Genomic DNA, 55,125 nt, shown 5'->3' on the forward strand with positions numbered 1-55,125 from the left:
CCGCTCATCCGAGAAGATCGCGACGATCATCGGCGTGATCGACGAGATCGCCTTCCAAACGAACCTGCTGGCATTGAATGCCGGCGTGGAAGCAGCACGCGCCGGCGAGGCGGGCCGCGGCTTCGCGGTCGTGGCGCAGGAAGTGCGCGAACTGGCACAGCGTTGCGCCAAGGCTGCCCGCGAAATCAAGGAGTTGATCTCGGCAAGCGCCGGCCAGGTACAGAGCGGCGTGCAACTCGTCGAGGAAACCGGTCAGGCGCTCGCCGAAATCATCGCCCATGTCGGCGGCGTGCAGCGTCTCGTCGCCGAGATTTCGGCGGCCACCGACGAACAGTCGACCGGCCTTCACGAGGTCAGCAAGGCGGTCCATGACGTCGAACTCATCACCCAGCAGAATGCGGCAATGGTGGAAGAGAACAATGCCGAAATCCAGGGCCTGCGCCAGCGCGTCGACATGCTCTCGGAAAAGGTCAACCGCTTCCGCACCGGCGACGAGGGCGAGGCGCATGACTATGGGCGTGCTGAGGGCCGCTGGGCAGGCCAGGCTGCGTAAGCCGGCTTATAAAGGATGACATTGAGAGAGCCCGTGGTGTTCGCTGAACTGACCCCCGAAAGTTGTTGTCCAACTTTCGGGGATCAGTTCATTCGCATCGCGGGCTTTTCTTTTGAACCATTAGGCAGTCCGGTCGTTTCCCGATCATGTCCAACGAAGGAGATGACCGTGATGGATTGGAACCGTGTTGAAGGCAATTGGAAGCAGATGAAGGGCAAGGTCAGGGAACAGTGGGGCAGGCTCACCGACGACGACCTCGACCAGATCAACGGCCGCCGCGAACAGCTCGAAGGCAAGCTGCAAGAGCGCTACGGTTACGAAAAGGACCGCATCCGCAGAGATGTCGATACCTGGTACGACAGCCAGACCTGGCACTGAGCCATCCGACATTTGATTCCACATCGGAAAGATTTGGCCCCGCTTCTGCGGGGCTTTTTTTGGTGGAGTGCGGAACCGGCGCAATGAACAGAACGAGCGAGGTGGTGCGCTGCGGCTCCCTCGCTCGTTTCTGACTGAGTGGGGAGATTAGGGAACGCCTTGCCAAGAGCCACGAAAGTCGCGTCGCATCTCTGCCGGCCCTTCGCATGGCTTCGGGTGCTTCGCGGGGATCCTCACTCACCCACCCGTGACACTCATATGCCGGGCCACGGCGGGCCTGTTGTGCGTGCGGTCGATGATGAAATCGTGGCCCTTGGGCTTGCGGGTGATCGCCTCGTCGATGGCCGCATGGAGCAGGCCGTCGTCTTCGGTGGCGCGCAATGCGGCGCGCAGGTCGGCGGCGTCGTTCTGGCCGAGGCACATATAGAGCGTGCCAGTGCAGGTCAGGCGCACGCGGTTGCAGCTCTCGCAGAAATTATGGGTGAGCGGCGTAATGAAGCCTAGGCGGCCGCCCGTCTCCTCGACTGTCACATAGCGGGCAGGGCCGCCGGTCTGATAGTCGATATCGGTGAGGGTGAACTGCTGCTCCAGATCGGCACGCAGCTTGGAGAGCGGCAGGTACTGGTCGGTGCGGTCTTCTTCGATCTCGCCCATCGGCATGGTTTCGATGACGGTCAAGTCCATGCCGCGGCCATGCGCGAAACGCAGCATGGCGGGCATTTCCGCCTCGTTGAAATCCTTCAGTGCCACGGCATTGAGCTTGATCTTCAGGCCGGCCTTCTGGGCGGCATCGATGCCTTCCATCACCTTGGCGAAATCGCCCCAGCGGGTGATCCTGCGGAATTTTTCCGGATCGAGCGTGTCGAGCGAGACGTTGATGCGCCGCACGCCGCAATCGTAGAGCTCCTGCGCATGGCGGGCGAGTTGAGAGCCGTTGGTGGTGATCGTCAGTTCGTCGAGGCCGGAGCCGATCTGACGGCCGAGCTGACGCACCAGGTACATGATGTTCTTGCGCACCAGCGGCTCGCCGCCGGTCAGGCGGATCTTGCGCACGCCCTTGGCGATGAAGGCGGAACAGAGCCGGTCGAGCTCTTCCAGCGTCAGCAGGTCCTTTTTCGGCAGGAAGGTCATGTTTTCCGCCATGCAATAGGTGCAGCGGAAGTCGCAGCGGTCGGTGACGGAGACGCGCAGATAGGTGACCGCCCGCCCGAAAGGGTCGATCATCGGTGCTGCATCAGCAACAAGGGGCGCGACACTGCCTATCGTTCCGACTCTGGTGTTCACGTCAATCTCCGTACTCTCGTCAATGTGGGCATATGCTATTGTGGCGTCAAGGGAAACAGGCCACGGCGCCATGCGAATTTGAGCTTGCGCTGAAAAAGATCCGCGCCTACTCCTCGCATCAGAAAAGGACATCATGATGAGCGATATCTGGCCGACCGAACTCAAGGTCTCGAAAGACCGCCAAAGGCTGGTGGTAAGCTTCAATGACGGGCAAAGCTTCCATCTTTCGGCCGAGCTCTTGCGCGTGCTGTCGCCTTCGGCCGAGGTGCAGGGGCATGGGCCGGGGCAGAAGGTCACGGTGCCGGGCAAGCGCAATGTCACCATCATCTCCGTCATACCGACCGGCAATTATGCTGTGCGCATCGGTTTCGACGATATGCACGATACCGGCATCTATACATGGACTTATCTGCGCGAACTCGGCGAACGAGGCTTCGAGCTCTTCTCGGCCTATGAGGAAGAGCTTGCGGCCAAGGGAATGAGCCGGGACGTAGCGGAAAAGCCGCGCTGATCGCAATAAAACTTAGGGGCAGACGAGGGGGCACATGACGGAAACACATAAAAAGAGCTGGCTGCGAGCCCACGGGCATACCGGCAGCAGGGTCACATTCCTGGAGCTCTTCTTCGATCTCGTTTTCGTCTTTTCCATCTCGCAATTGTCGCACGCGCTCTTTGCCCATTACACCCCGCTTGGGGCTGCCGAAGCAGCGCTGATGATGTTTGCCGTCTGGTGGGTGTGGATCTTCACCGCCTGGGTAACGAACTGGCTCGATCCGGAGCGCATGCCGGTGCGATCAATGCTGATCGTGCTGATGCTGCTCGGCCTCGTGCTCTCGGCCTCCATTCCCGAAGCCTTCGGCGAGAAGGGCCTGCTCTTCGCCTCAGCCTATGTGCTGATGCAGGTCGGCCGCTCGCTCTTCACCACCTATGCGATGCGGGCTGCGGGCCGCTCGGCCACCATCAACTTCGTGCGTATCACCACCTACCTTGCCGTTGCCGGCGTGTTCTGGATATCAGGCGGGTTTCTGGAGCATGAGGCGCGGCTGATCTGCTGGGTGATCGCGCTCTTGATCGAATATTCCGGGCCGGCACTCGGCTTTGCGGTGCCCGGTCTCGGCAAATCCAGGACGGAGGAATGGGACGTTTCCGGCGCGCATATGGCGGAGCGCTGCGCGCTCTTCATCATCATCTGCCTCGGCGAAGCGATCCTGGTGTCCGGCCGCACCTTCTCCGAAATGGAATTCTCGGTCATGACCGGGGTGGTCTTCCTGATCGGCTTCATCGGCACGGTCGCCATGTGGTGGCTTTATTTCCGCTTCGGCCATGAGCGGGCGGCGCATCGCATCGAGCATGAGGATACGCCAGGGAGCTTAGCGCGGCAGGCCTTCACCTATGCGCATATCCCGATCCTGGCAGGCATCATCGTGCATGCGGTGGCGGTGGAATTCATGTTCGAGCATCCGCATGAGACGGGCAATCTCGCCATCGCTGCCTCCGTGCTCGGCGGCTCCGGCCTCTTCCTGATCGGTAATCTCTGGTTCAAGGGCGCCACCAGCGGACGCCTGCCGCTCTCCCATCTCGCCGGCATCGTGATCCTGATCCTCTGTGCTTTCTTCGCGCCCTTCATGCAGGTCTATGTGATGGGCATTCTGGCAGCGCTGGTGCTGATCATCGTTGCGGCCTGGGAGTTTAGATCGCTGACGCGCGGGTCGGCTGGGCCAGTGCTGCATTGAAGCCGCCTGAGTGTTGAATCAGACCGCCGGGAGAAATTCCTGTGGCGTGACGAGGCCGCCTTCCAGCCAGCGCTTGCCGCGCTCATAGAGCGCCTCCACCTCGCGACCCTTAAGGCACGGCATGTCCCGCTTTACACGATAACCGATCTGCTCCTGGGTATAGGCGAGGTGTCGATATCCGGCCGGAAATCGCTGCAACACGTCCTGGTCGATTTCTGGCACTTCAGCAGGCGAAACAGGATCGATCCTGTCTTTCTCGTAGATCGGCTGCCGGATCACGATTGCCCAACGGTTGTCTCTCATTTCGAGAAAATCATAAAACCGGCCGGTGCAAACCACGTCGCAAAGGCAACCGTGAACCGACGCCCTCTGGGAAATGGTCATCTTCGTCTGCGCAACTGCCCGATGCGTTCTGATGTCGATCGAGCTGCCTCCGAGAAAATGGAGGATGCTCACCCCTTTGTCCCACCCCTCCTTACTGACGCGGATAAACTCCGTAGCTGGCCCCTGGAACCAGGTCGCCATCATCCAGCCGTCGTCATGCCATACGGTCTTGAACCGCTCCCAGTGGCCGGCGTCCCGCCAGATCGCCCAGTTTTGAAGAAGCTCGCCGATCGCAAGCTTGTCATCCCATTCCGCCATCGCCTTTTACCTCAGTTGCGTGCCGTAACCGCGAAGATCGTACCACGGCATCGGCGAGCAATTCAAAAGCCGATCCAGCAGACGCGTCTCAGTCCTCTTCCCTCAAATCCTGTAGCAACACGCCGATGATGCGCTCCATCGAATCGGCTGTTGCCATGCATTGTTCGATTGGCTCCGCAGAGAGGGTGCGCTCGATAAGGGCCGTCTGGACGGCCATGGCCTCCTCGGTCAGCTTGCGACCCTCCGGCGTAAGGTGCAGGCGTAGTACCCGTTTGTCGCGTTCGTCGTCGCGGCGGATGATCAGGCCGCGCTTTTCCATCTGCGGCAGGAGCATGCTCATGTTCGAGCGGCCGACCAATAGTTTCCTTGCCAGTTCCTGCTGCGAAATGCCTTCGAAGCGGTAGAGATTGACGAGAATATCGAGATGCGGCGGCTTGATATCCAGATCGGATAACGCGCGCGCCAAGGATTGCTGCATGAGCTGGCAGGCGCGAGCCACCGCGATCCAGCTTCTAAAACGCGGATGATCCCAGGGGAGGGATTGATTTTTGTTCATCGTTGTACTTTATTGTTCAGTGTTGAACATTATCGGATTCCCATCATGGCAAACTTTGCGCTTGAGGTCACCCGCCTGGGATTTTCGCTCATGCAATCCGTTTCACCGCGCCTTGCCGGCGAGGCGGCCTTCCGGCTGTTCTGCCGCACCCCATCCGCCAGGCCCAAGGGCGAGAAGGCGAGGGCCGCGCATGCGGCAGGTATCGCCAAGCTTGCCGATGCGGAACGGTTCCTGCTGCGCGTCGAGGGCAGGCGGGCGCATGTCTACCGGCTGAATGGCGGAGCGCTCGGCCGGCGCAAGCGTTATCTCGTCACCCATGGGTGGGGCTCCGGCATGGCCTACATGGCCGATCTCGTGACGATGCTGGCGGCTACGGGTGCGGAAGTGATTGCGCTCGATTTTCCGGGCCACGGGCGATCGGGTGGGCGCTTCCTGCATATGGCGCTGGCCGTGAAGGCGATTGCCGCAGCCGAGGCGCGCTTCGGCCGTTTCGATGCGGTCATCGGCCATTCCTTCGGTGGCGCGGCGCTGATGGTTTCGGCCCTGGCCATGCTGCCGGATGTGAAGCCCGTCTCGGCTGAACGTTTGGTACTGATCGGCTCGCCCAGTGAAATGCAGTGGCTGTTTACCGATTTCGGCCGGATGCTGCGGCTGAAACCGGCGGCACAGGCCGCACTTGAGGACGTCGTGCATCGCATCACCGGTCGGAGACTTGAGGATTTTGACGCGGGCAAACGAGCCAATCACGTCGGCAAGCCGGTGCTCGTCATCCATGCCGAGGACGACAAGGAAGTGAGTGCTGCCCATGCGCGTCGTTATGCGGCTTCGGGCGGGCATGTGCGGCTCTCCTGGGCCAACGGTTTCGGCCACCGGCGCATCATGTCGGCCGGTCCGGTGCTGAGCGAAGTCGCGGCTTTCCTCGCGGAAGAAGACATCAAAAAAGATGCTGAGATCATTCCGATTTTTGAGCTTCCGGCGCGTCGCGCATCGGTGTAGCGTCCGCCCGGCCGCAGGTCAGACGGCCGGCACTATGGCGGGATATCCATGAAAATCATCGGCAGTATCGAGGAGCTCAACGAAATCTATGGCGCGGGGCTGTCGCAGGCCTCCGTCGACAAGGTGACGAAGGAACTGACGCCGCTCTACCGGGGCATGATCGAGATGTCGCCCTTCGTGGCGCTTGCGACCGTCGGCCCGGAAGGGCTCGACTGCTCGCCGCGTGGCGATCTCGGCGGCGTGGTGCGCATTATCGACGACAGGACGCTGCATCTGCCCGACTGGCGCGGCAACAACCGCGTCGATTCGCTTTCCAACATCGTGCGCGATCCGCGCCTGTCGCTGATGTTTCTCATTCCGGGCTCCAACACGGTCATGCGCATCAACGGCCGCGGCGTCGTCTCCAATGACGAGGCGCTGCTTGCGAGTTTCGAGATGGACGGCAAACACCCGCGCACGGTCACCGTCATCAGTATCGTCGAGGTCTATTTCCAGTGCGCCCGCGCGGTGATGCGCGCCGAGCTGTGGAATGCCGACCACTTCGTCGATCCGGCCAGCCTGCCGACGCCCGGCCAGATGCTGAAGGATGCGGTCGGCGATTTCGACCACGAGACCTACGACCGCGAATGGCCGGCGCGCGCTGCCAAGACGATGTGGTGAGGTGAGGGTGCGCATCATCCGGTGTGACATAGATTAAAAGACCCCTCCCCACAAAGGGGAGGGGCTTAACCTGCCGCGCCTGACTACTTCCGGATCTTTAAGGTCCCGGGTGGGGCGAAGCGGTGCCCCAGGTTAGTCCCTCCCCCTTGTGGGGAGGGGTTTTGACAACGTCCAAACCGGCTACATACTTGACACTATAGACCGGGGACGTGCCGGACAGCCACTCATCTCCATGTCCTCGGACAGGCCCGACGTGTCCAAGAGATGCAGGAGACGATGTCAGGCCACCACTCTCCTCGGAAACAGCACAGCATTCGACGCCGTCCTGAGGCCATCGACGACAAGCGGCGCCTCATAAACTCGAGGCACCTCGATCCCCAGCCTTCCGTGCAGCGCCGCAGCCGAGCGGGGCAGGAAGGGCAGGAGGCAGCGAGCGACGACCGCCAGCCCATAGACCTGCTCGGCAAGGCAAGCGCCGAGACGTTCGGCGGTTGCCTGTCGCTCCGCGGGCGTGAGATCGCCCAGCAGCGCCTTCGCATCCGCCCATGGTACGCGTTTGGCAAAGCGCCTGTTTGCCTCGCCGATAAAGGCGAAGATATCGGCAAGGCCGACATGCAGCTCATAGGCATCGAAAGCTTCAGCGATCTTCCCGGGAAGACGAGCTGCCTCCTGCACGAAATCGCTGTCCTGCAGCGGCGGAACGATCCCGCCAAAGGAACTCGCGAGAAGCGCCAGTACCCGGTTGGCGAGATTGCCGAGCTGGCCGCCGAGCTCTCCTGTCCAGGCGGCTTCGAGACGCCCGCCGGAGAAGTCGCCATCGTCGCCCGAGCGGATATGCCGGAGCAGATAGTAGCGCAGCGCATCCGGCGTGCCGTAGGCATCGATGATGCTATCCGGATCGATACCGTTGCCTGCCGATTTGCCGATCTTCCTGCCATCGACCGTGACATAACCATGCACCGATATCGATGACGGCGGCGGCAAGCCGGCCGAGAGCAGGATCGCCGGCCAATAGATGGCATGGAATTTCGAGATGCCCTTGCCGACGACGTGGATGCGTTCGCCGCCGCCGGTCCAGTAGCGCTTGAAGAGCGTCTGATCGGTGCCGTAGCCGAGCCCCGTCAGATAGTTCGCGAGCGCGTCGAACCAGACATAGACCACCTCATCTCCATCAGAGACGGGAACGCCCCAGCCGCGCGCCCGCTCGGCGCTGCGTGAGACGCTGATATCCTCAAGGCCCCGCCGCAGAAGGGCCAGCACCTCGTTGCGCCGGTGCGCAGGAACGATCGTGAGTTCGCCGCTGTCGATGAGCTGCAGGATCCGGTCACCATGGGGGGACAGGCGGAAGAACCAGTTCTCCTCTTTGACAGGTTCGAGGGGGACGCCATGTTCCGGGCATCGGCCGTCAACGAGTTCTGCGGCCTCGTAGAATTGCTCACAGCCGACGCAATAGAGGCCTTCATAGGCCTTGCGATAGAGGTCTCCATTGTCGGCGCAGGCGTTCCACAAGGCGTGTACGCAAGCGAGATGGCGCGGGTCGCGGGAGGTGCGCACGAATTCGTCGTTGGAAATGTCGAGCCGCGTGCCGAGGCGCTCGAACCTATCGGCATTGGCGCTGACGAAATCCGCCACGGGCAGGCCTGCGGCTTCCGCCGATCGGACATTCTTCAGGCTGTTGTCATCGGTTCCGCACTGGAAGCGGACATTGCGGCCAAGCAGGCGGAAATGGCGCGCATAAGCGTCGGCCTGCACGAGTTCCAGCGCAAAGCCCACATGCGGGGCGGCGTTCACATAGGGGATAGAGGCGGTGATATAGGTGTCCGGCTTGTTCATCGGTTGATCCTTTCGAGGCTGTTTGCCCGCGAGACGGATCGACCCATGAAAAGACCGCCTCGGGGGCGGTCGCTGGTGCATTATGGACGCACGAAACCCGCCACGCTATGAGCGCGGCATCATCATCACTGACGTGTTGATCACGGTTCTGTCCATGCGGAATTGGTAACACCTGGAGCCGCATCCGACAAGCGGGCTGCTTTCAGCGCAATATCGGCTATTCTCGGCGGCCTGATGCGATTGCGCGGAGGAAGCGATGGCGATTGAAAGCGTGAGGACGGGCGGCTGTGCGTGTGGCGCAGTCCGGTATGAAGTCGAAGGCGAGCCGTACCAATCCGGGCTCTGCCACTGCACCAAGTGCCGGAAACTGACCGGCTCGATCTTTTCGGCGACGGCGAACTGGCGCCGCTCGAAGTTCCAGATGGACGGCGAGATCAGCATCTACGACAAGCGATCCTTTTGCCCGATCTGCGGTTCGCGGCTGTTCTTCATGTTCGAGGATGCGGTGGAAGTCTTCCTCGGAACGCTGGATCCGGCGCCTGTTAATATCAGGCCGATGGTCGAAGTCTGGACTGTCAGGCGCGAGTCCTGGCTGCCGCCGATCCCGAACGTCCGGCTTTACGACGAAAACGAACACGCGCCGTAAATTCGGAACGCGCCCATAGTCGTCAATAAAACGTCGATTTGAAGGGAACGATCGCCGAGCCCATGGCGGCGGCGTCGCCTGATATCTCTGACACGATGAGCTTGGGGTGCGGGCGAGGTACGCCGTAGCGCGGGCGGCCGAAAAGTTCGGTGCGTTCGCTCAGCATCTGTGCCAGTCCCGGCGGCACCTGGCCGCCGAAAACGATTGCCTGTGGGTCGTAGATCGCCCAGATGGCGTTGACGAGACGGTTGTAGGCGGGCGTGACCTCCTCGACCCATTCCGCTACACCCGGCCATTTCGGATCGAAATGTTTGCGCAGATAAGGGATCGACGGCACGTCGACATTGTGGCGCTTGAGCTTCTCCAGGAGCAACTGCAGGGCCGGGCGGCGCAGCGTCTCCTCGTCGTCATACATGCCGGAGAATTCGCCGGCATTTCCATTGCCGCCGGCTAGAAGTTCGCCGTCGTTGATCAGGCCGCCACCAAAGCCGTAGTTGAAGCTGAGATAGGCGAAGTGCTTGACGAAGCGGCCGCAGCCGAACATCGCCTCGGCGACCGCGCCGGCGCTGCCGCCATTCAGCAGCCAGACGGGCTTTTTGAAGAGATCGCTCAGCAGCGGCCCGAGCTCGATCAGCGACCATTCATGCAGCGGCATCGAGGCATTGTATTTTGTCCCCGATATCAGAGCGCCGGCAATGCCGAAGCCGATACCGAAGAAGGTCTCGTCATCGAGGCCGTTCAACTGCTGCAGTTCGGCAATGCGTTCGCGCACGCGATCCAGCGCCTGGTTCATGCCCAGCTCCCTCAGCGAGATGTCGCTTTCGCCGAGCACATTGCCTGACAGGTCCACCAGGCAGATGTCGACCACGTCGGAATTGACGGAAATGCCGACCGAATAGGCGTGGCGGCCGTTAAGGCTGAGCATGGGGCTCGGCTGGCCGCGGCCGAGGCCGGGCTTGGGAGACCCCAGCGAAACGATGCCGCGCTCGACGAGCTGGTCGATGATGCGATGGACCGACTGCTGTGTGAGATCCGTATGGCCGGTGATCTCGGATCGTGACAGGCCGGGATTGCGCCAGATGAGTTTCAGCAGGCTGCGCTCATTCGAGGAGACGACGATTTCTTCGCCCGGACGCCGGAAGCGGGAGGCGATCAACGGTTCTGGAGAATAAGCCACGACCCACCTCGAATATACTACAAAAGTGTAACACTGAAACCGACGGCAACCGCTGGTGACTGCATACCGGGCTTCTCTAGTCCAATCAAGCCAGATCTCGTCATCCATTTGTTACACACAAAGTGTATTAACCCGGCCGTTCACGATCCGGACACCGATCCGGCGGGTCTCACATTTCAGGCGAGGGCAAAATGAAGATTTCCATTCTGGTGGCTGCGGCCGCCCTGCTGACGGCTGCGTGTTCTTCTGCTCAGGCAGCCAATTTCGAATTCTGGTATGGCAATACGGGAAGCGTCGAAAAGGCGATCCTGGCGCAATGCGACGCCTTCAATGCGTCGCAATCGGCCAATCACGTCACCTGCGTCGGGCAGGGCAGCTATGAAGTGTCCATGCAGAAGGCAATTGCCGCCTACCGCTCCAACAAGCATCCGGTGCTGATCCAGTTCTTCGATGCCGGCACGCTCGACCTCTTGCTGTCGGACGCCGTCGTTCCGGTTCAGGACGTGCTGCCGGATGTCGACTGGAACAATTACATCAAGGGCGCGCGCTCCTATTACGAAACCTCCGGCGGCAAGCTCTATTCGCAGCCCTATAATGCCTCGACGCTGCTTTTCTACGTCAACAAGACGGAGCTTGAAAAAGCCGGCTTTACCGAGATGCCGAAGACCTGGGAAGACATCATCGAGGCCGCCCGCAAGCTGAAGGCTGCCGGCCATGAATGCCCCTATGTCACCAATGGCGAGCCCTGGTCGATGTTCGAGCAGTTCTCCGCCCGTCATGGCCTGCCGATCGCTTCCGAACATAACGGCTATGATGGCCTGAACGCCGAATATGTCTTCAACTCCACCTTCGTTGCCAAACATCTGCAAAACCTGGTCGACTGGCGCAAGGAAGGCCTGGTGAAGATCGCCAGCGACACCAAGGCCGGCAACTACACCGCCGCCTTCAATTCCGGCGAATGCGCCATGATGGAAAACTCCTCCGGCTCCTATACGGACTCGGCAAAGGCCTTCGAGGGCAAGTACGAACTCTCGGTCGGCCTGACGCCGATGTACAAGAGTTATGAGCGCCACAACACTTTCGTCGGCGGCGCTTCCATCTACATCATGAAGGGCCATGAGCAGGCCGAGATTGACGGCGCCAAGGCCTTTCTCGATTTCCTGCGCAAGCCCGAACAGCAGATGTTCATGACGGCATCCACCGGCTACGTGCCCGTCACCACCGACGTACTCGATGCAATCGCCAAGAGCGGTGACGCCGGTTCGCGCAAATACGCGACGGCCGCCGTCGGTATCGAATCCATGAACGAGCCGGGCACAGCAGATACGCGCGGCATCCGCCTCGGCTTCTATGTGCAGTTCCGCTCGGTGCTGATGGAAGAGACCCAGAAGGCATTCGCAGGAACTGAGACCATGCAGGTGGCGCTCGATAACGCCAAGAAGCGTGGCGACGAGCTGCTGCGCCGCTTCGAGCAGACCTACAAGACGGCAAAGTTGCCCTGATCCATGTCAGGTGCGGCGCTCTGCCTGCGCCGCACCTGCCTTTCTCGAAATGGACATGCGTGATGTCGTCGGAATCCTCGCTTTTCAGCCATCGCTGGCTGCCGCTTTTGCTGGCCGCCCCCTTGCTGCTCTTGATCCTCATCTTCTTCTATGCGCCGATCATTCAGGCCTTCTACTGGTCCTTTTTCCTGGAAAGGCCCTTCGGTGGCGGGTCGGAATTCGTCGGCTGGGATAATTTCCGCCGCGTGCTGTCGGATCCGGAATTCTGGAATGCCGGCTGGCGCACCGTCATCTTCATGGTGGTCGCCTCGTCGCTCGCGGTCGCTCTGCCGCTGATCCTGGCGGTGGCCGCCGACCGGAAGATCCGCCTGTCGCTGACGGCGCGCAACGTGCTGGTCTGGCCGAAGGGTGTGGCAGGCGCCTCGATCGGCGTCGTCTTCGCCTTCGTCTTCAATCCCTTCGTCGGTGTTCTGGCGCCGATCAACCATGTCTTTCCAGGCGCCTGGGCGCCGGGCCTCGATGGAACGGATGCCTTCATCACACTCATCGTCGCGCATGTCTGGGGCGGCATTCCCTTCAATTTCGTCATCCTGCTCGCCGGCCTGCAGTCTATTCCGCGCACCATGTTCCAGGCGGCGGCGATGGATGGTGCTGGACCTTGGCGGCGGATCTTCGATGTGCAGCTGCCGCTGATCATGCCGCAGCTTTTCCTGACGCTGGTGCTGGAATTTACCGAAAGCGTCACATCCGCCTTCGCGCTGATCGATACGATCACCAAGGGCGGGCCGGGCGGCTCCACAAACCTGCTGGTCTACAAGATCTATACCGATGGCTTCAGCGGATACGACCTGTCAGGCGCCTCCACCCAGACGGCCATCCTGATGGTCTTCGTCGTCCTTCTCACCGCTGCGCAATTCCTGCTTCTCGGCCGCAGCGTCAACTACGAACGGTAGGAGAGAGCCATGATCGAAAACGCTCGCTCGCTCAATTTCGCCGCCAGCGCCATTCTGGCTGTCGGCATCGTCTTCATTCTCGGGCCGCTCTACCTGACGCTCGCCAATGCATCGCAACCCCACGAATTGCTGCTGCGCAACGGGCTTGCCTGGTATCCGGGCGACCAGTTCATCGCCAATGTTATGCGCGTCTTTACCGAGACCCGTATCCCGATCCAGATGCTGAACAGCATGCTGGTCGCTCTCTACGATGCGTTCTTCACCTGCGCGCTGTCGTTCCTGACAGCCTATGCGCTCGTCTATTTCCGCATCCGCTGGGCAGGAATCGCTTTCGCCGTGATCCTGGCGACGATCATGCTGCCGATCGATATCCGCGTCATCACCACCTATCAGGTGGCGGCGAACATCTTTTCACCGCTGAATACGCTGCTTGATCTGACCGGCGCCAATGCGTTGATCGAAAGCCTGTTCGGTGCGCCGGTTCATCTCGAACTCAGCGTGCTCGACACGCATTTCGGCCTCGTGGCGCCACTGGTTGCGCATGGCACCGGCACCTTCCTGTTCCGGCAGTTCTTCCGCACGCTGCCATCGGATCTCTTCAAGGCGGCGCGCATGGATGGGGCAGGGCCGATCCGCTTCCTCTTCCATATCCTGTTGCCGATCTCGCGCAGCAGTTTTGCAGCCCTCTTCGTGCTGACCTTCCTCAGCGGTTGGACGCAGTATCTCTGGCCACTGGTTGCCGCCTCCAAGCCCGAGATGACGACGGCGGTCGTCGGCCTCGCACGGCTTGTGCCCGACATGGAAGGCGAAGTTCCGGACTTCCCGATGCTCATGGCCGGTGTCGTGGTCGTCTCGCTCATTCCCCTTGTCATGATTGCGCTTTTGCAGCGCTACCTCGTGCAGGGCCTTGTTCTTTCGGAGAAATGACGTGAACGCCATCGATACCGCCATCCGCACCGCTGCCACCAACATCACGCTTGCAGGCGTCACCAAGGCATATGACACGAGATCGACCGTCATCCCGCCGCTCGATGTCGAGCTTCGCGCCGGCGAATTCACCGTCGTGCTCGGCCCATCCGGTTGCGGGAAATCCACGCTGCTGCAGATGATCGCTGGGCTCGAGGCCGTCAGCGGCGGCAAGATCCTGTTCGGCAATCGCGAGGTGCAGGGCCTGGAGCCGAAGCAGCGCGGCTGCGCCATGGTCTTCCAGAATTACGCGCTCTATCCGCATATGACCGTATTCCAGAACATGGCCTACAGCCTGCGGGTCGCCGGTCTGCCCAAGGCCGAGCGCCAGCAGCGGGTCGGCGCGGTCGCCGACATGCTCGGGCTTGCCGCCTATCTCGACCGCAAGCCGGGACAGCTCTCGGGCGGCCAGCGCCAGCGCGTGGCGATCGGCCGGGCGATCGTGCGCGAGCCCGGCGTGCTGCTCTTCGATGAGCCGCTTTCCAATCTCGATGCGCAGCTTCGCCACGACATGCGCGTCGAGCTCGCCGATCTGCACCGGCGCATCGGGGCGACGACCGTTTTCGTGACCCATGACCAGGTCGAGGCGATGACGCTCGCCGACCGGATCCTCATCCTCAACAGGGGCAGCATCGAGCAGTTCGATACGCCGAAGGCGATCTATCATCGCCCGGCTTCGGTCTTCGTCGCGAAATTCATCGGCGCGCCGCCGATGAATATCCTGCCGGTGACATCAGACGGTTCGGCGCTGCGTCTGGCAGACGGGCAGGCGGTTTCTGAATACCACAAAGCTGGCAATTTCCAGCTCGGCATTCGCCCCGAGGATATCGCAATCGAAGCGGGTGGCGCGATCAAAGGCCGGCTGCGGCATCTCGAGGATCTCGGCTCGCATGCGGTACTGGCTGCCGATCTCGCCGGCACCTCCATCCGCATCGCCACACCCTTCGGCGCCGATACCCATCACGCCACCGAGCTTTCTTTCACCTTCCCACGATCCCGGTTGCACCTGTTTGACGGCGAAACGGGGCGCGCCATTCCGGATGCATTCGCCGAGCATTGAAAGATCCCTCCATGAACTACACTGACTATGTGCGCGCGCCCCAAAGGGACTGTGCGGTCGTGGCGCATCGCGGCATCTGGCGCGATGCGCCCGAAAACAGCCTTGCTGCCATCGAAGCGGCGATCCGCGCGGGCTGCGATGTCGTCGAGATCGACGTGCGCCGCAGCGCCGATGGCGGGCTGTTCCTGCTGCATGACAAGACGCTTCAGCGCATGGCCGGCATCGACGCGGTGCCGGAGGCGCTGAGTTCCGAGCGCCTCGCGAGCCTCACGCTGAAAAACCGCGATGGCGGCGAAGGCAATGAGATGACCGGCGAGAAACTGGCGAGCCTGCGAGAGCTTTTCGATCTCACCCGCAACCGCATCTTCCTGCATCTCGATGTCAAGGATCGGGCCGTCATCCCCGAGGTCATCGCCTGTGCCCGCGACCTTGATGTCGAGGCGCAGGTGGATATCTGGGGCAGTCTTCGCACTGCAGAGGATCTTGCCTGGGTGCGCGAGACAGTCATGCCTCACGGCATGTTGTTCATGGCGAAGTCACGGATCGGCGCTACGCATGCGGCAGCCGAGCTGGATCTCCTGTTCCGACTCGCGCCGCCCGTTTGCGAAGTCTGCTTCGACCATATCGACGATATCTCGGCTCTCCATACCCGTATCGGCGAGACGGGCATGAAGCTATGGGCCAATACGCTCGATTCCGTCGCCTTTGCCGGCTTCACCGATGCGGCCGCCATTGCGGATCCTGACGCCATCTGGGGCCGGCTTATCGAGGCCGGCATCTCGCTTATCCAGACCGATGAACCGGTCGCACTGAAATCATACCTCGCCGGCCGTCGCGGCTGACACATAAGGAAAGACCATGAGCTACAAAGACTTCATCGCCGACCCGAACCGCTCCTGCGCCATCGTCGCCCATCGCGGCGCCTGGCACGGCGCGCCGGAAAACAGCCTGGCCTCCATCGAGAACGCCATTGCCGCCGGCGCCGATATCGTCGAAATCGACGTGCGCAAGAGCGCCGATGGCGAGCTTTTCCTGATGCATGACGATACGCTCTCGCGCATGGCCGGCATCGACCGCGATGCGGAGACTTTCACCATGGCCGAACTGCAGGCGATCACGCTGCGCGAAGGCAATGGCGGCGAAAATCGCGCCGTCACCGACCAGCGCATTCCAACGCTGAAGCAGGCTTTCGAAGCCATTCGCGGCCGTATCTTTGCCGATCTGGATCTGAAGGATCGCGGGTTGTTTTCGGAGGTAGCAGCCTGCGCCCGCGAGATGGGCGTCGCATCTTCCGTCGACCTCAAGACCGTCGTGATGAACCGCGCAGACATCGACTGGGTGCGCGCCCAGACTATCGAAGGCGTGCCCTTCATGGCGATGGCGCAGTTTTCGGCTGGCGATGTCGGCGACAGGCTGGCGCTGCTCTCGGAGCTCAAGCCCTTCATGTGCGAGTTGCGCTTCGACGATCTCAAGACCATCGCAAACAATCAGCAGCTCTTCAGGGATGCCAATATGGCGATCTGGTTCAATACACTTGACATGGCTGCCAGCGGCGAATGGACCGATCCCAGGGCGCTCGCCGATCCCGACGCCATCTGGGGCCGCCTCATGGATGCCGGTATCAGCACCATCCAGACCGATGAGCCGGCTGCCCTGCGGCACTATATCGAGGCCCGGAAATCGTCACGAAATCCAGCTAAAGGCCGCGTCGCGGGTTGATCCTCTGCCGACACGCGGGCCATCCGCCGCAAGACGAGGTGGCCCGCGTTGGGCTATTTCACCGGCACGACGAGCGGTGACCCCTTGGTGACGATATAGGTCGCCAGTTCCGAGGCCTTGCTAATGCCGACATTCCTTGCCGAGTGGGCAACGCCCGAGGGAATGAAGAGCGACTGGCCGGCCTTGAGTGTCACCGGTTTCCGGCCATCGAGCTCATACTCCAACGAACCTTCGATGACATAGGCGATCTCTTCGCCCGGATGCTGGTGCTTCGGCGCAAGGGCGCCGGGGGCGAAATCGACGCGGACCTGGACGGCCTGGTGGCCGGGCACGTCGATATCATCATGGACGAGATCGGTGCGCTTAATCGGTTGGTCGGCATAGGCGGGTGCCAGCTGCATTGCGCCGACAGCGAGCAGGGCAGTCATTGCCACGATCTTGATCGCATTCATTTCCATATCCTTCCGTCAGTTGCTTGAGCCCCTTGATCGGGCGACGAGGGCATTTGAGCAGAGGAATGAATTGGAAATGTTTCCGCCATCGGGGCTTTTTGTATCGCCATGTATCTGCGCGGCAGGCGGGAGATCGAGGCCGGAAGCATCCGATCGACCGATGCTTGCGTAGCGCGACAACAGCCAGAGACGGTGGTAAAATTGGCCATCGGTTGCTCCTCTTAAGGGGGAAGGGGATGGGCAAGCCTGCAGAAGGGCCTTCTATTACGCCGTCATCATCAGTGGGAAGGGCCATTATGGACGAGGTCCGTCAATCGCCCCTTCTTGCGCTCATCGTTTTCGTGCCTGTCGTCATTGTGCTGGAGCGGTTCACACCCGACGCGCACACGCTGTTGTTCCTGCTGTCGGTCGTGGCGATCGTGCCGCTGGCCGCTCTCTTGAGCCGGGCGACCGAGGCGGTTGCGGCAAGGACGGGAGATGCAGTCGGCGGACTGCTCAATGCCACGCTCGGAAACCTGACCGAACTCGTCATTTCGCTGGCGGCCCTGCAGGCGGGGCAATATCTGCTGGTCAAGGCGTCGCTGGCGGGCGCGATCGTCACCAATACGCTGTTCATGCTCGGCGGTTCTTTCCTGCTCGGCGGGCTCAAGCATCACATTCAGGAATTCAATAGGGTCAATGCGCGCTTTCAGGCTAGCTTGCTGTTCCTGGCAACGATCGCGGTTCTTGTGCCGTCGCTGCTCAGCGAAGCGGATCAGCCGCCGGCACCCGAAGTGTCGCAGACGCTGAGCCTCGGGCTTTCGATCCTGCTCATCGTCGTCTACGCACTCGGCATGTTCTTTTCGCTGCGCACCCACAAGGAGCTTTTCGCCAGCGTCAGCCATGGCGGCGAAGAGGAGAAACCGTGGCCAATGACGCTGGCTCTCGTCCTGCTGGTTGTCGTGACGCTGCTGGTGGCGCTGGTCAGCGAGATCTTCGTCGGATCGGTGCAGGTTGCCGCCGAACATCTCGGCATGACGCCGGCCTTTGTCGGTTTCATCGTCGTGGCGCTGGTGGGCGCGGCCGCGGAAATGACGACGGCCTTTTCGGCGGCGCGTGCCGATCGGCTGGATCTCAGCGTCGGCATCGCGCTCGGCAGTGCGGCCCAGATCGCGCTCTTCGTCGCGCCTCTCCTGGTGGTGGTCAGCTATTTCATCGGCCCGGAACCCATGACGCTGCAATTCTGGCGCGGCGCGGTGACAATGATGATCGTTGCCACGCTCGCCGCCACGCTCTTGTCCAATGGCGGACGCGGCGCCTGGTATGCGGGGGTCATGGCTCTGGCGCTTTACGGGATTTTCGCTTTCACCCTGTTCGTCCTACCGCCGGCAAGTCCGTCCTGATCATTCGCCCTGCCGAATGGCGGCTGGGGACGCATGCCCGATGGATTGGCCCGATGGATTGCAGGAGGGGAATGGCAGGGACATGACGACAAAGATCGGTACGACATTTCAATCGAGTACACGGATGAGACGCCTGTTCTTCGCGGCGCTTTTCAACCAGATCCGCATCCTCTGGCCGATTTTTTCCGGCGTGCTGATCGTCATGGTCGGGGCTGGCGCCGTTGTCGGCTGGATCGAGGGCTGGGGCATTGGTGAGAGCCTGTATTTCACCTTCGTCACCGGTCTGACGATCGGCTACGGCGATCTTGCGCCGAAGAGTACCATAGCACGCATCCTGTTCGTGCCGATCGGCCTTTGCGGCATCATACTGACCGGCCTTGTTGCCGCCGTCAGTGTGCAGGCGCTCGATGCGGCGGGCCGCGCCCGAACCGAACAGGATGATCTCAACGATACCAGATCGTAAGGCGTCACGCTGATTGCATCATCCGGTTTCCATGCGTAATCAAATACAATAGTGTTGACTAATTGATCAGCATCCACTATTGGATTTTCCATGATCGAAGCTGAAACCATAACCGCCGTCATGCGCGCCCTTGCCGATCCCACGCGGCGGGCCGTGTTCGAGCGCATCGTCAATTCCGAAGAGATCACCGTGGTCGAACTGACCCGCGGCAGCAAGGTCACGCAAGGCGCCATCTCCCAGCATCTCAAATCCTTGAAACAGGCCGGTCTCGTCAGCGAGCGCCCGGAGGGCCGCAACGTCTATTACCGCGCCGAGCCCGGCGGTCTGGCGCCGCTGGCCGACTGGATGAGCCATTACGGCATCTTCTGGCGCGAACGCTTCACCGATCTCAGAAAGCTCTTGAAGGAAATCGACCCATGAACCAAGTCATTCACCCCGAGAGGCACGCCTCCGACACGCAGGCCATCGTGGTCGACGAAGTCTTCCCGCATGCGCCTGACATCATCTGGAAGGCACTGACCAGCGGAGACCTGATCGGCCGCTGGTTGATGCCACCTGATGGATTTGCGCCTGTGGCCGGCAACCGCTTCACCTTTCAGACCAAACCGGCAGGCGAATGGGATGGCACCATCCATTGCGAGGTGCTTGAAGTCGTACCGAACCAGCGGCTGTCCTATGCGTGGAAGGGGGGCCATGAGAGCAATGCCGACGGCTACGGCTCGAAACTGGAGACGGTCGTCACCTTCACTCTTGCCAGGACCGACACAGGCACACGCCTGCGCCTCGTTCATTCCGGCTTCGTGCTTCCCAGGAACGACACCGCCTATCGCAACATGAGCGAGGGCTGGAAGAAGGTTGTCGAGCGGCTAGACACCGTCGTCGCCGAAGAGGCGTCTTCGCGGATACGGCATTGATTCAAGAGGAGAACGACATGACCAAGTCCCATACCGGTGGCTGCGCCTGTGGCGCGATCCGCTACGAGATATCAGGCGAGCCGGCCGTCATGGTCGATTGCCAGTGCCGGCAGTGTCAGCGCTCCAGCGGCACCGGGCATCAATCGCATCTGACCTTTATCGCTGCGGAGGTGAAGGTCGAGGGAGAGGCATCCTCGTGGCAGACGGTCGGCGAGGGCGGAACCGTTAAGCAGCGCGGCTTCTGCCCGACATGCGGTTCGGCCGTCTACATGACGTTTCCCGACATGCCCGAGGTCTTCATCGTCACGCCGGCAAGCCTCGACGACCCGAGCCGCTATCAGCCGCAACTGGTGTCCTGGACCGCGGCCGGATATGCTTGGGACCACCTCGATCCGGCCGTGCCGAAATTCGAGAAAATGCCGCCGGCGTGATGGCTAGACCTCTATGAGGGCTCAGGGATAGAGCTGACGCATCCTTGCGTCGATCTGAGCCCAGCTAAATTGCCCGAGTGGGCTGCTTGGCCCTTTTGCCTGATCGTGGGGCCAGTCTTTAGACGAGGACCAGCGACCAGCGGAACTCTACAGTCTCCATCCGAATTTCGGCTCAGCGAAGAAACAGATTCCGTGCAGACCAGATGCAAAAAGCCGCGGCGATCAGCCAGATGACGATGATCGCGATAAGCCCCGAACGGCTGACCGGGCGCTGTGCCCGCTGGGTGGCCATGTCCCGGAATTCCGCCATCAGCGGCTCCGGAATGAGGCGGATGGCGATGAGGATGCCGAACGGAACGATGATGAGATCATCGAGATAGCCGAGCACGGGCACGAAATCCGGGATGAGATCGACGGGCGAAAGCGCGTAGGCAGCAACCGCGCCGGCGACGATTTTGGCCACAACAGGCGTTCGGCTGTCACGCGCGGCAATCCAGAGTGCGACCACGTCGCGTTTCACGGATCGCGCCCATTGTTTTGTCGCTGTCAGCCATTCGCTCATTCTTGCGCGGCTTAGAACTTCACCTTGAGCCCAAGCATGGGTCCCTGTTGGACCACATCGAAGACGAATCCGTCGTTGCTGTAATCGACCCCGAGTGCGCGGTAGCCGGCAAGCGCCGAGACGGTGTTGTTGAAGTTGTAGCCGATCGCCGCGGCGACGTCCCAATCAAGGTCGGCACCGCCGGCACCGATAAGTCCCCAACCGGTCAGGTAGATTTCCGGGGTGATGGAATAGGTTCCCTTGAAACCGGCCATGCCATCGACCCAGGTTGCCTCATCGGTGGCAGAACGTCCGTCGAGAAAGCCGCCGCTGAAGGACAGTTCGCTTTTGACGGACCACACGCGCCCGCCGCCGACAATGTCGAGCCGCGCTGCATTGTCCTCGTAGACCGAGTAACCGGCACCAAGCAAGCCTGCGAAGGTTTCGGACGAGAGTTCGACGTCAGTCGCCAAAATCCCCCTCGGCGTGCCCGACTGACCTGATATCTTCGAATAGATTACATCGCCGAAGATGCTGTAAGGTCCGTAACGGGCTTCCCCCATCGCCATCGCGGCGAAATCGAGGTGATCGAGGATGTCGCTGAAGCTGGCATCGACCTGAACTTCCGGCAGTCCGAACTGGGCAACGTCGCCCGACAGCCCTGCCGCCCAGAAATAGGGCACGAATGTAAACGTCCAGCCACTTTCGGTCTTTATCGGCTGCAGCTGCGGCGTCATCGGGGATTGGATGTCCGCGGCCAAGGCACCGCCGGTGATGAAACAGATTCCGATGCAGGCCAGAGTTCGAATGACAGAAGATTTCATTATTTCCCCCGCAAATGCTCAGCGCGCGATGAAAGCCGAATCCCGCCCCAACAGCCTCGATCATGATCGAGGTCTCAGATTTTTCCAAATATTTTCGACTGCTAATATTTTTGGTTGCCGGCGGCATTTTGTAACCGTGGCTTGATTGCCACAGTCGGCGCCTGTTCTGTTCGCATTTGCCTAGCCGACATGTGCCCCCTGGTTTGCCGCTCCCAGAAACCAGTCACGCGCCTGCTCGCCGTCGGCAGATACGCCTTCACCATTCTTGTAAAGCGTTCCTAAGGCATGCTGCGCGTGAGCGTGGCGGGTTCGAGGCAATTGCCCTATCAATGCAGCATCAAGCCGGCTCAATAACAGGTCGTCACCGCTCGGCCGTAGGCATCGTAGACGGTCCGGCAGCCGGTCGACGCCGCCGCGCCCACGGCGACGGCTCGGCGTGTCGTCCGCCTTGCCACGCCGGCATAGCTCATCGGCGTCGCCGGCCGACCGATACGCGCCTCGGCCTTGCCGACCCAGGTCTCGGGATTCGACAATGAGCCATTGTCGGCCATGACCAGAGCGCTGAGGCCAACCATGCCGGCGATCATCGTTTTCGTGATGTTCATTGTTGCGCTCCTTCTGTCGCGGCAGGCGGCACCTCGTCGAGAGCCGAAAGATCCTTGATCTCCACCTTCGAGCCCGCGCCATCGACCTTGAATTCAAACGCCGCATTCCCGATTGCCGCACCTGGCTTCCAATCCCGGACCTCGACCGTGTATTGCGGCGAGCCGGTCACCGTCTTGCTGGTGATCACCATCTTGCACGGGATCGGTTCCGGACCTGTTCTGACCCAGAGCTGCCAATCGGTCTCGTTGTTCCTGAAGGCGAGGTGCTCGCACTCGACACCATCGATGACACCCTGGCCGATGTATTTTGCGGCCAGCACGTCTGCGCTCAAGGCGGCATAGACATCGCTCAAGAGCAGATCAACGCCCGGCGCACCGATGCCGAACTCATGGCGCATCCGATCGACCAGGGCATCAATCGTCCCGCCGGCGCTCGCCTGCGCATACTTCTTGTTGTCGATGTCATGGATCGTCAGCGTGGTCCCGTCGAAGATCATCTCCACAGCTGCATAACCGCCAACACGCTCCACTCTCAATTTGTCGGGACGCTTCAACTGCAGGGTCGTCGAACTGTCGAACTGGATTTTCTCGAGTTCCGGCGTGATCACCTCGATGCTCGAGTTGAACTTCGCCGAGATCGTCGACTGCCTTGCCAGATAGTCCGACATCGACCTGAGAACGGCTTTGGGATCGACTTGGGGATCGACTTTGCCGCCGTTCGCAAACGACGGCACGACTACTGCGCTTGCCAAGGCCAAGGCGATGATTGCCCTGCGAGTCGTCCGCAACCCCAGAAACTCTGTGAGAAAAGGCCTATCTGTGATGCCATTGCAATACCGCATCGTCCCCCCTTTAAAGGAATAGCCCAATTACACCTTCACACTAGGCGTCAGTACCTACGCCGCGAAGCTGGGCCGCTCCTCAGCGAAGAATAGCGCAGTAAACCGGAATTAAAATAAGTATTTTCTAATGTATGTATTTGCCCGATATCATCGTCATTGACGCAGATCAAAGTCGTCAGCACTTTGCGCCTATTCTGCGATATCCCGGGCCGAGTGCCGGGAGCAGAAGAAACTCGGCCTCGCGCCATGCTGGAATATGTTGCCGGGACAGGCCCGGATGTTTTCCATTTGTTCTTTTTCGCCGTTACGTTACATTGCTCTCGTGCGCGACGCCGATTTTCGCGAAAAAGGAGTTTGCATGAAGGCGATTTTGTTTGGGATTTTCTTGTTCGCCGCCGGAAACGCGTCTGCTTCCTGCGATCTGGTTTCGGCTCCGTGTTCTACCGACAGTTCAGGCAATACCTATATCAGAGAGCAGAATCTCGGTGGCGGCTACAATACGTATCGGAACGGAGATCTCTATTCGCAGACGCATCAGCAGCTCAATGGCACCTATCGAGAGACCTATTCGAGCGGCGGCTACCGGACTTATTACAGCGACCCCAATCGCCGCGACCCTTATCGGGACGATCCGAAGGGCACGGTCGGCCGCTGAGGTGAAGCCGATCTGCAGCCCACCCTGAGCGGTTTTGACAACGGCGCCATTGCTGCTGAAGCGGGCCGGACACCTGCTCCACACTTTGCTGCTGGAATTGCTCTAGTGATGCTTGAAATACTGTACCTCGCGCTCATGTTTTTCGGCGGCTTCCCGGGTCTTGAAGGTGCCAAGGTTCTTGCGTTTGTGCGTCTTCGCATCGGGTTTGCGGGAATAGAGACGATATTCGCCTGACTTCAGTTTGCGGATCATCTGAACCTCCTGTGCTGAGGGGTAAATCCCCGCAGCCTCATCCGGTTCCGGCTTGCAAGGACGATCTTTCTCAAAGTCACCGTGTGGCGATAACAGGCCGAAGCACGTCGATCAGCTCGGTGGAGCCTCTGCGGACATCGGGCGCATTCGGCTCGACGTCGATGAGGCCGCCTCGGCTGTGAACCTCGTAAAGCTTGGTCAGGAAATCGGCGGCGCTGGCGCTCATCACCCGTCCCAGGCTTTCGCGCCACAGCGAGCGGGGCAGGGCTTCAACGCGTTCGTCGTCGCGATCAGATGATCGCTTCGATCAGAAACGGCCCGCGGCGCCTGAGCGCGCTGTCGAAGAGATCGGCAAATTGCTCGCAGCTGTGCGCGCCCGCGGCATCGACGCCCATGCCCTTGGCGATCAAAACCCAGTCCCAGGCGGGGTGATCGAGGTCCATCATCCGCCGGGCGTTTTCGCCGATTCCGTTGACGCCGACATTGCGCATTTCGGCATGAAGCACGGCATAGGCGCGGTTGGCGAAGATGATCGTCACCACGTCGAGGTTTTCACGCGCCTGCGTCCACAGGCCCTGCACCGTGTACATGGCGCTGCCATCGGCCTGCAGATTGATGACCTTGCGGTCGGGACAGGCGATCGCCGCACCCGTCGCAAGCGGTATGCCGCAGCCGATCGAGCCGCCCGTGTTCATCAGGTAATCGTGCGGCGCCGAGCCGGCCGAAAGTTCGAAGAAGCGGCGGGCCGAGGTGACCCCCTCGTCGCAGACGATGGCATTGTCGGGAAGTCTTTCCGCCACCATCACGGCGATCGCATCTTCGGTCAGATGCCCGAAAGGAGTGATATGGTCGGAAGCGGTACTTGCCCTTGGCAGAGGCTGCGATGGCCTGACGCCAAGTTCGTCCCTGAGTGCTTCCAGCGCGCCTTTCAGATCTTCGCCATGCCTTGCCAGGGTCAGAACCTTGCAGCCTTTGCGCACCAGCCTTCCGGGCTTGCCCGGATAGGCAAAGAAGGCGACAGGCTCGGGCGCGCCAACCAATACCAGCACATCGATATCGGCCAGTAGATCCAGGGCGGCGTCGATCGGGTAGGGGATGCGGGTCACGGCGACACGGCCGCGGCCGCGCTCGACCCTCGGCAGTTGCATCTCGCTGAAGAGACGCACATCCCTGGCAGCCGCAATTGCACCCGCAATCTCCAGGCAGTCAGCGCGGGCAGCCGCACCGCTGACCAGAATTCCAGCCTCTCCGGGCGTGTCTCTGATGGCGGCGGCAACCTCGCGCACGACGTCCATGTTCACGGCCGATGGCACTGGCCGAGACAGCCTCACCGGCTGCTCCGCTTCGACATCGCCCCAGGCAGCATCCGCCGGCAGGATGAGCGTTGCCACACTGGGCGGTGACATTGAGGCACGGTAGGCGGCCTCCGTCGCGCCGGCAATTTCTTCCGGGCTGCGGATACGGTGCACCCAGTTGGACATCGCGCCTGCCAAGCTCTCGATGTCAGATGTCAGCGGCGCGTCAAGGGGAAGATGATAGGAGGCATGATCGCCGACGATGTTGATGACCGGTACTCTGGCGCGGCGGGCATTGTGGAGATTGGCAAGGCCATTGGCGAGCCCCGGCCCGGTGTGCAGCAATGTCGCCGCCGGGTGATCGGTCATGCGCGCATAACCATCGGCCGCGCCCGTCACAACGCCCTCGGAGAGGCCAAGAACGCAGCGCATTTCCGGCTTGCGGTCGAGGGCGGCCACGAAATGCATTTCCGACGTGCCGGGATTGGCAAAACAAACCCTGACGTCGTTTGCCAGGAGCGTATCACACAGGCTGTCCGCACCATTCATGGCAGTTTCCTCCCGCTTGCTTCAGCCTTGCACGAGAAAAATATAAGCACAACCTTGAATAACGCGTCCGTCCGGGCGTTTCCTCAGGCCGACATCAGATGATCCAGAAGGCTGCGGGCATGGATCGATAATTCCGCTCGTTCTGCCGTGCAGACCACCAGCTGCCGTGTCGCCCAGTCATCCGAGAGGCGGAGAACGACAATCCCGGATGATCGCCCGGCGCGGCGGGCGGCCGTTTCAGGCACGATGCCGATACCGATATCGGCACCCGCCAGCCGGCAGATGGCCCCGAAATCGCGCAGCCGCACGCGGGTCTTCAGCCTGATGCCGATGCGGCCCGCCTGCACATCGATATGATCCTGCAGGGCGCCGCCGGCGAGGCCGATGAAATGCTCATCGACGAGATCGGCGAAGCGGACACGGCTCTCTCGGGCCAGGGGATGGCCCTTGCTGACAACGACGACGAGCCGATCCATGGCGAAAGGTCTTACCGCCAGCCCAGCCATATCCGCCGCGGCCGAGAGGATGCCGATCTCGGCGTGGCCAGCCGCCACGCTTCTGGCAATCTCGAGGCTCTGCCGTTCCTTCAACTGCAGATCCACCTGCGGGTTGGCGGCCATCCAGGATGCGAGCCGTTCAGGCAGATGTTCCGATATGGCAGCCGTGTTGGCGAGAATGCTGATCGTCGAGCGCAGCCCCCGCGCATATTCACCGAGCTCGCCATGCATCTGCCTGATCTGGCCGAGAATCACGCGGGCATGGTGGGCGAGCGCTTCCCCGGCTTCTGTTGGCGAGACGCCGCGCCGGCCGCGTTCCAGCAGGATGACTTCGCCGAGCGCCTCCATGTCGCGCAGGCGTTCGCTCGCAGCGGCAAGCGAGAGCCCTGCATCTGCCGCCCCATGGGTGATGCTGCCGGCATCGACGACGGCGAGAAACAGGCGAAGGTCGGTCAGATCGAAACGCATTTTGCCACGATAGGATATTTTGTGCCTTCGGACCAGCCGAAGGCAGGCTCGGGAACTTCCGCATTGTCCGTGGCCTAGGAGCTGCTACCGATGCGGCATGTCCGAGCTTTCCATCGCCTTCCTGTCAGCAATCACCGCGACTTTCTTTGCCGCCGGCCTCGTGAAGGGTGTCACCGGCATGGGACTTCCAACGGTCGCCATGGGCATATTGGGCGTTTTGACCTCGCCGCTGACGGCGGCAAGCCTGCTGATCGCACCATCGTCAGTCACCAATCTCTGGCAGTTGTTTGCAGGCCCGAGCTTCGCTCCGCTTCTGCGGCGGTTCTGGCCGATGATGACAGCCGTCGTTGCGGGAACGATGATTGGGTCGGCATGGCTTGCGAGCGGCGATACCAGCCTTACGACCAAGGGGCTTGGCGCAACGCTGGTGCTCTATGCTGCCTATGCGCTGTTTGGCCGTCCGCTCCGCGTGCCGGCGGCGATGGAGCCATGGCTTACGCCCGTCATCGGTGCGGCGACGGGCCTCGTCACGGGCAGCACAGGCGTTTTCGTCGTCCCGGCCGTGCCTTATCTGCAGGCGCTCGGGCTTGCGAAGGATGATCTGGTGCAGGCGCTCGGCCTGTCCTTCACCGTCTCTACGGTTGCGCTTGCAGCCTCGCTCGGCCTGCGCAACGCCTTCGAAGGGGACAATCTTGCGCTTTCGGTCTTGGCGATCCTGCCGGCACTGGCGGGCATGTGGGCCGGGCAGGGGCTGCGCGATCGGATTGCGCCGGCAACCTTCCGCCGCTGGTTTCTCGTCTGCCTTCTGCTGCTCGGCGCCGAGATGTGTCTGTGGCCGCGCTGAGGCCCGTCGACTTTACGGTGCCACGCCGGTCACCTTGCACTCGGCATCGGTCGTGAAGGTGCCCTTGTTCTGGTCAAGCACGGTCAGCACGTTGCCGAAGGGATCGCGCACGACGGGCGCCGGTGAAGTGCGTAGAGCGTCTGCATTCTCCCTTCTTGAGTAAAAGGGAGAACGCTTGTGAACAGGCTTGTCTGTCACCGCTGAAGAGCGTCATGCAGGCCGTTCGGAAACGCTCGTTCGCCACTTGATGAGGTGCTTTTCGGCGATGTCCAGGATGCTGTCGATAATCAGGACGAAGACGGCCAGGATCAGGATGCCTGCGAAAACGCCGACCGCATCGAAATTGCCTTCTGCCTGGGCGATGAGGTAGCCAAGACCAGCGGAAGAGCCAAGATATTCGCCGATGATCGCTCCAACGACGGCAAAGCCGACCGATGTGCGCAGGGAGGAGAGGATCCAGCTCGCGGCTGCCGGGAAATAGACGTGGCGGAGCAGATCCGACCGCCTGGCCCCTAAAATGCGGGCGTTCGACAGCACCACCGGGTTCACTTCCCGGACGCCTTGCAAGGCGTTGAAGAACGTGACGAAGAACACCAGCGTCACGGCGAGCGCCACCTTGGACCAGAGGCCGAGGCCGAGCCAGAGGACGAAGATCGGCGCAAGTACGACTCGAGGAATCGCGTTCAAGCCCTTGATGAAGGGGTCCAGAATACGCGCGGTCGAACGGCTGAGACCGAGCCAGACGCCTGCTGCTACACCAAGTGCCGTGCCGACCAGATAGCCGAGCACGGTTTCCGTCAGGGTGATGGCGACATGGTTATAGAAGCTGGTGTCCACCACCCAGGATGCTACCTGATTGAAGATGTCGACCGGAGCTGGAAAAAAGAAGACGTCGATGAAGCCGACCGCAACGCCGAGCTGCCAGCCGCCCACAATTGCTACCAAGAGCACGATTTGGATAAGGCGTTCAGTCATGGCGTTCATAGCTTTTCTCCACTTCGCCGCGCAGCGACGCCCAGATGTTGCGATAAAGATCCATGAAGCGCGGATCGAGCTTGATTTCCGCGACATCGCGAGGGCGTTCGAGATCGACGGGGAAGCTGTCGATCACGCGCGAACGCGGTCCCGCAGCAAGCACCACGACCCGATCACCGAGAGCAATTGCCTCCTCGAGGTCGTGCGTGATCATCACGACCGCGCGTCTTTCCTCCTGCCAAAGCCGCAACAGTTCGTTCTGCATCAGATGGCGGGTATGGATATCGAGCGCGGAGAAGGGTTCGTCCATCAGGATGACCTTGGGACCGGTGATCAGCGCCTGGGCCATCTGGACGCGCTTGCGCTGTCCGCCTGAAAGCTGGTGGGGATAGCGATGCTCGAACCCTTTCAGCCCGACTTTCGCCAGCCATCTCATCGACTGCTCGCGACGTTCGGCAGCACCGACACCCTTGAACATGGGTCCGAGCTCCACATTCTCGATCGCGGTCTTCCACGGAAGCAATGCATCCTGCTGAAAGAGATAACCGATGTCGTTCTGAACCCCGCGTACCGGCTGACCGTCGATCGATACGGTGCCATCAGCAGGTTTCAGCAGGCCGGCGATTGCATTGAGTATTGTGCTCTTGCCGCAGCCGGTTGGACCAACGATGGCGAGGAACTCACTATCGGAGACTTTCAAGTTCACATCCTGCACGGCCACATAGGCGCCGAAGGCCATGGTGACCGAGTCGATGGAAACCATCGGCTTTGCCTGATGCGGACTGTCCGTCGGGGGTGCGGTTTTTTTCACTACGGTCAATGCCATGACCTCCTCCTGTCAGTTGGCTGCGACGTTCGGGACCTTGCCGACGAACTCGTTCGTGTAGGTTTTCGTAAGATCGATTTCAGCCGCGGCGACTTTTTCGTTGAAGCTCTTCAGGACGGCGAGGGGAATCTTGATATCTTCCTCGTTGATGCGCCCATCCTTCGAGAAGATCGCTTTCGCGTTCTCGACCGCCTTGACGTAGGTGTCACGATCGCCGGAAATGAACTCCTTCGGCAGCTTGTCGACGATCTCCTCCGCCGAGTGGCTATTCATCCACTCGAGCGCTTTGACCGTCGCATTCGTGACCTTCTGGACGGTCTCCGGATTCTTGTCGATATAGCTCTGCGTGGCATAGAGGACGGAGGTCGGGTAAATCCCGCCATAGATCGCCTTCGCACCGTCGTCGCTGCGCCCGTCGATCAGGATCTTGCCGACGCCCTTGGCCTCGATGAAGGTCGCTGCCGGGTCGTAGTTGACGAGGAGGTCGACCTTGCCCTGCTCAAGGGCCGCAACGGCGGCAGATCCGGAGCCAACGCCGATCAGCGAGACGTCGGCGGCGGACAAGCCGTTGCGCTGCAGGTAGTAGCGGACGAAGAAATCGGAAGACGAGCCCGGCGAGGTGATGCCGATTTTTGCGCCTTTGATCGTTTCCGGTTTTGCCGGATCGAAAGTGCTGTTCTTGCCGCCAGCCAGCACGAGCCCTGAATTGCGGGCGAGCTGCACGAACGCCACGACAGCCTTCTTCTGCGATTGCATCTGGATCGTATGGTCGTAGAAGCCGACGGCAATATCCGTCGAGCCGGCAACAAGCGCCTGAAGCGTCTTCGACCCGCCCGATGCGAAGTTTTCGACGGTCACCTCCAGGCCTTCCTTTTCATAAAGGCCGAGCCCCTGGGCGACCGGAAAGGGAAGATTGTTGAGGTTGTAAGAGCCGACGCTGATGCGGACCGGATCCGCAAATGCGGAACCGGCAAACACGACGGTTGCCGCGAGGGCGAGCATGAGCTTGCGCATGATATTCTCCTCCTGTTGGTGGCGCCCTCCCGGCGGCCACGGTTATTATGCCGCGTAACCCAGTCGCGCGACAGGTTTTGCGAATACGTGTCCTTCAAACAGCCGGCGGGCGGTGCGAAGGATTCCGGCGACGACCTGGCCGTCCCTCTCATACAGTTTGACGTCCAGGTGGCCGCTTGGGTGTTCTATGGAAAGAACGACTGGAGGGGTACGCCTGCCGATCAGGAGCGAAGCGACTGTATCCTGGCTGATACAGGCTGTGGCGATTCCCACGGCGCCGGTGGTTGCGAGCGACGGATGACATTGATGCGGCATGAAATACCGTACGCTGATGTCGCCTCCCGACCTTGGCCGGGAAATGAGCACGGGCTTCGGCGTTACCTGATTGCGCACGTCTCCAAGGCCCATCCGTTCGCCGGCGGCGATGCGCAGCTCTTCCAGCCGTCCCAGCAATTCTCTGTCAGCATTGAGTTCAGCCGCTGACTCGAAGCCACTTGCGCCGATCGAACCTGCCTCGATCAATATCATCGGCATTGCGCAGTCGATGCAGGTGACAGCCACACCATCGATCAAGTCGACTGGTTTGCCAGTGGGAAAGAGCTGCCCGGTACGAGCCCCGGCTGCGTCCATGAAGGTCAGTGCGATCGGCGCTGCACTGCCGGGCACGCCATCGATTGCAGCATCACCGAGATAGGAAACGCTGCCGTTTGGAGTGGGAACTTCGGCCTCGATCAGCTTCCTGGTATTGACGTTATGGATCCGGACGAGCGTCGTTTCTCCGCGAACCGGGACGAGTCCGGCTTCGATGGCAAACGGGCCGACCGCAGCCAGCATGTTGCCGCAGTTCGGGGAGGTATCGACGATCTGCTGGTCGATCCGCACCTGCGCGAAGAGATAATCCACGTCGGCGCCGGGAATGCTGGCAGGCCCGACGATCGCCACCTTGCTCGTGACCGGATTGCCGCCGCCGATGCCGTCGATCTGCAGCGGATGACCCGAGCCCATGACGGACAGCAGGATCTCGTCACGCTGACCGGCAGTCGCGGGAAGATCGCTTGCCAGGAAAAACGGACCCTTCGAGGTGCCGCCTCTCATCAATACGCAAGGGATCGCCAACAGGTCGTTCATCGCTTGTGCTTCCATCAGAATTATGTCATCGCCGTATCAATCGGCGCTGTTTGATCCAATTATCGAAACAAGCGTTTATTTGTGAAATGCTAAGAATCGGAGGATTGATGCGTAATGAGCATTAATTGCGAGATCCTTGACCTTCGCGCGTTCCTGAGCGTCGTAGAGCTGGAGAGCTTTCATCGCGCCGCCGAGGCCTTGCATCTGTCACAGCCCGCGTTGAGCCGCCGCATTCAAAAACTGGAGCAGGTTGTCGGAGCGCCGCTCCTGGAGCGGACAACCAGGCATGTCAGCGCTACGGCTCTCGGTACAGAGTTCGTGCCGCTCGTCCGACGCATGCTGGAGGAGTTCGATGGCTCTCTGTTTGCTGTCCGTGACGTTGGACCCAATCGGGGCGGATTGGTAACGATCGCATGCCTCCCCACCGCGGCATTCTACTTCCTGCCTACAGTCATCAGACAGTTCAACGAGGAGTATCCGAACATCCGCTTTCGCATCCTCGACTTGCCCGCGACCGACGGTCTTCAAGCCGTGGCTCGCGGGGAGGTTGAGTTCGGCATAAACATCATGGGCACGTCGGATCCGGACCTGACTTTCGAGCGGCTCGCGGAAGACCCATTCGTGCTTGCAGCGCGCAAGGATCACCCCCTTGCAGCAAAACCATGGGTCGGGTGGGCGGAACTGGAGCCCTATCATCTGATCACGGTTCACCGATCGAGCGGCAACAGAACGCTGCTCGATGCAGCACTGGCGAAATCGAACATCAAGCTTCGCTGGTTCTACGAGGTAACCCATCTGTCCACCTCCCTCGGGTTGGTGGAGGCAGGCCTCGGGATTTCTGTACTGCCAAGAATGGCGACCCCAAGAGAAGACCATCCGTTTCTGATCACCCGCCCGATCCGCAATCCCGAGATATCACGCACGATCGGCGTGGTTCGCCGTCGCGGCGGCACCCTATCGCCGGCGGCGGAGCGTTTTCTCAAGATGCTGATTGGCGTGTGGGGAAATGATTGAAAGACGCTGAGAAATCGGCAGCCGCAAAACCGGACGTCTCAGTTCCGCCGACTTCGCGCCAACAAGTCCCGCACGAGAACGATTCCTTTCCGTTCAACAAGGGTTTGAGAATGATCAAGACAATGACGATTGCGGCCGCCACACTGCTGTTGACGGCTCAATATGCCGGCGCCTCCAGCGAGGCCGCATGGAATGCGCTCTTTGCCAAGGTGAACGGCACGTGCATCGGTCAGTCGGGCATGGATACGCCCGAGGCGACCGCTCCGATCGTGTTCGATGACGCCACAGGCAAGGTAGCCGTTCTGTTGCGCGGCTCGATGGGCAAGGGCAAGAGCCGGGTCAAGAACGTCAACCTGATCTGCCTTTACGACAAGAAGACCGGCAAGGCTTCGATCGAGGAATATCGCTGGCTCGGCCGGTGACGCCTTGCGGCCATCATGCATGCGTCTGCTGGCCGACACCTGCTCTGAAAGCATCCGGCCGAGCAGCAAGATGCTCGGCCACGAAATCCACGAAGGCCCGAACCTTCGGGGACAATTGGCGATTTGACGGCCAGACGAGCGACAACGACCCAAACGCGACCATGTATGACGTCAGGACGGGAACGAGCGATCCCGTGCGGATATGGGCCGCCGCTACATAAACCGGCAGGTGCGCGATACCCAAACCATCCAGCGCGGCCCGCAGGCCGGCATCCGTATTGTTGAACGTCAGGCTGCTCGGCAAGATCAGTTTTTCGTTCGGAGGAGCAAAGGCCCAGAGCGCAAGGCGGCCGCTGGTCGGATATTTGAAATGAATGCAGGCATGTTCCGCAAGGTCAGCCGGCACCGTTGGCAGCGTATGGCGATCGAAATAGCCGGGGCTTGCGCAGACGACAAAATGCTGCTCGCCGAGACGGCGGGCGATTAGACTTGTATCGGCGAGTTCCCCGCTGCGAATGGCGACATCCAGCCCTTCTGCGACGAGATCGGCGACGCGATCTTCAAAATCGATATCCAGTTCGATCTCGGGATATCGCTCAACGAAGGCCGGCAGGATGGGCATCAACAGATGATGGCCGACGATATGGGCGACACTGATGCGCAGGCGCCCCCTCGGACGCTTCCGGCTTTCTATTAGACTTGCCTCGGCATCTTCGAGGTCATCGATGATGCGCTTGCAGCGTTCGTAGAAGGCCGCACCTTCCTCCGTGAGGCTGATGTTACGCGTCGTCCTGTTGAACAACCGAACACCAAGCCGTGCTTCGAGGCGAGCGATCGCCTTGCCGATGGCCGAAGGAGACACGCCGGCGACGCGGGCCGCCGCCACATAGCTGCGTCGTTCGGCGGCGTGAACGAAGGCAGAAAGGCTGCTGAAACTATCCATGACTGCATTATTAAGGACATTCTGTCATTAATGTAAGTCCATCCCGCGTAATTGTCCAATATTCAAGACAGGATATCGTTTTCGTCGCAGGTCCAATCCAGTTCCTGCTTTCCTTCAACCGGAGACGAAAATGACATTGATACAGGGGGAACGCCGGCGCGCAGGAGCAATTTCCTCGCTCGCGGTGCTATTGGCAGGAAACTTCGTCACGATCCTCGATATTTTCATAGTCAACGTTGCGCTCCCCGACATTCAACGGGACCTGCACGCCTCGAATGCCGAATTGCAGATGATCATGGTGGCTTACAGCGTCTCCTATGGCGCAATGCTGCTCAATGGGGCGCGACTGGGCGACTTTTACGGCCGGCGGCGCATGTTTCTCTCCGGCATGGCAATCTTTGCACTGGCGTCCTTGCTGTGCGGCATGGCCTTGTCGCCCTGGAGTCTCATCGTCTCACGGGCACTGCAGGGCATCGGGGCAGCCCTGCTGATGCCGCAGGTCTACGCGTCGCTGCGACTGTTGTTCAATGGCGACGAGCGTCGGCAGGCTTTTGCGGTGATGGGCGCGGTGCAAGGTATCGCAGGCGCAGCCTCGCAACTGCTCGGCGGCGGCCTGATGGCACTCGATGTCGGCAGCCTCGGCTGGCGCCTGATCTTCTTTATTAACCTGCCCATCGCCGCCTATGCCCTCATTGCCGGGAGGTTCATCATTGAAACCAGAGAAGCGACATCGGCAGGGCTCGACCTCACGGGAGCATTGCTCGGCGCCTTGGCCCTCACGGCAGCCCTATTGCCGGCGATGGTGGGGCAAGAACAACATTGGCCATGGTGGGCGATCCTCGGCTTGTTGTCGTCGGTGCCTTTGTTCGCAGCCTTCATCGCCTATGAAAACCGCTTGATGCGGCGCGGCGGCGCTCCCATCATCGATCCCTCGCTGTTCAGGAACGGCGGCGTGGCCCTCAGCATATTGGCGTCGTTTCTGTTTTTCTCGGCGATCAGCTCGTTCTCGCTGTCGCTGACGATTTTCTTGCAGGTCGGCCTTGGCCGGACCCCTTTGCAGGCGGCCATGCTGTTCCTGCCATCCACAATCGCGTTCTTCGCCGGCTCCCTGGTCTCGGCCCCGCTTGCGAAACGGTTGCGGCATCACGCGCCAACGCTAGGTATGGGCATCTTCGGCTTAGGCTTGCTGCTGGCAGTCATTGGCGGCCTTGTCGGCGGAGAGACATCAGCGTTGACTATCTCCGTGATTCTCCAAGGGTTTGGCCAGGGAATTGTCATCCCGCTTCTGCTCAACATGGTTCTAAGCACCGTTACAAATGCCGAAGCCGGGATGGCGTCAGGCGTCTTCAGCACAATACAGACCACAGGTTCGGCTTTCGGCGTGACGATCGTCGGTATGATCCTGTTCGGCATGACCGACGGGAGCGGTTCAGAACCTGGTTCCGCTGTTCGAACTGCCGGCGTCGATGGGTCAGCGTTCGCGGGTGCAACGCTCTATAATTTGGTCGCTGTTACTCTGGGCTTCGTTCTCTTCCGCGCCTTACAAATGGGCAACAATGGACCACGCACATAGGGCGGTCCTGCATCTTGCAGTGAACGGGCTCTCCGCCGTCACGGGCTGACGGCGGCTTTCACCGATATAGCAGGTGCTTGAGCTTCATCTGCGCCCTTCATTTGTCCGGCGCGGTCCGAAATAGGGCCGGCGCTCCGTCTCGGTGGCCCTTAGCTGATAGCGAAGCCGCAGCAGGTCCTTGCGGGCGACGAGGCCGCGCAATTGCCCGTTTTCAGGGTCGACGATCGGAATGCGGCCGGCATCGGTTGCGAGCATCAGATCGGCGACGTAGCCGACCGTATCGTCGGGATGGGCTAACGGCAGCGACGCATCGGAGATGAAATCGCCGAGCATCTGGTCGGTGAGGGTGCCATCCTGCTGCCAGCGCAGCGCATCGCCGCGTGACACCAGTCCCTTCACGATACCCTTGCTATCAACGACGGGATAAACCCGGTGGGTCTTCGGTATGGTGACGAAGAAACTGGTGGCTTCGCCAACCGTCATATCGGCCGGGAACGTATCGACTTGCCTGATCATGATATCGCGGGCGCGGGAGAATTCGAAGGGGTCGATGCCATATTCACGGGTGATGTGCTGGCCGCGGCGGGCGATCTTTTCCGTCAGGATCGAGCGGCGCAGAAGGAGAACCGTGACCGCATAGGCGGAGACGGTTGCCGCCAGCAGCGGCAGCAGCGAAGAGACATCGCCCGTCAGCTCCACGGCGAAAAAGGTGCCGGTCAGCGGCGCGCGCATGGTGCCGCCCATCATGGCGGCCATGCCGAGCAGCGCCCAGAAGCCGGGATCGCCGGGAAGGAAAAGGCCGACCAGCCAGCCGAGCGCGCCGCCGAAGATCAACAGCGGCGCCAGCACGCCACCCGATGTGCCCGATGACAGGGCGACCAGCCAGATCGCTGCCTTGACCAGCAGGATCGTCAGCACGGCGGCCGGCAATATGGAGCTGTTCAGCAAGCCGTCGATGATATCGTAACCGACGCCGAGCGCGCGCGGCTCGATCAGGCCGCCGAGGCCGATGAAGAGGCCCCCGAGCGCCGGGCACCACATCCAGTGGATCGGCAGGGCCTCGAAGAGATCTTCGATCTTGTAGAGCAGCGTCGTCAGGATGCCGGATTGCAGCCCGGCGATGATACCCATGGCAGCGCAGAGCAGGATGCCCCACCAGGGCAGGTCCATATGGAACTGCTTGGGAAAGAGCGGGCCGGCCTGAAACAGGAAGGGACGCCAGCAGATCGATACACAGGCGGCGACCGCGACCGGAATGAAGCTGCGCGGCTTCCATTCAAACAGCAACAGTTCGACGGCGAGCATGATGGCGGCGATCGGCGAGCCGAAGATCGCCGTCATGCCGGCCGCGGCACCCGCGACCAGCAGCGTCTTGCGCTCGGCCGAGCTCAGGTGAAAGCACTGGGCAAAGAGCGAGCCGATCGCGCCGCCCGTCATGATGATCGGGCCTTCCGCGCCGAAGGGGCCGCCGGTGCCGATCGAGATCGCCGATGAGAGTGGCTTCAGGATCGCCACTTTCGGCGACATGCGGCTGCCGCCGATCAGGATCGCTTCGATTGCCTCGGGAATGCCGTGGCCGCGGATCTTTTCGGAACCGAAGCGAGCCATCAACCCGATGACGAGGCCGCCGATGACGGGAATGAGAACTATCCAGACCGAACGCGGCGCCTGCGCCATCGAGACGGCCGCGATGCTGAAGCGGTGAAACCAGACGAGGTTCGTCACCAGCGAGATGAGACTGACCAGTACCCAGGCGGCAAAGGCGCCGCCGGTGCCGACGATCAGCGCCATACCGATGAGAGCAAGAACGCGTTTATCCGTGGTGAAATCGCCGGCCTCGCGGCGGGAGAGGCCACCCATGAAATCATGGGAGCGATGTGGGATTTTCTGGGGAGGCATTGCAGGTCCTGTTGACGGCTTCGTTCCTGCCGCAAATATATCGTAGTACGATACAAATCAACAGACAAAAACAGGAGCTGTAATCATGTCGAACAAAGACCGCGCTCTATCTGAAATCGAATTTGAAGCGCTTGCCAACCTGAGATATAGGATTCGCAAGTTTCGCCAATTCAGCGCAAAGGCCGCCGATAAGCTCGGCCTGACGGGGCAGCAGCATCAGGCGCTTCTGGCGATCAAGGGGCTGGGCATCGGGGACCGGATGAGCCTGTCCGATCTTGCGGACAAGCTTTTTCTGACGCCGGATGAAGCCGCGGAACTGGCGGCGTCGCTGCAGGAGGCCGGCCATGTCACGATCGAAACGAAGCACAAACGCCGGCCGGCCGTGATGTTGACAGCGCAGGCAGAAGAGCTATTGCACCGTCTGACATCAGCCCATCTCTATGAGATCCGCGAGATGGCGCCGGAACTGATGCAGGCACTGCGCATGCTTGGGGATCACCGGCAGATGGAAGTGGCCGCATGGATGCAGTGATCGCAGAGGACGCATGGTGAAGAAGCCGAAAGACGATCTGACGGATGCCGATTACGAGGCGCTGTCGAACCTGCGTTATACGCTGCGTCGGTTCATGGATTTCAGCGCCTCGGCCGCGCAGGAGGAGGGGCTGCCGGCGCAGCAGCATCAAGCGCTGCTTGCGATCCGCGGCTATCGCGGGGAAGACGCCATGACGATCGGCATCCTTGCCGAGCGCCTGCTGATCGCCCCGCATTCGGCGACCGAACTCGTCGGCCGCCTGGTCGCCGCAGGCTATGTCTTGCGCCAGACGGACCCGGCCGACAAGCGGCGGCAGACGCTGGAGCTGACCAAAAAGGCCGACGACATCCTGGAGCGGCTGACGGCCATTCATCTGACCGAAATCCGGGACATGGCGCCGCGGCTCATCGATATCCTGCGGGGTCTACAGGCCGGCGGCGAACTCGATATCAACCCCTGGTCACGCTGACGGTCAGGCCCGTGTGTATTCGCCTGTTTCAGGTGATGGCGGATGCCAGGTCAGCCGGAAGCGCGGCGGATATGTGCCTTAGGGTTTCCGCGTGAAGACACCGAGATTGTAGAGCTGGACGCGCCTGTTACTGGCGGCCTCCGATTTCGAGCCCTCGATCGGGAAATATTCGCCGACACCGACCGCATAGAGACGGCTGGCATCGACGGCAAATGTCGTCGAAAGAATCTCCTTGATCGCTTCGGCCCGCTGCTGGCTGAGGTCGAGATTGTGCTGGTCGGTGCCGGTCGAACTCGTATGGCCGACGACGAGGAACTTGTAGGCCCAGAGGTTCGGATGATGCAGCGCGTCGGCGATCATGCCGAGCGTGCGGTAGGATTCCGGCTCGATGGCGACGGAATCGTTCGCGAAGTCGATCTCTACTACCATCTGCGGCAGGCGCGCGACCTTGCTCCAGTTCGGCAGGCCGGACATCTGTTTTCCGGACCCGTTCATGGCCTCTTGTCTCAGCAGTTCGACGTCGACGATGGGCGCTGCCCCCTGAAGCTTTCCGAGGCCGTTGATGATCCGCTCCTGGGAGACCTGCTGCGCAAGCGCAAGGGCGGGCAAGAGGAGGGCGGCAGCAAAGCCGGCGAGGGCGATTTTTCTGGATATCATGACCTTACCTCCAGCCTGCATTTGATATTGCCTGATTGCACTGGGCACTGATCGTTTTCTGCTTTTTGGCCAGGCATGCGAGAATATAGCCGTCGCCGACGACGCCATTGCAGCGCCGCGCCATGTCGGTGGCGCAGACCTTGCTGTAGGCCGTCTGCGCCTGCTCCCGCTTCTGGATCGATGCCGCGACACTCGCAAGCGTGGATGTGCAGGTTGGCGAAACCTTGCCCGCATTCTGTGCCAGGCAATCGGCGATCCTGTTATTGCCGAGGTTCAGCCCCTTGCAGAGCTTCTTGATATCGGCGCCGCAATCCTTCGCGAGCACGGTGATCGCATCGGCATAGCTGATCGTGTCTGCCTTCGCGGCACCCGTGCAGGCGATGACGACGATCGCCGCCGCGCCAATCAGTCTCCATATTCCAGGCATGCGTAGCCCTCCTGCTGCGGCGCCGGAATGGCGCCCCCTCGGGGCTATTGAATGCAGATCGGGAGAGTTCGGATAAGTACGTTACCGTAAACTCGCTGTAAATCGGCAGGTGAGGGTACTGTTACGTGCTCGCCCGCCGATAGAGCGCCAAGGACCCGGCAAGCGTCAGCAAGGCGCCGCCGCAGATCCGGTCGAGCCAGAGCGCGCCCGATTTCCTGAGCAGCCGGACGGCCTGCGAACCGAGAGCCGCGTAGCCGAACATGACCATGAAATCGATGGCGGCGAAGACGAAGGCGAGCATGGCATATTGCTCGGCCTGCGGACCCGAGGGATCGATGAATTGCGGCAGGAAGGCCGAGAAGAACAGGTAGCCCTTGGGGTTGGTGACGGCGACGAGAAAGCTCTTCAGGAAGATCGTCACCGCGGAAGCGGCTGCGTTTCCGCTTTCAGAGCGCAGCGAGACGTCAAGCGTTCCCTTCGAACGCAGCAACATGACACCCAGGAAGGCGAGGTAGCAGACGCCGACCCATTTGACGACGGTGAACCAGAATTCCGAAGCAGCGAGCAGGGCACCAAGACCCAATGCGACTGCGCCGATCAGCACGAAGTCGGAAAGGACTGCGCCGATCATGCCCGATATCGCCCGGCGCACCCCGAATTTCGAGCCGTTCGTCAGGGCGAGAAGCACGGTCGGGCCGGGCGTGGCGATGCCGATGAATGCCACGAGCGCAAATGCAAGAACCGTCATTTCAGTCATATCGTCCTCCTGCGTGTCAGGAATCGAGTTATGGCATTCACTTGACTTTTGTGGAAGGGCCTTCAAGGAAAGCCAATATCCTGCTCCGGATCGAAGCACAGGCTTATGTATTCCGGCCATTTACGGCGCCGTTTACTGTAACGTACTTCCGGATATACGCCCCTTATGTTTCGCTCGGGTCGCTCAGCAGGTCCCAGTACCTTGGCCATCTTGGCCTCGCCAAAGATGCCCTGTCTCAATCAAGGTCCTGCCGGGTTCTTCATTTCGTTCCGGGGGAAACGCACATGACAATCCAGTTTGGGATCAGACGCCTGTTGCGAACGCCTATATCGTTCATCTTCCTGTCAATTGCTTCGATGGCCATTCCGGCCGCACCTGAGGTCAGGGCCGCTTCCCTGACGGAACAGGAAGCACGTGAGATCGGCATCGAAGCCTATGTCTATTTTTATCCGCTGATATCGATGGACATCACGCGCAAGCAATTGACCAACATGGAACCGAAGGAGGGGGCAATCGGTGGTCCGGCCAACCGGTTCGCCAATATCCGCGCGTTTCCGACGGCGGACATGAGGGCCGTGGTCCGGCCGAATTTCGACACGCTCTATTCGAGCGGCTGGCTCGACCTGACGAAGGAACCGATGGTGGTTACCGCACCGGATACCGGAGGCCGCTATTACCTCCTGCCGATGCTGGACATGTGGACGGATGTGTTCGCCGCGCCGGGCTGGCGAACGACGGGAACGTCGGCCGGAAATTTCCTGATCGCGCCGCCCGGCTGGAGGCCCGATCTTCGCGACAGGTTCGACGAATTCAAGCTGCCTGATGGAACCGAACGGATCGATGCTCCGACGCCCTATGTCTGGATCATCGGCCGCACCAAAACCGATGGCCCTGATGACTACGATGCCGTTCACAAGGTCCAGGACGGCTACAAGATCACCCCGCTGTCGCAGTGGGGCAAAGACGCCAAGCCGGCCAAGGTCAAGATAGACCCTTCCGTCGACATGAAGACGCCGCCGAAGACGCAGGCCGATACGGCTTCGGCGGAAGACTATTTCGCTTACGCTGCCGAACTCCTGAAGCTTCATCCGCCGCACAGCACCGATCAGCCGATCATTGCCCGCATGAAGCGGATCGGCATCGAGCCTGGCAAGAGCTTCGATCTCTCCAAGGCCGATCCTGTCGTCCAGAAAGCGTTGAAGACGGCACCGCAGGATGCGCAGGCGCTCATGGGCTGGAAGGTGAAGACATTGGCACGCGTGGTCAATGGCTGGTCGATGAATACCGACACGATGGGCGTCTATGGCAATTACTACCTGAAACGCGCGATCGTGGCGCAACAGGGACTTGGCGCCAATCTGCCTGAAGACGCCATCTATCCGCTGAACCTTGCGGATGAAACCGGCAGTCCGCTGGATGGACGAAGCAATTACACCATCCATTTCGAAAAGGAGAACATTCCGCCGGTCAACGCTTTCTGGTCGGTCACCCTTTATGACAGTGACGGCTTCCAGGTCGCCAATCCGCTCAATCGTTTCGCGGTCAGCAGCTGGATGCCGTTCCAGTTCAACGCCGACGGCTCGCTCGACCTCTATTTCCAGACCGAAAGTCCCGGCAAGGACAAGGAATGGAACTGGCTGCCGGCGCCGAACGGCCCGTATAATCTGACGATGAGGCTCTATGCGCCGAAGGGCAGCGCGCTGATCGGCAAGTGGAACCCGCCGCCGGTGACGCGTGCGGCTCCAGCGGCTCCGCTCGCTGCCCAGTGACAAGGCCGAGTGCATCCGAGGCTTTGCGGGCGCGCGATGACCCAAGCGCGTCCGGCAAGCCTTTCTTTTCCATCGATAGTTCGTCCCGCATCGAAGCATTCGCCGCGATCGGTATCGTCTTCCTCGGCGAAACGCTGTCATCCACGGCAGGCCTTGGTCTTGCCTGCGTCATGGCTGGTGTCCTCGCGATGACGCTGCCCGCACGAACGCGGATCCGTCAGGCTGCCTGATCCGTACCGCCACAAGATCTGCAACGGCTTATTCGACTGACATCGAAAATCACCTGTTGTCATCGTGCTGTCATTGATGATGAGGATATGGATCGGCACAATGGGGGATATCGGCGTGGATGTAACGGAAATGACTGAGGAAAAGACGGCCGTTCCATCGGCAGGTACGCCTGCGGAGGTTTTCGGCGCCTTCCTGAAGCTTGGCCTCACGTCGTTCGGCGGACCGATCGCGCATCTCGGCTATTTCCGCGACGAGCTCGTGACGCGGCGCAGATGGATCGACGAGAAGGGCTATGCCGATCTCGTCGCCCTCTGTCAGTTTCTTCCCGGTCCCGCATCGAGCCAAGTCGGCTTTGCCATGGGCCTGTTGCGTGGCGGGCCGCTGGGGGCGTTTGCGGCGTGGAGCGCATTCACGCTTCCGTCTGCCCTGATCCTCCTCATCTTCGCGACTGCCGCCACCGCGCTCGACAATCCCGCCGGGCAGGGCCTGCTGCATGGATTGAAGCTCGTCGCCGTGGCGGTCGTGGCACAAGCCGTCTGGGGCATGGCACGATCGCTGACACCCGACAGGCCGCGCGGCGGCATCGCGCTGGCCGCGATTTTCATGGTGATAGCAGGAGGGACGTTCGGCCAGCTCGCAGCCATCGTGCTGGGTGCCGTTTCAGGGCTCGTCCTTTGCCGCGGGGCCGCGGTCGAACAGCGGACAAGTTTCTCGTTCGGAATATCGCGCTCTGCAGGCGTCATCTGCCTGCTGGCGTTCCTGCTCCTGCTGTTCGGATTGCCGCTCATCGCGTCCATCGTGGATTCGCAGGGGTTGCGCCTTTTCGATGCCTTCTATCGCTCGGGTGCGCTGGTGTTCGGTGGCGGACATGTCGTCCTGCCGCTGCTCGAGACAGAGGTCGTGCGGTCGGGCTGGGTTTCGGAAAACGCGTTTCTCGCCGGTTACGGCGTTGCACAGGCGGTCCCCGGTCCGCTCTTTACGTTTTCGGCCTATCTCGGAGCCGTGATGGGGCCGTCTCCCAACGGTGTCGCGGGCGCAGCCATCTCTCTGATCGCTATCTTTCTGCCCGGCTTTCTGCTGCTGCTCGGCACCTTGCCTTTCTGGGACAGGCTCAGCACCTATCCGCTGGCGCAGGCGGCCATGCGTGGAGCAAACGCAGCCGTGGTCGGCGTGCTGGGTGCGGCCCTCTACAATCCGGTATGGACAAGCGCGGTCCTCACATCGACCGATTTTGCCCTTGCCCTGTCCGGCTTCCTTCTGCTGGTCGTCTGGAAGGCGCCGCCATGGATCGTCGTGCTGCTGATGGCAGCAAGTGCGATCCTGCTGCAGCTTTCCGCTTGACGGCTGGAACGAGGCGTGGTTTCGCCGGGGAGCAGCACGCGATGGCCTGCCTCGTGGTCAACGACCAGTGACACCGGCCAGCCGCTGTCTTATCGGATGGGCAGAGCCGAAGCTGGTTTGGAGTTCGACCAGGTCGGTGATCAGCTTCCGGCCCAATGTGGCCGTCAGGCTTGCCCGTTCGGGTGCCGCTCACAGCCGCAGGCTTTCATCCAGCCAGATCCGGAAACCGCCGCGGAAGGCGTTGTCGTTGTTGCCGCGCCGACAATTCGGCGGCAATTCCTTGAGGCGTTCGACATTGCCGCCGCCGATGACGATGTAATCGGGCAGCAGGGCGGCACTCAGGCGATCGGCGACGTCGAAGACGGACTTTCGCCATCTGCCTTTGCCGCGGCCTTCCAGGCCGCGTTCGCCGACATAATCTTCGAATGTCGCCTTCTTGTAGGGCATGTGCGCCAGTTCGAGCGGCATGCAGACGTTTTCGGCGATCATGGCCGAGCCGAGACCGGTGCCGAGGCCGAGGAAGAGCATGCGGCCGGCCTCGTAGCTGCCGATCGCCTGCATCAGCGCGTCGTTGACCATGCGCACGGGCTTGCCGAGGGCTGTCTCGAAATCGAAACCCTTCCATCCCGGCCCGAGGTTGAACGGATCGGCCGCCGGGCGATGAGCGGCGACAGGGCCGGGATAACCCATGGCGACGAGGTCATAGTGCCAGTCGGCGGTGAGATCGCCGAGTGCGTCCACCATCCTGGCCGCCGTCATCTTGGACCCTGAAACAACCGAGCGTCGCTCGCTGCCGCTGCTGAGTTCCGCTTTCACATGCGAGCCGCCGATATCGACGGCGAGCACGATGCGGCTGGCAGATACCGCCGCTTTCGGCTTGCTGCGCTCGCTTGTCTGTTTTGCTTCAGATGCTTCCGTCATGTCAGCCATGCCTGACGCTCCTCCCGGGCAACGCCCGCTTCAGCTCCCCGCGCGATCCTATCCGGCGCAAGATCAGCGGCAACTGTCAAGGGCGGTATATTGCGGATCACTGAATTTCGTCACAGGATGTCGCGCTCGATGAGGAGCACAGCCTGAGCGGAGGAACTGCACTTGGCCTTTCCGACATCGCCACCCGGTTCCGTCGTGCCGCCTGGGGCGCCGGGCATCGAACCCCGCTGGACCTCGAGCGACAAGAGCGCGGTCGGTACATCAGTCAATTCGGCGAGCTGCGTCTGGTTCACGGCGAGCCATGGCATCCTCAACGAGATCTACGCACCACGGCTCGATATGGCCTGCGTGCGCGATTTCGGCTTCATCGTCACGGCGGAGAACTATTTCTCCGAGGAAAAGCGGGATGCCGATCACAGCGTGCAGGCGATCGAAGACGGCGTTCCGGCCTTCCGCCTCGTCAATACCGCCCGCGACGGCCGCTATCGCATCACCAAGACCATCTTTTCGGACCCGGAACGCGAAGTGGTGCTGCAGGACATCCGCTTCGAGGCATTGACGGGTACTCTCTCCGACTACCGGCTGCACGCGCTGATCGCCCCGCATCTCGTCAATGGCGGCGGCGACAACACCGGCTGGTATGCCGATTTCAAGCGCAGGCCGATGCTGTTTGCCGAAGGCTCCGGGCGGGCGCTTGCGGTTGCTGCGTCGGTGCCCTGGCTTGCCCGCTCAGTGGGCTATGTCGGCTTTTCCGACGGCTGGCAGACATTGTCGCGCGGCCAGGGGCTGAGGCAGGAATATTGCCGTGCCACCTCAGGCAATGTCGCGCTGTCAGGCACGCTCGACATCCAGGCAGGCGAGGCCCAAGCTCAGCAGGGAAGGGCGCTGATCGCCATCGGCTTCGGCACGCAGCCGGAGGAGGCAGCCTTGCGCACCCTTCTCAGCCTGGAGCAGGGCGCCGAGCCGGCGCTGAAGCACTATCGCAGCGGCTGGCGGGAGTGGCAGGCCGGCCTGCTTGCGTTGGACGAGCCGCATGATCCTGATAAACTGAACCGCTACCGCGTCAGTACCGGCGTGCTCGCCACCCATCGCGACGATGCCTCGGGTGCCATCATCGCCAGCCTTTCCATCCCCTGGGGTTTCAGCAAGAGCGACGACGACCTTGGCGGTTATCACCTGGTCTGGACGCGCGACCTGGTGGAGACGGCGGGCGGCCTGCTTGCCGCAGGCGCTACCGCTGACGCGCGCTCCGTGCTCGACTATCTCGCTGTCATCCAGGAGGCGGACGGCCATTGGGTGCAGAATGCATGGCTCGATGGAAGGCCCTACTGGTACGGCATCCAGATGGACGAGACGGCCTTTCCGATCCTGCTCTACGACATGCTGCTGCGATCGGGCGCGGTCAGCGCCTCGGAGGCCAGCCGCTATCTGCCCATGATCGAGGCGGCAGCGGGCTACATCGTTCGGAATGGTCCTGCTACGCAGGAGGACCGCTGGGAGGAAGATGCCGGCTACTCGCCCTTCACGCTCGCCGTCGAAATTGCCGGTCTGCTTGCAGCTGCCGATGCGGTGGAAGCCGCCGGGCGGCTGGATGCGGCGCGCTATCTGCGCGAGGTGGCCGATGGCTGGAACGAGCGCATCGAGGAATGGACCTACGCCAGCGATACGGACCTGTCGCGCAGCCTCGGCATCGAGGGCTATTACGTGCGCATCGCCTCGGCCACGGATGGCAGCCTGTCACTGAGGCGCGACTTCATTCCGATCCGCAATCGCGACGATGGCGAGGAGGTGCTGGAAGCGGACCTGCTGATCAGCCCGGATGCGCTGGCGCTGGTGCGCTTTGGCCTGAGGGCCGCCGACGATCCGCGCATCATCGGCACGGTCGCGGCGATCGATGCGCAATTGCGCCGCGACCTTCCGGCCGGTCCCTACTGGTATCGCTACAATGACGACGGCTATGGCGAGCGCATTGGCGGCGCGCCCTTTGCCGGCAGCGGTGTCGGCAGGCTCTGGCCGCTGCTGACAGGCGAGCGCGCTCATTACGAACTGGCCGCCGGACGTGCGGACGAAGCGCGGCGCATGCTCGCCGCGCTCGAAGCCTCGGCGAGCCAGGGCGGGCTCTTGCCCGAGCAGATCTGGGACAGCGAGGACGTGCCGGAACGCGAGCTTTTCCTCGGCCGCCCCTCCGGCAGCGCCATGCCGCTGGTCTGGGCGCATGCCGAACATATCAAGCTGCTGCGGTCGCTGCGCGACGGCGTGATCTTCGACAGGCCGCCACAGACTTTTGCCCGCTATGTCGCAGCCAAGCCGGCGCCGGCGCCGTTTTCCTGGCGGCTGACGGCCCGGCGCGACCAGATTCCGGCGGGCCGTGAGCTGCGCATCGAACTGCCGTCACCCGCGCGCGTACGCTGGTCCACCGACGGCTGGACAAGCGCCACCGACAGCCCGTGCCGCGACACCGGCTTCGGCATGCATGTCTTCGACCTGCCGACGCGGACGCTCGGCCCCGCCAGTGTCGACTTCACGATCTTCTGGACGGATATACAGCGCTGGGAAGGCACGGATTTCCGGATCGAGGTAGTGTGAGGGGGCGGACGGCCCTCGATATCAGGATTTATAGATCAGCCAGCTCTTGGTGAATTCCTTCTGCATGCCCTCCTCATAGACGACGGTGCAGTTGCGGCCGGCGTTCTTGGCGCTGTAGAGGGCGATATCGCTCTTGGAATAGAGCTCACCGGCATCGCCGGCGTGCGAGGCCATGCAGATGCCGATGGAGACGGTGACCGGGCCATAATTGACGCGGGTGCGGGAATTCTTGAAGGGGGTGGACTCCAGCGTTCGGCGAATGCGCTCGGCGATGGCAGTCACTTCGTCCAGCGTGTTGCCGTCGATGATGAGGGCGAATTCCTCGCCGCCGGTGCGGGCGACGAAGACGTCGCGGCGTACATTGGTGCGGATGACGGACGCGACCGTCGCCAGAACCTTGTCACCGACCGGGTGACCATAGGTGTCATTGATCTTCTTGAAATTGTCGATGTCGGCAAGCAGCAACGCCGTGACCGGGCGCAGCGCCGGATTATTGAAGACGGCGGCCAGCCGGTCGTCGAAGGCGCGGCGGTTGGACAGGCGCGTCAGCGAGTCCGTATTGGCGATGCGCTTGTATTCATCAAGTTCCTTGCGGACCTCATCCATCTCCTGCGAGCGCTGAACCATGTCTTCGACGGTCTTTTCGCCGTGGGAGATCGTATCGCCGGTCGCCTGGGTCAGAAGTTCGATAGCGTTTTCGATGAGGTCGGCGCTGCTCGTGCTCTTGGAATTGATGCGCTTGCAGGTCTCGTTGAGCAGCCGGTTATAGCTTTCAAGCGATGTCTGCTCCTGGCGCAGCACCCTCAGCAGGCCCTCCAGTTCGCCGGCGATGCGGCTATGCGCATCATCGAAGATCCTGGCTGGCGCCGTGTGGGCGCAGTGCTGGGCGCCGAGCGCATCGATCTCCGCCTGCGTCGCCTGGCTGCCGAGGGCGGCAAGGTCGCGGGTGAGCGCCGGATTGGAGCCGATATAGGCCTCATAGAAGAGTTCGTAATTGCGAGGAATTGGCGCAACGCCCATGGAGCGCATGGCATAGGTGATCTGACCTGCCACATCGGGAACCTGCACCTTGGGCGCAACGGCCGTATTCATCCGGCAACTCCTCATCCAATTCTTAAGCAATCTTCTACTTGTTAGCTTAGATTTCTTGGGAAAAGATTAAAGCGACATATACCAAAGATTACATACGATAAGTTTGATGGGCATCAATACTATGATCAGCCCTATGATTTTTCTCAGGATTTTGTAAGTTCGACTGCGAAAGAGACACCTCTTATGCGCGAGGTGCCCCAAAAAAGTTCAGTTGTTTTCTCTTTTTAGGGATTGTTTTTGTTTTGTTGACGGTCGGTGTCTGTTCTCTAATCTACTGGCGGGCAGGGCGAAATGACAGATTTTATCTCAGGAAACCTGATGTACGGGGACCGGATCGCGGTCCATCGTCGAAGGCATGAGATCATGCAGTCGTCTCGTCATACTTCGCCCACCATTCTCGCGCTCGCCATTCTCGCCGGCGGCGCTTTCCTGTTGCAGCAGAGCGGCTTCTTCAACGGCATCTTCAGCACCGATATCCTCGCCAGCGTGAAGGCGGGGGATATTCTCAACGCATCCGATATCGCCGCCATGGAGAAACCGGCAGCGGCCAATATCGATACGTCTGAGACAGCTTCGGTGCGGTAGAGCGTTCGCTTTTGAGGGCTTGCCGTGCGCGCCCTCATTCAGCCCGCGCCGGCATTCGTCACCCCAGGTTCAGTTCCTGGAAGAAGTCGTTGCCCTTGTCGTCGATGACGATGAAGGCCGGGAAGTCTTCCACTTCGATCTTCCAGACGGCTTCCATGCCGAGTTCCGGATATTCCAGTACATCGACCTTGCGGATGCAGTCCTGCGCCAGGCGGGCGGCCGGGCCGCCGATCGAGCCGAGATAGAAGCCCTGATGCTTCTTGCAGGCTTCGCGCACGGCGCGCGAACGGTTGCCCTTGGCGAGCATCACCATCGAGCCGCCGAAGGACTGGAACTGGTCGACATAGGAATCCATGCGGCCTGCCGTCGTCGGGCCGAACGAGCCGGAGGCGTAACCGGCAGGGGTCTTGGCCGGGCCGGCATAATAGACCGGGTGGTTCTTCATATAGTCGGGCATGCCTTCGCCCTTTTCCAACCGCTCGCGGATCTTGGCATGTGCAAGGTCGCGGGCAACGATGATCGTGCCCGAGAGAGACAGGCGCGTCTTGACCGGATGCTTCGAAAGCTCGGCGAGAATATCGGCCATCGGCTTGTTCAGATCGATGCGCACAACGGATTCGGAAAGCTTGGCCTCGTCGATATCAGGCATGTACTTGGACGGATCGGTCTCCAGCTGCTCGATGAAGATGCCGTCGCGGGTGATCTTACCCTTGGCCTGGCGGTCGGCGGAACAGGAGACGCCGAGGCCGATCGGCAGCGAGGCGCCGTGGCGGGGCAGGCGGATGACACGCACGTCATGACAGAAATACTTGCCGCCGAACTGGGCGCCGACGCCGAGGCTCTGGGTCAGTTTGTGGATTTCCTTCTCCATCTCGAGATCGCGGAAGGCGTGGCCGTTTTCGGAGCCTTCGGTCGGCAACTCGTCGAGATAGCGGGTAGAGGCGAGCTTGACGGTCTTCAGGTTCATTTCCGCCGAGGTACCGCCGATGACGATCGCCAGATGGTAGGGGGGACAGGCTGCCGTACCCAGCGTCAGGATCTTCTCCTTGAGGAAGTCTAGCATGCGGTCATGCGACAGGAGCGAGGGCGTGCCCTGGAAGAGGAAGGTCTTGTTGGCCGAGCCGCCGCCCTTGGCGACGAAGAGGAAGTCGTAAGAGTCTGTGCCTTCCTCATAGATATCGATCTGCGCCGGCAGATTGTTCTTGGTGTTCTTTTCCTCGAACATCTTGATGGGCGCGAGCTGCGAGTAGCGCAGGTTCTTCTTTTCGTAGGCGTCGAGCACACCCTTCGAAAGGGCAGCCGTATCGCCGCCCTCTGTCCAGACGCGACGGCCCTTCTTGCCCATGATGATCGCCGTGCCGGTATCCTGGCACATCGGCAGCACGCCGCCTGCGGCGATATTGGCGTTCTTCAGCAGGTCATAGGCGACGAAGCGGTCGTTGTCGGTCGCTTCCGGGTCGTCGAGGATCGCGGCGAGCTGCTTCAGATGGCCGGGGCGCAGCAGATGATTGATGTCAGCAAAGGCGGTTTCTGCGAGAAGGCGGATGCCCTCGGGATCGACGGTCAGAATCTCCTGGCCCTTGAACGTATCGACAGAGACGTAATCGCTGCTGATCTTGCGGTAAGGGGTGGTGTCGGCGCCGAGAGGGAAGAGATCGTCAGCCAATGAAGTGACCTTTCTGGTGGGATAGATTGGAACCGGTCTAAATCTGGCTGGGGGCAAAATCAATTGGGAAGGATGGGGGATTGGCGGCGAAAGTGCCGCGGCGCTTCCGCTCCTGATCAAGAAAGGTGAGGCGCCAAACCTCTGCGGCCGCATCCGTCGTAAAAAGCAAAAAGGCCGGCACACGGCCAGCCTTCGACAGTCACGCCTTATCAGCTCACTTCGGGCTGATCATTGTCTCCGGACGAACGATCGCGTCATATTCCTCAGACGTCACCAGCCCGCTCGCCAAGGCTTCTTCCTTCAGCGTCGTGCCGTTTTTATGCGCCGTCTTGGCGATCTTGGCGGCGGCGTCGTAGCCGATCTTCGGCGCAAGGGCGGTTACGAGCATCAGCGAGCGTTCGAGGCCGGCCTTGATATTGTCCTCGCGGGCTTCGATGCCGACGACGCAATTGTCGGTGAAGGAGACGGCGGCGTCGCCGAGCAGTTGGACCGACTGCAGGAAGTTATAGGCCATCATCGGATTGTAGACGTTGAGCTCGAAATGGCCCTGGCTGTCGGCGAAGGTCAGCGCGGCATGGTTGCCGAAGACGTGGATGCAAACCTGCGTCAGGGCTTCGCATTGGGTGGGGTTCACCTTGCCGGGCATGATCGACGAGCCAGGCTCGTTTTCCGGCAGCGCCAGTTCGCCGAGGCCGGCGCGCGGGCCGGAGCCGAGCAGGCGGATGTCGTTGGCGATCTTGAAGAGGGCGGCGGCTGCCGCATTGATCGCGCCGTGGGCGAAGACCATGGAATCATGCGAGGCGAGCGCCTCGAACTTGTTCGGCGCGGTCACGAAGGGCATGCCGGTGATGGCGGCGATCTCTTCGGCTACCTTTTCGGCAAAACCGATGGGCGCATTGAGGCCGGTGCCGACGGCAGTGCCACCCTGGGCGAGTTCACAGAGGCCGGGCAGGGTCATCTCGATGCGCTTGATGGCCGAGCCCACCTGTGCGGCATAGCCCGAGAATTCCTGGCCCAACGTGAGTGGCGTCGCATCCTGCGTATGCGTGCGGCCGATCTTGATGATGTGGCTGAACTCGGTGACCTTCATGTCGAGGGCGGCATGTAGGTGCTTCAGCGACGGCAGCAGGTGATGGGCGATCTGTTCGGCGCAGGCGATATGCATGGCCGTCGGGTAGGTGTCGTTCGACGACTGGCTCATGTTGACGTGGTCGTTCGGGTGTACCGGCTTCTTGGAACCCATGACGCCACCGAGCATTTCTATCGCACGATTGGAGATCACTTCATTGGCGTTCATGTTGGACTGCGTGCCGGAACCGGTCTGCCAGACGACCAGCGGAAAATGGTCGTTCAGCTTGCCGTCGATCACTTCCTGGGCGGCATCCACGATAGGTTTGCCGATGTTGGAATCGAGCTGGCCGAGCGCCATGTTGGCCCGCGCTGCCGCCTGCTTGACGATGCCGAGCGCACGCACGATCGAGAGCGGCTGCTTTTCCCAGCCGATCTTGAAGTTGCCGAGAGAACGCTGCGCCTGCGCGCCCCAATAGCGGTCGCTGGCGACTTCGATCGGGCCAAATGTATCGGTTTCGGTGCGGGTGGAACTCATGGCTTCGTGCCTTCCTGTCACATGCTGTTGAGGGCAGTCTTTGAAGATGAGGGACTTATAGGGTGGAACGCTTGCCAAGAAAACCGGACGCAATGCGAAATATTGAAGACGGTTCTCATGTTTTGCATCGCCAGTCAGCGTGTTTTTTCGGCCACGCCGGGAAATTAATGCGAAAAGCGACAGAAAGCGCCCTTTCTCGGACAGGAAAATTCGGTAAAAAATTAACTAATAATTTCATAATTTTGTGTGAACTACTGCGCGGCGCTGCGTTCGACCCCGTCACACAAAGTTGAGCCTGAAAGCGCTGGCGGCGCAGGCCGGTTTCTGATGAATGGGCCGCGGCTGCCGGGAATTCTGGAAGAATTGATCTGAGCCTTTTTGCTCGACAACAGCATGGTACTGGGACTGGAAAAAAGATGAAGTTCGTTTTGAAAAGCGCGGTTTCCGCATTGGCATTTTCCTGCGTGATGGGCGCGGTTCCTGCGCATGCCTATACGCTGATGGACATGCTGCGCGGCGACCGGGCAAGAAGCGGCCAGAGCACGATCATCATGGATCCCTCGGCGCCTATCCGTGGCAATCGCAATGGTGGTCTTGGCGGCGATATCGATCCGGAAGCCGCACTGCCGAAGGTCTCCAGCCCGCGCTATTACACCTACAAGACTGAAGCCTTGCTGCTCGTCGATACGACGAAGTTTGCCGATCCTGTCGTGACCGGTGCGGTCGCCGACGTCTCGGGTGCTACCACGACCGACGGCGCTCCGCAGCGCCACTTCCTGACGGAAGCCAAGGTTCGCGCCAATGCCGATGTCGCCAAGGCCCTGCAGGCCTATTACGGCGACGGCAAGAATCCGCTCGTCTGGGTATCCGGCGAGGGCGTCAATGAGCGCGGCAAGGCGGCCCTCAGCGTGCTCGCCGATGCGGCAAGCGTCGGCCTCGACCCGGCCGATTATGCCGTCTCCGAGCCGAGGCTCGATCCGGCCAATCCGGACCCGGACGCTCGCGACCGGGCACTGACGCAGTTCGAGCTCGCGCTTTCCTCCAAGGTTCTGGCCTATGTGCAGGACACGACGCGCGGCCGCGTCGACCCCAACAAGCTGTCCGGCTACCATGATTTCCAGCGTAAGGTCGTGAAGCTCGATCCCGTGCTGAAGCTGTCCCGCATGAGCCCTGACGTTGCTGCCTATCTTTCCAGCCGCAACCCCGACGGCACGCAGTTCCTGGCGCTGAAGGCCGAGCTTGCCAAGCTGCGCGCAGCCGACGGCGGCAATGAAGAGCGGATCACCATTTCGCTCGATTCCCTGCTGCGCCCGGGCGACAGCTCGCCGGAAGTGGCCAACATCGTCAAGGCGATCCAGAAGCACGGTTCGGAAGAGCTGAAGACCGCGCATGCGGCCACCTTCTCGGCTTATGCCGGCAGCAGCGACTATTCGCCTGAGATCGTGTCACTGGTCGAGGACTTCCAGAAAGAACATGGCCTGAAGCCGGATGGCGTGATCGGCCAGGCAACCGTGCGCACCATGACCGGCGGCGACAGCAACGGCTCCAAGATCGACAAGCTCGTTGTTGCCATGGAGCAGGCGCGCTGGCTGCCTGAGGATCTCGGCCCGCGCTATGTGATGATCAACCAGCCGGCCTTCATGGCTTATTACTATAACGACTCCAAGCAGCAGCTTGCGATGCGTACCGTCGTCGGCGGCAAGAACAACCAGACCTATTTCTTCGACGACGAGATCGAAACGGTCGAGTTCAACCCGTTCTGGGGCGTGCCGCAGTCGATCATCATCAACGAGATGCTGCCGAAGCTGCGCTCCGATCCGAACTATCTGGACCAGATGGGCTATCAGGTCGAAGTCGGCGGCCGTGCCGTTCCGTCCTCCAGCGTCGACTGGTACGGCTCGACGCAGAACATCTCGGTGCGCCAGCCGCCGAGCGGCGACAATGCTCTGGGTGAACTGAAGATCCTGTTCCCGAATAGCCACGCCATCTACATGCACGACACGCCCTCCAAGAGCTTCTTCAAGCGCGACATGCGTGCGCTGAGTCACGGCTGCGTGCGCCTTTCCGATCCGCGCGCCATGGCGGCCGCCGTTCTCGGGACAACGGTCGACGATGTCGCCAAGCAGATCGCCACCGGTCAGAACCATGCCGTGAAGGTGCCGCAGAAGATCCCGGTCTATGTGTCCTATTTCACCGCTTGGCCGAACAAGGACGGCGTGATCGAATATTTCGACGACGTTTATGGCCGCGATACCTATGTGGACAAGGCGTTTGACGCAACGACGAAGTCGCGCGGGGCGCAGATCTGACGCTTGGCGTAAGTAAGGATTTAACGGGCGGTCTTCGGGCCGCCCGTTTTCATTTTACGAGAGATAAGAGGAGAGGTCAGCGCGTGTGGCCCCCTCATCGGGCCCTTCGGGCCACCTTCTCCCCGCTGGGTAGAAGGGGAGCCAGTCGCGCGGCTCGCTTCCACGAGAACGCTTAGAGATAGGCGAGGCATCACGGCGAAATCCCTTCTACCCAGCGGGGAGAAGGTGCCTGCAGGCGGATGAGGGGGCCACGCCCACAAACGCCTCGGCCAGATTATCAGCCCTCAGACCGCAACTTTCGCCGCGGAACCCTGCAGCAAGCTGTCCACCAACTCAACCGTCAGCTCATCATAGTGCGTAATGATCACATCCGGATCGAGGCTCGACACCGGCACATCCGAATAGCCGAAGGGCACTGCGATGGAGGGCACGGCGGCATTCTTTGCCACCGCGATGTCATTGATGCTATCCCCAATCATAACCGAGCGGGCAACATCGCCGCCGGCGCGCTCGATGGTGCCGGTCAGGTGCCGCGCATCGGGCTTGCGGCGTTCGAACGTATCTCCGCCGGTGATCGCCTCGAAATAGTGTGTCAGGCCGAGCTTCTCCAGCAGGCTGACGGCAAGGCCTTCCAGCTTGTTGGTGCAGACGGCGAGCAAGTAGCCTGATGCCTTCAGCCGGTCCATGGCGGCGATGAGGCCG

General features: G+C 61.2%; 59 protein-coding genes and 1 pseudogene (2 of these 60 cut by a window edge). 32 read left to right on the forward strand and 28 right to left on the reverse strand.

What is annotated here, in order from left to right; genetic code table 11:
• On the forward strand, positions 1–553 hold the 3' portion of the coding sequence (locus tag FHT87_RS19915; RefSeq protein ID WP_183805054.1) for a methyl-accepting chemotaxis protein. The gene continues 2,003 nt to the left of window position 1, outside the view; the window shows 553 of its 2,556 coding nt (coding positions 2,004–2,556); its start codon lies beyond the left edge, outside the window; the stop codon is at positions 551–553.
• 171 nt (positions 554–724) lie between these two features.
• The gene (locus FHT87_RS19920) at positions 725–931 is read left to right on the forward strand and encodes a CsbD family protein (RefSeq protein ID WP_183734815.1); all 207 of its coding nucleotides are present in this window, start codon (positions 725–727) and stop codon (positions 929–931) included.
• 237 nt (positions 932–1,168) lie between these two features.
• On the opposite strand, the gene moaA is transcribed toward FHT87_RS19920, so the two are convergent.
• Positions 1,169–2,215 (reverse strand): GTP 3',8-cyclase MoaA, encoded by a 1,047-nt coding sequence (gene moaA, locus FHT87_RS19925; protein ID WP_183804493.1) that lies wholly within the window; start codon positions 2,213–2,215, stop codon positions 1,169–1,171.
• A gap of 136 nt (positions 2,216–2,351) precedes the next feature.
• Between moaA and FHT87_RS19930 the strand changes: the two genes are divergently transcribed.
• A complete protein-coding gene (locus FHT87_RS19930; protein ID WP_183735092.1) occupies positions 2,352–2,726 on the forward strand; it encodes a DUF971 domain-containing protein in 375 nt (124 codons plus the stop codon).
• A 34-nt stretch (positions 2,727–2,760) separates the two neighbouring features.
• Positions 2,761–3,948 carry a low temperature requirement protein A gene (locus FHT87_RS19935; protein WP_183734817.1) on the forward strand — a complete coding sequence of 396 codons (1,188 nt, stop codon included), beginning with the start codon at positions 2,761–2,763 and terminating at the stop codon, positions 3,946–3,948.
• 18 nt (positions 3,949–3,966) lie between these two features.
• On the opposite strand, the gene FHT87_RS19940 is transcribed toward FHT87_RS19935, so the two are convergent.
• Together FHT87_RS19940 and FHT87_RS19945 are read right to left on the reverse strand one after the other, a co-directional pair.
• Positions 3,967–4,590, reverse strand: a complete 624-nt coding sequence (locus FHT87_RS19940) for a nuclear transport factor 2 family protein (RefSeq protein ID WP_183804495.1) — start codon at positions 4,588–4,590, stop codon at positions 3,967–3,969.
• An 88-nt stretch (positions 4,591–4,678) separates the two neighbouring features.
• The gene (locus FHT87_RS19945) at positions 4,679–5,146 is read right to left on the reverse strand and encodes a MarR family transcriptional regulator (protein WP_183804497.1); all 468 of its coding nucleotides are present in this window, start codon (positions 5,144–5,146) and stop codon (positions 4,679–4,681) included.
• Between the two features lie 45 nt (positions 5,147–5,191).
• Between FHT87_RS19945 and FHT87_RS19950 the strand changes: the two genes are divergently transcribed.
• Entirely contained in the window at positions 5,192–6,142 is a 951-nt protein-coding gene (locus FHT87_RS19950) for an alpha/beta fold hydrolase (protein WP_183804499.1), read from the forward strand.
• A gap of 48 nt (positions 6,143–6,190) precedes the next feature.
• Positions 6,191–6,802, forward strand: a complete 612-nt coding sequence (locus tag FHT87_RS19955; RefSeq protein WP_183734821.1) for a pyridoxamine 5'-phosphate oxidase family protein — start codon at positions 6,191–6,193, stop codon at positions 6,800–6,802.
• A gap of 279 nt (positions 6,803–7,081) precedes the next feature.
• Here FHT87_RS19955 and FHT87_RS19960 read toward each other — a convergent pair whose 3' ends face one another.
• Positions 7,082–8,635 (reverse strand): methionine--tRNA ligase, encoded by a 1,554-nt coding sequence (locus FHT87_RS19960; protein WP_183804501.1) that lies wholly within the window; start codon positions 8,633–8,635, stop codon positions 7,082–7,084.
• A gap of 256 nt (positions 8,636–8,891) precedes the next feature.
• Here FHT87_RS19960 and FHT87_RS19965 point away from each other — a divergent pair, with 256 nt between their 5' ends.
• A complete protein-coding gene (locus FHT87_RS19965; RefSeq protein ID WP_183734823.1) occupies positions 8,892–9,281 on the forward strand; it encodes a GFA family protein in 390 nt (129 codons plus the stop codon).
• 22 nt (positions 9,282–9,303) lie between these two features.
• On the opposite strand, the gene FHT87_RS19970 is transcribed toward FHT87_RS19965, so the two are convergent.
• Entirely contained in the window at positions 9,304–10,458 is a 1,155-nt protein-coding gene (locus tag FHT87_RS19970) for an ROK family transcriptional regulator (RefSeq protein WP_183734824.1), read from the reverse strand.
• A 191-nt stretch (positions 10,459–10,649) separates the two neighbouring features.
• On the opposite strand from FHT87_RS19970, the gene FHT87_RS19975 reads away from it, so the two are divergent.
• The 6 genes from FHT87_RS19975 to FHT87_RS20000 all read left to right on the forward strand — a co-directional run bounded on the left by FHT87_RS19975 (position 10,650) and on the right by FHT87_RS20000 (position 16,658).
• A complete protein-coding gene (locus FHT87_RS19975; protein WP_183804503.1) occupies positions 10,650–11,960 on the forward strand; it encodes an extracellular solute-binding protein in 1,311 nt (436 codons plus the stop codon).
• Positions 11,961–12,022: 62 nt separating this feature from the next.
• Entirely contained in the window at positions 12,023–12,913 is an 891-nt protein-coding gene (locus tag FHT87_RS19980; protein ID WP_183734826.1) for a sugar ABC transporter permease, read from the forward strand.
• A 9-nt stretch (positions 12,914–12,922) separates the two neighbouring features.
• Positions 12,923–13,840: an ABC transporter permease subunit gene (locus tag FHT87_RS19985; RefSeq protein WP_183734827.1), complete on the forward strand. Its 918-nt coding sequence runs from the start codon at positions 12,923–12,925 to the stop codon at positions 13,838–13,840.
• Position 13,841: 1 nt separating this feature from the next.
• Positions 13,842–14,939, forward strand: coding sequence for a sn-glycerol-3-phosphate ABC transporter ATP-binding protein UgpC (ugpC, locus tag FHT87_RS19990; RefSeq protein WP_183804504.1), 1,098 nt, complete (start codon positions 13,842–13,844; stop codon positions 14,937–14,939).
• Between the two features lie 11 nt (positions 14,940–14,950).
• Complete coding sequence (locus FHT87_RS19995) at positions 14,951–15,781, forward strand: glycerophosphodiester phosphodiesterase family protein (protein WP_183734829.1); 831 nt, start codon at positions 14,951–14,953, stop codon at positions 15,779–15,781.
• 16 nt (positions 15,782–15,797) lie between these two features.
• Positions 15,798–16,658: a glycerophosphodiester phosphodiesterase family protein gene (locus FHT87_RS20000; RefSeq protein WP_183734830.1), complete on the forward strand. Its 861-nt coding sequence runs from the start codon at positions 15,798–15,800 to the stop codon at positions 16,656–16,658.
• 53 nt (positions 16,659–16,711) lie between these two features.
• Here FHT87_RS20000 and FHT87_RS20005 read toward each other — a convergent pair whose 3' ends face one another.
• Positions 16,712–17,110 (reverse strand): cupin domain-containing protein, encoded by a 399-nt coding sequence (locus FHT87_RS20005; protein ID WP_183734831.1) that lies wholly within the window; start codon positions 17,108–17,110, stop codon positions 16,712–16,714.
• A gap of 236 nt (positions 17,111–17,346) precedes the next feature.
• Here FHT87_RS20005 and cax point away from each other — a divergent pair, with 236 nt between their 5' ends.
• The 5 genes from cax (at position 17,347) to FHT87_RS20030 (ending at position 20,300) form a co-directional block, all read left to right on the forward strand.
• Positions 17,347–18,492, forward strand: coding sequence for a calcium/proton exchanger (gene cax / locus FHT87_RS20010; RefSeq protein WP_183734832.1), 1,146 nt, complete (start codon positions 17,347–17,349; stop codon positions 18,490–18,492).
• 124 nt (positions 18,493–18,616) lie between these two features.
• Entirely contained in the window at positions 18,617–18,955 is a 339-nt protein-coding gene (locus FHT87_RS20015) for a potassium channel family protein (protein WP_183735093.1), read from the forward strand.
• Between the two features lie 90 nt (positions 18,956–19,045).
• On the forward strand, positions 19,046–19,375 hold the full coding sequence (locus FHT87_RS20020; protein ID WP_183734833.1) for a metalloregulator ArsR/SmtB family transcription factor: 330 nt from the start codon (positions 19,046–19,048) through the stop codon (positions 19,373–19,375).
• Entirely contained in the window at positions 19,372–19,869 is a 498-nt protein-coding gene (locus FHT87_RS20025; RefSeq protein ID WP_183734834.1) for an SRPBCC domain-containing protein, read from the forward strand. The genes FHT87_RS20020 and FHT87_RS20025 overlap by 4 nt, the downstream gene beginning before the upstream one ends.
• 17 nt (positions 19,870–19,886) lie before the next feature.
• Positions 19,887–20,300, forward strand: a complete 414-nt coding sequence (locus tag FHT87_RS20030; protein ID WP_183734835.1) for a GFA family protein — start codon at positions 19,887–19,889, stop codon at positions 20,298–20,300.
• 172 nt (positions 20,301–20,472) lie between these two features.
• Here the strand turns inward: FHT87_RS20030 and FHT87_RS20035 are convergent, their stop codons facing one another.
• Both FHT87_RS20035 and FHT87_RS20040 read right to left on the reverse strand, forming a co-directional pair.
• Positions 20,473–20,862: a YkvA family protein gene (locus FHT87_RS20035; protein ID WP_183734836.1), complete on the reverse strand. Its 390-nt coding sequence runs from the start codon at positions 20,860–20,862 to the stop codon at positions 20,473–20,475.
• 11 nt (positions 20,863–20,873) lie between these two features.
• Positions 20,874–21,665, reverse strand: coding sequence for a hypothetical protein (locus FHT87_RS20040; protein WP_183804508.1), 792 nt, complete (start codon positions 21,663–21,665; stop codon positions 20,874–20,876).
• Here FHT87_RS20040 and FHT87_RS20045 point away from each other — a divergent pair.
• Positions 21,589–21,810, forward strand: coding sequence for a hypothetical protein (locus FHT87_RS20045; protein WP_183805092.1), 222 nt, complete (start codon positions 21,589–21,591; stop codon positions 21,808–21,810). The genes FHT87_RS20040 and FHT87_RS20045 overlap by 77 nt on opposite strands.
• Before the next feature lie 202 nt (positions 21,811–22,012).
• Here FHT87_RS20045 and FHT87_RS20050 read toward each other — a convergent pair whose 3' ends face one another.
• Both FHT87_RS20050 and FHT87_RS20055 read right to left on the reverse strand, forming a co-directional pair.
• Entirely contained in the window at positions 22,013–22,216 is a 204-nt protein-coding gene (locus FHT87_RS20050) for a hypothetical protein (protein ID WP_246698214.1), read from the reverse strand.
• A gap of 50 nt (positions 22,217–22,266) precedes the next feature.
• Positions 22,267–23,139 (reverse strand): DUF2092 domain-containing protein, encoded by an 873-nt coding sequence (locus FHT87_RS20055; protein WP_246699648.1) that lies wholly within the window; start codon positions 23,137–23,139, stop codon positions 22,267–22,269.
• 331 nt (positions 23,140–23,470) lie between these two features.
• Between FHT87_RS20055 and FHT87_RS20060 the strand changes: the two genes are divergently transcribed.
• Positions 23,471–23,767, forward strand: a complete 297-nt coding sequence (locus tag FHT87_RS20060) for a hypothetical protein (RefSeq protein ID WP_183804511.1) — start codon at positions 23,471–23,473, stop codon at positions 23,765–23,767.
• A gap of 102 nt (positions 23,768–23,869) precedes the next feature.
• Here the strand turns inward: FHT87_RS20060 and FHT87_RS20065 are convergent, their stop codons facing one another.
• From FHT87_RS20065 to FHT87_RS20080, 4 genes are all read right to left on the reverse strand, one after another.
• Positions 23,870–24,019 (reverse strand): hypothetical protein, encoded by a 150-nt coding sequence (locus FHT87_RS20065; protein WP_113308362.1) that lies wholly within the window; start codon positions 24,017–24,019, stop codon positions 23,870–23,872.
• Between the two features lie 76 nt (positions 24,020–24,095).
• A complete protein-coding gene (locus FHT87_RS20070; protein WP_183804513.1) occupies positions 24,096–24,245 on the reverse strand; it encodes a hypothetical protein in 150 nt (49 codons plus the stop codon).
• Positions 24,246–24,309: 64 nt separating this feature from the next.
• Complete coding sequence (locus FHT87_RS20075) at positions 24,310–25,863, reverse strand: acetolactate synthase large subunit (protein WP_183804516.1); 1,554 nt, start codon at positions 25,861–25,863, stop codon at positions 24,310–24,312.
• 83 nt (positions 25,864–25,946) lie between these two features.
• Complete coding sequence (locus tag FHT87_RS20080) at positions 25,947–26,828, reverse strand: LysR family transcriptional regulator (protein ID WP_183804519.1); 882 nt, start codon at positions 26,826–26,828, stop codon at positions 25,947–25,949.
• Between the two features lie 97 nt (positions 26,829–26,925).
• Here FHT87_RS20080 and FHT87_RS20085 point away from each other — a divergent pair, with 97 nt between their 5' ends.
• The gene (locus FHT87_RS20085) at positions 26,926–27,672 is read left to right on the forward strand and encodes a sulfite exporter TauE/SafE family protein (protein WP_183804522.1); all 747 of its coding nucleotides are present in this window, start codon (positions 26,926–26,928) and stop codon (positions 27,670–27,672) included.
• A 210-nt stretch (positions 27,673–27,882) separates the two neighbouring features.
• Here FHT87_RS20085 and FHT87_RS20090 read toward each other — a convergent pair whose 3' ends face one another.
• From FHT87_RS20090 to FHT87_RS20105, 4 genes are read right to left on the reverse strand one after another with little or no spacing between them, the layout of a single operon-like run.
• The gene (locus tag FHT87_RS20090) at positions 27,883–28,656 is read right to left on the reverse strand and encodes an ABC transporter permease (RefSeq protein ID WP_183804525.1); all 774 of its coding nucleotides are present in this window, start codon (positions 28,654–28,656) and stop codon (positions 27,883–27,885) included.
• Entirely contained in the window at positions 28,640–29,473 is an 834-nt protein-coding gene (locus FHT87_RS20095) for an ABC transporter ATP-binding protein (protein ID WP_183804528.1), read from the reverse strand. Before FHT87_RS20095 ends, FHT87_RS20090 begins: the two co-directional genes overlap by 17 nt.
• A gap of 12 nt (positions 29,474–29,485) precedes the next feature.
• The gene (locus FHT87_RS20100; protein ID WP_183804530.1) at positions 29,486–30,487 is read right to left on the reverse strand and encodes an ABC transporter substrate-binding protein; all 1,002 of its coding nucleotides are present in this window, start codon (positions 30,485–30,487) and stop codon (positions 29,486–29,488) included.
• Between the two features lie 45 nt (positions 30,488–30,532).
• Positions 30,533–31,615, reverse strand: coding sequence for a 4-oxalomesaconate tautomerase (locus tag FHT87_RS20105; RefSeq protein WP_183804533.1), 1,083 nt, complete (start codon positions 31,613–31,615; stop codon positions 30,533–30,535).
• Between the two features lie 114 nt (positions 31,616–31,729).
• Here FHT87_RS20105 and FHT87_RS20110 point away from each other — a divergent pair, with 114 nt between their 5' ends.
• Complete coding sequence (locus FHT87_RS20110) at positions 31,730–32,629, forward strand: LysR family transcriptional regulator (protein ID WP_183804536.1); 900 nt, start codon at positions 31,730–31,732, stop codon at positions 32,627–32,629.
• A 110-nt stretch (positions 32,630–32,739) separates the two neighbouring features.
• A complete protein-coding gene (locus FHT87_RS20115) occupies positions 32,740–33,051 on the forward strand; it encodes a hypothetical protein (protein WP_183804538.1) in 312 nt (103 codons plus the stop codon).
• Positions 33,052–33,064: 13 nt separating this feature from the next.
• On the opposite strand, the gene FHT87_RS20120 is transcribed toward FHT87_RS20115, so the two are convergent.
• Complete coding sequence (locus FHT87_RS20120) at positions 33,065–33,994, reverse strand: LysR family transcriptional regulator (RefSeq protein ID WP_183804540.1); 930 nt, start codon at positions 33,992–33,994, stop codon at positions 33,065–33,067.
• A gap of 130 nt (positions 33,995–34,124) precedes the next feature.
• On the opposite strand from FHT87_RS20120, the gene FHT87_RS20125 reads away from it, so the two are divergent.
• Positions 34,125–35,567 (forward strand): MFS transporter, encoded by a 1,443-nt coding sequence (locus FHT87_RS20125; RefSeq protein ID WP_183804542.1) that lies wholly within the window; start codon positions 34,125–34,127, stop codon positions 35,565–35,567.
• Between the two features lie 84 nt (positions 35,568–35,651).
• Here FHT87_RS20125 and FHT87_RS20130 read toward each other — a convergent pair whose 3' ends face one another.
• Positions 35,652–37,466, reverse strand: coding sequence for a chloride channel protein (locus FHT87_RS20130; protein ID WP_183734852.1), 1,815 nt, complete (start codon positions 37,464–37,466; stop codon positions 35,652–35,654).
• Between the two features lie 85 nt (positions 37,467–37,551).
• On the opposite strand from FHT87_RS20130, the gene FHT87_RS20135 reads away from it, so the two are divergent.
• Both FHT87_RS20135 and FHT87_RS20140 read left to right on the forward strand, forming a co-directional pair.
• Positions 37,552–37,998 carry a helix-turn-helix domain-containing protein gene (locus FHT87_RS20135; RefSeq protein ID WP_183734853.1) on the forward strand — a complete coding sequence of 149 codons (447 nt, stop codon included), beginning with the start codon at positions 37,552–37,554 and terminating at the stop codon, positions 37,996–37,998.
• Positions 37,999–38,011: 13 nt separating this feature from the next.
• Complete coding sequence (locus tag FHT87_RS20140) at positions 38,012–38,467, forward strand: helix-turn-helix domain-containing protein (protein ID WP_183734854.1); 456 nt, start codon at positions 38,012–38,014, stop codon at positions 38,465–38,467.
• Positions 38,468–38,545: 78 nt separating this feature from the next.
• Here the strand turns inward: FHT87_RS20140 and FHT87_RS20145 are convergent, their stop codons facing one another.
• From FHT87_RS20145 to FHT87_RS20155, 3 genes are all read right to left on the reverse strand, one after another.
• Positions 38,546–39,124, reverse strand: a complete 579-nt coding sequence (locus FHT87_RS20145) for an OmpA family protein (protein WP_183804544.1) — start codon at positions 39,122–39,124, stop codon at positions 38,546–38,548.
• Between the two features lie 4 nt (positions 39,125–39,128).
• Positions 39,129–39,551, reverse strand: a complete 423-nt coding sequence (locus FHT87_RS20150) for a hypothetical protein (RefSeq protein ID WP_183804546.1) — start codon at positions 39,549–39,551, stop codon at positions 39,129–39,131.
• A gap of 121 nt (positions 39,552–39,672) precedes the next feature.
• Positions 39,673–40,308, reverse strand: coding sequence for a LysE family translocator (locus FHT87_RS20155; protein WP_183804548.1), 636 nt, complete (start codon positions 40,306–40,308; stop codon positions 39,673–39,675).
• 284 nt (positions 40,309–40,592) lie between these two features.
• On the opposite strand from FHT87_RS20155, the gene FHT87_RS20160 reads away from it, so the two are divergent.
• The 3 genes and pseudogenes from FHT87_RS20160 to chrA all read left to right on the forward strand — a co-directional run bounded on the left by FHT87_RS20160 (position 40,593) and on the right by chrA (position 43,649).
• The gene (locus FHT87_RS20160; RefSeq protein ID WP_183804550.1) at positions 40,593–42,077 is read left to right on the forward strand and encodes a DUF1254 domain-containing protein; all 1,485 of its coding nucleotides are present in this window, start codon (positions 40,593–40,595) and stop codon (positions 42,075–42,077) included.
• Positions 42,078–42,181: 104 nt separating this feature from the next.
• Positions 42,182–42,307: pseudogene (locus tag FHT87_RS20165) on the forward strand (EamA/RhaT family transporter); the annotation flags it as partial.
• A 130-nt stretch (positions 42,308–42,437) separates the two neighbouring features.
• Positions 42,438–43,649: a chromate efflux transporter gene (gene chrA / locus FHT87_RS20170; protein WP_183804553.1), complete on the forward strand. Its 1,212-nt coding sequence runs from the start codon at positions 42,438–42,440 to the stop codon at positions 43,647–43,649.
• A gap of 189 nt (positions 43,650–43,838) precedes the next feature.
• On the opposite strand, the gene FHT87_RS20175 is transcribed toward chrA, so the two are convergent.
• Complete coding sequence (locus tag FHT87_RS20175) at positions 43,839–44,579, reverse strand: ROK family protein (protein ID WP_246698198.1); 741 nt, start codon at positions 44,577–44,579, stop codon at positions 43,839–43,841.
• Between the two features lie 162 nt (positions 44,580–44,741).
• Here FHT87_RS20175 and FHT87_RS20180 point away from each other — a divergent pair, with 162 nt between their 5' ends.
• Positions 44,742–47,165 carry a glucan 1,4-alpha-glucosidase gene (locus FHT87_RS20180; protein ID WP_183804556.1) on the forward strand — a complete coding sequence of 808 codons (2,424 nt, stop codon included), beginning with the start codon at positions 44,742–44,744 and terminating at the stop codon, positions 47,163–47,165.
• A gap of 21 nt (positions 47,166–47,186) precedes the next feature.
• Here FHT87_RS20180 and FHT87_RS20185 read toward each other — a convergent pair whose 3' ends face one another.
• Positions 47,187–48,257 (reverse strand): GGDEF domain-containing protein, encoded by a 1,071-nt coding sequence (locus tag FHT87_RS20185; protein ID WP_183804569.1) that lies wholly within the window; start codon positions 48,255–48,257, stop codon positions 47,187–47,189.
• A 363-nt stretch (positions 48,258–48,620) separates the two neighbouring features.
• On the opposite strand from FHT87_RS20185, the gene FHT87_RS20190 reads away from it, so the two are divergent.
• Positions 48,621–48,842: a hypothetical protein gene (locus FHT87_RS20190; RefSeq protein ID WP_183734861.1), complete on the forward strand. Its 222-nt coding sequence runs from the start codon at positions 48,621–48,623 to the stop codon at positions 48,840–48,842.
• A gap of 58 nt (positions 48,843–48,900) precedes the next feature.
• Here the strand turns inward: FHT87_RS20190 and FHT87_RS20195 are convergent, their stop codons facing one another.
• Positions 48,901–50,535, reverse strand: a complete 1,635-nt coding sequence (locus FHT87_RS20195; RefSeq protein ID WP_348647653.1) for a fumarate hydratase — start codon at positions 50,533–50,535, stop codon at positions 48,901–48,903.
• A gap of 187 nt (positions 50,536–50,722) precedes the next feature.
• The gene (gene fumC, locus FHT87_RS20200; protein ID WP_183804572.1) at positions 50,723–52,114 is read right to left on the reverse strand and encodes a class II fumarate hydratase; all 1,392 of its coding nucleotides are present in this window, start codon (positions 52,112–52,114) and stop codon (positions 50,723–50,725) included.
• Between the two features lie 416 nt (positions 52,115–52,530).
• On the opposite strand from fumC, the gene FHT87_RS20205 reads away from it, so the two are divergent.
• On the forward strand, positions 52,531–54,423 hold the full coding sequence (locus FHT87_RS20205; protein WP_183804573.1) for a murein L,D-transpeptidase: 1,893 nt from the start codon (positions 52,531–52,533) through the stop codon (positions 54,421–54,423).
• Between the two features lie 284 nt (positions 54,424–54,707).
• Here the strand turns inward: FHT87_RS20205 and FHT87_RS20210 are convergent, their stop codons facing one another.
• On the reverse strand, positions 54,708–55,125 hold the 3' portion of the coding sequence (locus FHT87_RS20210; RefSeq protein WP_348647649.1) for an HAD family hydrolase. It continues 317 nt past the right edge of the window; the window shows 418 of its 735 coding nt (coding positions 318–735); its start codon lies off the right edge, out of view; its stop codon occupies positions 54,708–54,710.

Source organism: Rhizobium sp. BK316, assembly GCF_014193695.1.
In the GTDB taxonomy this organism is placed as follows: domain Bacteria; phylum Pseudomonadota; class Alphaproteobacteria; order Rhizobiales; family Rhizobiaceae; genus Rhizobium.

Coding starts and splice junctions, on each gene's coding strand:
- FHT87_RS19920 (WP_183734815.1), top strand. CDS start 725: ATGGATTGGAACCGTGTTGAAGGCAATTGGAAGCAGATGAAGGGCAAG.
- FHT87_RS19930 (WP_183735092.1), top strand. CDS start 2,352: ATGAGCGATATCTGGCCGACCGAACTCAAGGTCTCGAAAGACCGCCAA.
- FHT87_RS19935 (WP_183734817.1), top strand. CDS start 2,761: ATGACGGAAACACATAAAAAGAGCTGGCTGCGAGCCCACGGGCATACC.
- FHT87_RS19940 (WP_183804495.1), bottom strand. CDS start 4,590: ATGGCGGAATGGGATGACAAGCTTGCGATCGGCGAGCTTCTTCAAAAC.
- FHT87_RS19945 (WP_183804497.1), bottom strand. CDS start 5,146: ATGAACAAAAATCAATCCCTCCCCTGGGATCATCCGCGTTTTAGAAGC.
- FHT87_RS19950 (WP_183804499.1), top strand. CDS start 5,192: ATGGCAAACTTTGCGCTTGAGGTCACCCGCCTGGGATTTTCGCTCATG.
- FHT87_RS19955 (WP_183734821.1), top strand. CDS start 6,191: ATGAAAATCATCGGCAGTATCGAGGAGCTCAACGAAATCTATGGCGCG.
- FHT87_RS19960 (WP_183804501.1), bottom strand. CDS start 8,635: ATGAACAAGCCGGACACCTATATCACCGCCTCTATCCCCTATGTGAAC.
- FHT87_RS19965 (WP_183734823.1), top strand. CDS start 8,892: ATGGCGATTGAAAGCGTGAGGACGGGCGGCTGTGCGTGTGGCGCAGTC.
- FHT87_RS19975 (WP_183804503.1), top strand. CDS start 10,650: ATGAAGATTTCCATTCTGGTGGCTGCGGCCGCCCTGCTGACGGCTGCG.
- FHT87_RS19980 (WP_183734826.1), top strand. CDS start 12,023: ATGTCGTCGGAATCCTCGCTTTTCAGCCATCGCTGGCTGCCGCTTTTG.
- FHT87_RS19985 (WP_183734827.1), top strand. CDS start 12,923: ATGATCGAAAACGCTCGCTCGCTCAATTTCGCCGCCAGCGCCATTCTG.
- FHT87_RS19995 (WP_183734829.1), top strand. CDS start 14,951: ATGAACTACACTGACTATGTGCGCGCGCCCCAAAGGGACTGTGCGGTC.
- FHT87_RS20000 (WP_183734830.1), top strand. CDS start 15,798: ATGAGCTACAAAGACTTCATCGCCGACCCGAACCGCTCCTGCGCCATC.
- FHT87_RS20005 (WP_183734831.1), bottom strand. CDS start 17,110: ATGAATGCGATCAAGATCGTGGCAATGACTGCCCTGCTCGCTGTCGGC.
- cax (WP_183734832.1), top strand. CDS start 17,347: ATGGGCAAGCCTGCAGAAGGGCCTTCTATTACGCCGTCATCATCAGTG.
- FHT87_RS20015 (WP_183735093.1), top strand. CDS start 18,617: ATGAGACGCCTGTTCTTCGCGGCGCTTTTCAACCAGATCCGCATCCTC.
- FHT87_RS20020 (WP_183734833.1), top strand. CDS start 19,046: ATGATCGAAGCTGAAACCATAACCGCCGTCATGCGCGCCCTTGCCGAT.
- FHT87_RS20025 (WP_183734834.1), top strand. CDS start 19,372: ATGAACCAAGTCATTCACCCCGAGAGGCACGCCTCCGACACGCAGGCC.
- FHT87_RS20030 (WP_183734835.1), top strand. CDS start 19,887: ATGACCAAGTCCCATACCGGTGGCTGCGCCTGTGGCGCGATCCGCTAC.
- FHT87_RS20035 (WP_183734836.1), bottom strand. CDS start 20,862: ATGAGCGAATGGCTGACAGCGACAAAACAATGGGCGCGATCCGTGAAA.
- FHT87_RS20045 (WP_183805092.1), top strand. CDS start 21,589: ATGTCCGCGGCCAAGGCACCGCCGGTGATGAAACAGATTCCGATGCAG.
- FHT87_RS20040 (WP_183804508.1), bottom strand. CDS start 21,665: ATGAAATCTTCTGTCATTCGAACTCTGGCCTGCATCGGAATCTGTTTC.
- FHT87_RS20050 (WP_246698214.1), bottom strand. CDS start 22,216: ATGGCCGACAATGGCTCATTGTCGAATCCCGAGACCTGGGTCGGCAAG.
- FHT87_RS20060 (WP_183804511.1), top strand. CDS start 23,471: ATGAAGGCGATTTTGTTTGGGATTTTCTTGTTCGCCGCCGGAAACGCG.
- FHT87_RS20065 (WP_113308362.1), bottom strand. CDS start 24,019: ATGATCCGCAAACTGAAGTCAGGCGAATATCGTCTCTATTCCCGCAAA.
- FHT87_RS20070 (WP_183804513.1), bottom strand. CDS start 24,245: ATGAGCGCCAGCGCCGCCGATTTCCTGACCAAGCTTTACGAGGTTCAC.
- FHT87_RS20075 (WP_183804516.1), bottom strand. CDS start 25,863: ATGAATGGTGCGGACAGCCTGTGTGATACGCTCCTGGCAAACGACGTC.
- FHT87_RS20080 (WP_183804519.1), bottom strand. CDS start 26,828: ATGCGTTTCGATCTGACCGACCTTCGCCTGTTTCTCGCCGTCGTCGAT.
- FHT87_RS20085 (WP_183804522.1), top strand. CDS start 26,926: ATGTCCGAGCTTTCCATCGCCTTCCTGTCAGCAATCACCGCGACTTTC.
- FHT87_RS20090 (WP_183804525.1), bottom strand. CDS start 28,656: ATGAACGCCATGACTGAACGCCTTATCCAAATCGTGCTCTTGGTAGCA.
- FHT87_RS20095 (WP_183804528.1), bottom strand. CDS start 29,473: ATGGCATTGACCGTAGTGAAAAAAACCGCACCCCCGACGGACAGTCCG.
- FHT87_RS20100 (WP_183804530.1), bottom strand. CDS start 30,487: ATGCGCAAGCTCATGCTCGCCCTCGCGGCAACCGTCGTGTTTGCCGGT.
- FHT87_RS20105 (WP_183804533.1), bottom strand. CDS start 31,615: ATGAACGACCTGTTGGCGATCCCTTGCGTATTGATGAGAGGCGGCACC.
- FHT87_RS20110 (WP_183804536.1), top strand. CDS start 31,730: ATGAGCATTAATTGCGAGATCCTTGACCTTCGCGCGTTCCTGAGCGTC.
- FHT87_RS20115 (WP_183804538.1), top strand. CDS start 32,740: ATGATCAAGACAATGACGATTGCGGCCGCCACACTGCTGTTGACGGCT.
- FHT87_RS20120 (WP_183804540.1), bottom strand. CDS start 33,994: ATGGATAGTTTCAGCAGCCTTTCTGCCTTCGTTCACGCCGCCGAACGA.
- FHT87_RS20125 (WP_183804542.1), top strand. CDS start 34,125: ATGACATTGATACAGGGGGAACGCCGGCGCGCAGGAGCAATTTCCTCG.
- FHT87_RS20130 (WP_183734852.1), bottom strand. CDS start 37,466: ATGCCTCCCCAGAAAATCCCACATCGCTCCCATGATTTCATGGGTGGC.
- FHT87_RS20135 (WP_183734853.1), top strand. CDS start 37,552: ATGTCGAACAAAGACCGCGCTCTATCTGAAATCGAATTTGAAGCGCTT.
- FHT87_RS20140 (WP_183734854.1), top strand. CDS start 38,012: ATGGTGAAGAAGCCGAAAGACGATCTGACGGATGCCGATTACGAGGCG.
- FHT87_RS20145 (WP_183804544.1), bottom strand. CDS start 39,124: ATGATATCCAGAAAAATCGCCCTCGCCGGCTTTGCTGCCGCCCTCCTC.
- FHT87_RS20150 (WP_183804546.1), bottom strand. CDS start 39,551: ATGCCTGGAATATGGAGACTGATTGGCGCGGCGGCGATCGTCGTCATC.
- FHT87_RS20155 (WP_183804548.1), bottom strand. CDS start 40,308: ATGACTGAAATGACGGTTCTTGCATTTGCGCTCGTGGCATTCATCGGC.
- FHT87_RS20160 (WP_183804550.1), top strand. CDS start 40,593: ATGACAATCCAGTTTGGGATCAGACGCCTGTTGCGAACGCCTATATCG.
- chrA (WP_183804553.1), top strand. CDS start 42,438: ATGACTGAGGAAAAGACGGCCGTTCCATCGGCAGGTACGCCTGCGGAG.
- FHT87_RS20175 (WP_246698198.1), bottom strand. CDS start 44,579: ATGGCTGACATGACGGAAGCATCTGAAGCAAAACAGACAAGCGAGCGC.
- FHT87_RS20185 (WP_183804569.1), bottom strand. CDS start 48,257: ATGAATACGGCCGTTGCGCCCAAGGTGCAGGTTCCCGATGTGGCAGGT.
- FHT87_RS20190 (WP_183734861.1), top strand. CDS start 48,621: ATGCAGTCGTCTCGTCATACTTCGCCCACCATTCTCGCGCTCGCCATT.
- fumC (WP_183804572.1), bottom strand. CDS start 52,114: ATGAGTTCCACCCGCACCGAAACCGATACATTTGGCCCGATCGAAGTC.
- FHT87_RS20205 (WP_183804573.1), top strand. CDS start 52,531: ATGAAGTTCGTTTTGAAAAGCGCGGTTTCCGCATTGGCATTTTCCTGC.